This window comes from Micromonospora zhanjiangensis (assembly GCF_042650605.1).
Lineage (GTDB): Bacteria > Actinomycetota > Actinomycetes > Mycobacteriales > Micromonosporaceae > Micromonospora_J > Micromonospora_J zhanjiangensis.
In genome coordinates, this window is sequence record NZ_JBHSBN010000014.1 from 115,344 (window position 1) to 173,014 (window position 57,671).

Sequence of the window (57,671 nt, forward strand, 5' to 3'; positions counted from 1 at the left end):
GTGGGGCGACCGGGTCACGTCGCTGTGCGTGGCGCTGCTCCTGGCCGGCCTGCTGTCGATGCTGTACGCGCCGTGGGTGCGGTGGCGCGCCCGGCGCCGGTCCGGCCGCTACGCCGTCGAGGGCGGCTACGACATCACCGACGACAACATCATGATGCGCAGCGGCACGGAGTCCGGCGGCATCGCCTGGGACGGGGTCACCGAGGTCAGGGACACCCCCGAGTTCTGGATCGTGTACGTCGGCCGGATGCCGGCGACCGTGATCCCCCGCCACCTGATGTCGGCCGGGGACGCCGAGACGCTGCGCGCCTTCATGTCCGACCGCGGGCTGCTCCGGTCCCCGCTCTGATCTTGGTTGTACTAGTCTTCGCGCCATGGCCTTGTCCCCGGACCAGTTCTACGACCACGCGTTGGCTGCCGCGGACGCCGAGGGACGGCTTCCGCTGGCCCGCATGACGGGCTGGGACATCAGCCCGTTCGAGTCGGACGGGTTGCGCGTCTCGCCGCTGCGTCCACCGGTGCTGCCCGAGCCGGCCCGGCACGGCGAGGACCCGGCGCGGTGTCGCAGCTGCGAGCAGCGCGACGAGGGGATCTGGCTCAACGACGACTGGCGGCTGACCCGGATCCCCGGAGTGGGCGTACCGCTGGTGTTGATGCTGCATCCGCGCGACCACTACGACATGGCGGACCTGCCCGACGAACTCGCCGCCGAGCTGGGGCTGCTGAGCACCCGGATCGTCCGGCACGTGCAGGCGCTGCCGCACATCTCCCGGGCCCACGTCTACCGCGTCGGCGACGGCGGCGCGCACCTGCACGTCTGGTTCTTCGCCCGGCCGGAGGGCCAGGCGCAGCTCTACGGATCCTGGCTGCCCGTCTGGGACGACCTGCTGCCGGAGTATCCCGCCGACGTGGCCGACGCGGACGCCGCGATCGTGGCCGACGCCCTGGTCGCCTCGCACGGCGGCCGCCGATCGGTCCCCACCCCACCGCCCGCCTGACCAACGCGATGGTTAACCCTCCCGGGCTCCCGGCGGACGGAAGCCGGCGACGAGCGCGGCGACCTTGCCGGCGGTGTGGGGATCGGCGAGGTGCTCTCGCCGCAAATCGTTCTCCCGCATCAGGCTTCCGAGCTGGCTGCGGGAAATGACGTATCTGTTGCGAGGCCCTTCACCGGAACCGTCCGCACTCACCAGGTAGCTACCGTCCGGTGTCCGTACGATCAGCGCCGGGCCCTGCGCATGATGATCGGCAAGTCGCCGTACTGCGTGAACCAGACCACCGGGTCGAACGCTCTGGTTGTCGTTTTTCTTCATCAGGTCGCCTCGCATCCTCGAACCAATGGCGTCGCCGCCGTACTTGGCACCACTCCCCAGGGGAACGAGCGCGACGACGGGCCGGGTAAGTGACGGCACGACTACACAATCGGCGCTAGCCTGTGGACACCGAAAGACGTGAGCAGTGTGCCCACACCTGGCCCACACATTTGCTGGAGAGTGATGGACGGCTTCGGGCGGAGACTGAGGCAGCTACGGCAACAGCGGGGTTGGAGTCTGCGGGATCTGGCCCGAGTCGCCGCCTACGACCACAGCTACCTGAGCCAGATCGAACGAGGTGTACGGGCGCCGACGGCCGCCCTGGCCGAGACCTGTGATCGGACGTTGGACGCCGGCGGCGCGCTCCTTGCGGCGTACCATCAGCACGGACCATCAGAGGATGACATGCAGCGGAGGACACTCCTCAGAGCTCTCGGGGCACTCGCCACCACCGCTCCCAACAGGGATATCGGCCTGGAGGCCATACGGCAGGGCGTGAATCACGCCGCGCGCGCCGACGAGGACGAGTGGCTGGCCATCATCGCCGACTACGGATACGCCTACTACACCCGTTCGCCGAGCCAGTTGCTTGCGGATCTCACTGCGGATCTAGCAGTACTGCAGACCCTCGTCAGTGCCCACCGCGACCCAGAGCGGGCTCGGACGTTGCTGACGGTCGCCGCTCACCTATCGGTGATCGTGGCGATGACCGCAGCCGGACAAACGGATACGCACGCCGCCCGGCGATGGTGGCGCACCGCTCACCGGGCCGCCGAGCGGTCCGGGGATGTGGACACCCGGATCCTGGTAGCAGCCTGGAAGGTCGTCGGCGGGTGTTACGACCAGCGTCCGGCCGCCGAAACGCTTGCCGCGTCGGAAGTCGCTGTCAATCTCACCGGCAATCGCGCGACTGCCGCCATCGCAGGGCTCTGGGCAGGTAGGGCGCAAATGTTCGCCCTCACCGGCCGGCATGCCGAGGCCGCCAATGCCGCCGTCCAGGTGGAACGGATCACCGAGCGGCTACCTGATGTCGTGACACAGGACGTCGAGTCGCTGTGGGGATGGCCGGAGCACCGATTGCGACACGCCCAGTCGTACGTCTACACGCTGACGCGTGACCAGAAAGCCGCCACGGCCGCGCAGGACCGGGCGCTCGCGCTCTATCCGCCCTCGCAGGCCCGACTGCGCGCGCAGGTGGAACTCCACCGAGCTGCCGGCATGATCTACGCCGGTCACATACCCGATGGGCTACGGCACGCCGCCGATGCCCTGGACAGGTTGCCCGTCAGGCAGCACACGAGAGCGCTGCACGCGGTGACGCGACAGGTTCTGCGGGCAGTGCCCACCTCGCAGCGGTCACTACCCGCTGTAGATGATCTCGCCGCACGGCTGGCAGAGCCTTCAGCGCCGTGACTGTCACCTACCGATCGGTACCGCCCGCCGAAGTTCCGCCGATGGTCGATGCGCTGGTAGATCTCTACGCCGTCGTCTACGCCGAGTCGCCGTACTCGGAGGGACCGGATCAAGTGGCCCGGTTCCGTCATGGTATCCCCGATGACACGACGCGGGACGGGTTCGAGCTTGTCGTCGCCGCCGACGAGACCGGAACGGTGGTGGGCGCAGCCTACGGCTGGACGATGCCAACCGGGAAATGGTGGAGCCGTGCCACCACAGCCGGTCCCGTACACGTGGTGGCCGCCGATAAACTCGCCGTGATGGAGTGGCTCGTTCACCCTGGACATCGAGGAAGAGGAATCGGTGCTGGGCTGATGCGTCGCCTCCTTGCTGACCGAAGGGAACGATGGGCCACGCTCGCGTCCGATCCTCGTTCTGCCGCCCGGCGCATGTATGAGCGAGCGGGGTGGGTGCAGGTCGGTGAGTCCACGCTTCCATGGGGCGCGCCGATGCATCTGCTGGCGATCGAGATCAAGAAGCTGTGCCAGGATCGGCAATTGATTGACACGCTTAAATATGTCGAGTAGGTTGTCGATCATAATGCGCCGGGCGGCGGTGCGCAGAACCGCCCAGGACGTGCCGTGATGTTAACCATGAGGCATGGCGTCGTGTCACGGCCGACCTGCCCGGTCGGAAAGCCGGCATGCCGCTCCGCTGGGCCACGAACACGAAGTCGAACTCGGGTTGCCGCCCAGCACAGCGCGAGGAGTTGAGGTAATGGCAGGTGCATCCCCGCACTGGCGACCGACCCACCGCGCCGGCGTACGCCGCTGCCTGGCGGCGCTCGGCACTCTCATCCTGGGAGCGGTGGTGGTGCTGACCGGAGCCCAGCCGGCCGCGGCGGCGACCCCGTGGCTCACCGTGTCCGACGGGTTCGCGTCGTTCCGGGTCCCGGCCGCCGACCTGGAAAGCGCGCTCGGCACGGTGTCGAACGTCGTCGTCGAAGCGGACTTCGGTCCGTCCTTCGCCCTCGCGGACCTGGGCCTCGGACGGTCCGGGGACGCCTGGACGTCCGTGATCGGCCCGCTGCGGCCGGGACTGTACCACTACCGGATCCGCGCCGACGGCACCAAGCTCCTCAAGGACCCGACCAACACCGGCGCGGTCACCTCCGACCCGACCTGGAGCACGTTCCTCGTTTCGGGTGACGCCGCGAGCCTGCTCGCGGACGTGCCCGCCGGTCAGGGCGGGACCCTCGGCACCGTCAGCTACCCGGTCGGGCCACGGCAGACCCGGTCCGCCACCGTCTGGACCCCACCCGGCTACGACGCGCACCGGCACCGCCCGTACCCGGTGCTATACCTCCAGCAGGGCGCGGACGGCAGCCGTACCGACTGGCTCGACCTCGGACGCGCCCGGCAGATCCTCGAGAACCTCGCCGTGCGGGGGCGGATCGAACCCATGGTGGTCGTGCTGGGCGACGGCGACGGCCCCGACTTCCAGCCGGAACTGCGCGCCCTCGCGCGGGCCGTCCGGCGGGCGTACAACATCGCCGACGACCCCGCGCACCGGGCGCTCGCCGGCGCGTCGGCCGGCGGAAGCCAGGTGCTGCGGCACGCCCTCACCCATCCCGGCGATTACGCCTACGTGGGCTCGTTCGCCGGCTCGCTGACCGACGAACACCTGCGGATCGACGGCCGGGCCGTCAACGCCGGGACCCGGCTGCTGCGCCTGTACACCGGCAACATGACCGACCCCGCGTACAACCCGACCTACCAAACCCTGCGCACGCTCGACCGGTCCCGGGTCCGGCACGACTTCGACGGGGTGAACCCGGACGACGGCCACACCTGGAACGCCTGGCGGGAGAATCTGGCGGACTTCCTGCCCCGGTTGTTCCGGCCCGTCCACGACCACGGTCCGAGCGCCGGCCACCTGCCGTTGACCCGGGAGTTCGCGACGCCGGCTCCGGGCAGCACGCCGACCCCGTGGCTCACCCGGGACGCCAACGGAGACACCTTCGCCACCGTCGAGACGGGCACCGAGTACGCGGGCGCGGGCCGGGTGACCCTCTGGGGCAACTGGGCGCCCGGCGGAAGCTGGGTCAACGTTCCGCTCACCCGCAGCGGTGACCGGTGGCGGGGGACCGTGGGCCCGCTCAAGCCCTGGTTCTACTACTACAAGTTCATCGTCGACCTGGTGTCGAAGAAGGACACCGCGAACCCGACACACATCACCACGGAACCGACCTGGAGCACGTTCCTCGCCCCCGGACCGGCCGCCCACCCACTGACCGACGTCCCGGCCGGTCGGGGCGGCACGCTCACCACCCTGACCTACACCAGCACCGTGGTCGCGGCCGAACGCACCGCGTACGTGTGGACACCGCCCGGCTACGACCCCGCCCGCGCGGAACCGTACCCGGTGCTGTACCTCCAACACGGCGGCGGCCAGAACTACACCGACTGGGTGGAGATGGGCCGCGCCAAGCAGATCCTCGACAACGGCTTCCGCGACGGGAAAATCGTGCCGATGGTCGTGGTGATGGGCAACGGCAACGTGCCGGACTTCGGGAAGGAGTTGCTGGACAACATCGTCCCGGCGGCCCGGGCCGCGTACCACATCTCGCACGACCCGGCGCGGCAGGCCCTCGCCGGCCTGTCGATGGGCGGGTTCCAGGCCCTCGACCTCCTCAAGACGCATCCGGGCGAGTTCGCCTACGTCGGCACGTTCTCCGCGGGCGTGTTCAACTCCACCGGCTTCGACGTCGCGGCGGTCAACCGCGGCACGAAGCTGCTGCGGATGTACACCGGCAACGTGACGGACTTCGTCTACCCCACCGTGTTGTCCACGATGGCGACCTTCGACACCCTCGGAATCCGGTACGAATTCGCCGGGGTGACACAGGGCCCGCACGGCTGGGACGCGTGGCAGAAAAATCTCATCGACTTCGCGCCGCGGCTGTTCCGGTCCGACAGCACCTGACGGGACAGCCGGTCATGGAGAGCAGGGTGGGTCCACTCGTTTGAGTTCGGTCCAGCCGGTCCAGCCCCGCTCCTTGAGCAACTCGATCAGCCGACGGGCCGGCGGTACGGTGTCGAACACCAGGGTGTCCATCAGCGTGACCAGGGTCGGTTCGATGTCCGTGTCGTCGACGTAGTTCTCCCCCCGTTCGTCGACCAGTTGTGTGATGTAGACGGCCAGTTCCTCGGCCAGCTCGACCAGCAACGGGTCGTCGTCGGTCCGGTCGAGGGCCTGGCCGAGGGCGAAGTAGAAGCCGACGAACTGCGGGTCGTCGAGCTGCTCACACTTGCGCGCCATCCATTCCGGCACTCGTTCCGGTGAGCGCGCGACCAGCGGGATCCAGCCGTCGCGCTCGACCCGAACGATCCGTTCGTCGACCCCCAGCGCCCGCAGCCGGTCGAGGTGATCGACCACCATCGGGGGAAGCACCAGGTTGTCCCCGGCGGCCAGGTGTGCGATCCGCTCCCGATGCCGTTGCCGTTGCCGGATCTCCGCCCGTAGCCGCTTGTCGATGTCTGCGACCGCCGCGGCGAACTCCTCCTCGTCGGCCCGCAGCAGCTCCCGTATTCGCGCGAGTGGGACTCCGGCCTCGGCGAGGGTCCGGATCCTGATGAGATCGACCATGGCGGTGGCGTCGTACCTCCGGTAGCCGGAGTGGTCCCGCTCCGGTTCCGGTAGCAGCCCCTTGGCGTGGTAGTGCCTCACCGTACGAACCGTCACCCCGGCATACGACGCCAGCTCACCGATGGTCAACATTGCTTCAGTCTCCTACGGCGCGGTCACGGAGCCGGCTTGGCCGGCAGCGTCCCGGGTACCGCGGATGATCCGGGCGATCTCCGGGGCGTGGGTGAAGGGCAGCCGGTGGTCGGCGTCGAGCCAGAACGTGGCGATGCGCGGCTGCTCGCGCACGAGCCGCTCGACGCCGGCACGCCAGTTCTGATTGAGTTGCGGCGCCGGCCCTTCGCCGCTGTCGCCGGCCATCGAGGCCGACATGATCATGCTGATGGGCTGCTCGATCTTCCGGTATGGCTGAAGGATCCCCGACCGGACCACATCGATCTCGACGTTCAGGTCAAAAATCTCCTGACCGGTGAGCAACACCTGGCGGGCGGTGCCCCGTAGGGATCCCTGCTGCGTTGCCAGCTCCTCCCACATCGCCAGAAACGCCGCCGCGTCAGCCTCGGTGATGAACGGGTCGGGCACCGGGTTCGCCCCGTCGATGAGAACGAGCCCGGCGACGGTGCCGGCATGCGCGGAGGCATAGTGCACGGCCAGGTCCGCGCCCAGCGAATAGCCCACGAGCAGGGGCGCCGAGGGCGGATCGAGGCGTTCCAGCTCCGCCATCACGGCAACGAGATCGCTGAGGAAAGCCTCGAAGGAGTAGTCGTCGGCGGCGGTGGCGCGGCCATGGCCGCGCAGGTCGAAGGTCACCACGTCGTGGTCGTGCCGCAACAACTCGGTCAGCTCGCGCAGGTCTGCCTGTGTCGAGTTCAGCCCGGGACACAGGACCAGCGGCCGACCTCGGCCGCCGCGAGACACCGGGATCGTGACGCCGTCGTGCTGGATCGTGAAATGCCGTACGTCGGTCATGCCACCATGCTGAAAGGTTGACCCTGCGTCAGGGTCAAACCGCCACGCCGCTCGTCAGCGCACCGCCTGGTCGCTCCGACGTGGTCGGCGTTACGGCGAGGGCTGTTGCGTGCGGCGAAGTCGAGGTGCTATTCACGTATAAAGGGCTGAATTGGAGTAAATCGGTGCACGGGCCGAGAGGCATGGTTGTCGCCGGAGGCACGGTATCTTGAGGTTGGTGGCCCGGCCACAACGTTCTGAAAGAACTATGTAACGGATTGAGGCGGATCTCCGTTGTTCAGGAGGTGTGTATGACTGTCGAGATGGTCGCGCCGGCCTGGATGCACGAGCAGGTCACGGCCGAGCAGTACGCGACCTGGACAGAAGAGCAGTGCGCGGGTATCGAGATCGTGGATGGGATGGTCCTCGTGAGTCCGAGTGCCTCCAAGCGACACAACCGCCTGGCCAGGATTCTGGCGAACGCCTTGGATGCTGCCGCGGGACCGGACTGGAACGCTGATACCGACTTCGATCTCCGGCTCCAGGACGTACCGCTGAACAACCGCCGTCCTGACGTGACGGTCTACCGGGCGGAGACCATCGATGTCACCCCGACCCGGCCCGAGCATGTGCTTCTTGTGGTCGAAGTGGTCTCTCCCGGCTCGGAGACGACCGACCGGATCGTCAAGGCCGATCAGTACGCGAGGGCCGGAATTCAGTTCTACTGGCGGGTCGAGCAAGCCGCCACCGGGGCGCCCCTCGTCTACACATACGTTCTTGACCCGGCGACCAGACGCTACCGCGACGGCGAGATCTTCACCGGCGTCGTGAAGGTGACCGCGCCCTTTTTCGTCGAGGTGGACCTCGGCAAGAACTGACTTGTCCGCACCGGAGCCGTCAGCCGGTCAGAAGCGTCGCCGACCACGATATCGGCTCCGGCTCCTTGCGGCCGTTGCGCCGGGCGATCTCCACCAGTTGGGCCATGCCGCGATCGCTGAGAACCTCGATGTGCTCCTCCAGCAGGGCGCCGTCGGGGTCCAGGGCGTCATACCGTTCCCACTGCTCGGTGCGGAAGAGGAAAAGAGGCAACACAGTCGGGGACGCTGGCTCCTGGCCGCTGTCCGTGACGGCGGCCAGCGCCTCGGTGTCGCCCTCGACGGCGAGCAGGCACAGCCGCTCGCGGGCCGGGCCGGGGCCCAGCGCACGCAGCCGTTGGCGGCACACCTGCGCGACCGGCGCCGGGAATCTCCCGCCCGCGAGGCGCGCCAGCGTCGGCACCAGGCTCGCCGGGTCGTAGCTGTCCAGCAGGTCGAGCCGTCCCTTCAGGATCGCGACGACGGCGAGCGCGGTGCGGTCCCTGCCAAGCGGAGCGGGCCGGCACAGATGGGGATTGTCCAACGCCAGGCCAAGGACCCCCCAGTACGGCGGGTCCTCGCCGGACAGGGCCTCCTCGAAGTCACCGAGTAGTACCGGATGGTCGGTGGCGCGCAACACGTCGGCCAGCGCCGCACGAATTTCGGGGTCGGGGAAGTCCCGCGCGGTCCGCAGCACCCGACCTCCGTTCGGCGGCGCCGTGACCAGCCTCACCCGCGGCTCGTGCGGACAGTCCGGCGCGGACGCGAGCAGAAACCGCAACGCCGCCTTCGGCCGGTCGAACAATGCGGTCCAGATGCGGTTGGGCGCCGCCGGATCGCGGGTCCAGGCCCGAGCGAGGGCCACCTCGGCCATCGCCGAGACCCGTTGGTCCCGCGCGTCCGCCATCAGCCGGACCACCGTTTCGGTGTGGTGGTTTCTACGCCTCATCCGTCTACACAGGATCCATGCAGCAAGCCGTGCCGTTGGTCCGACGGTGCCTTCCGCCTTCCGCTCCAGCATTCCCTCATTGTCAGCCCTACGGGCAATTAATACTGCAACCCAGGGTCGTCACTTTCGAGGCGTTTGGATTGTTTGCGGTAATGGGCGGCGCGGGCTTGGGCCTGGCGTCTGCGGCGCCATCGTGACCAGTGCAGGGCTTTGGTCATCACGGCACGTCCGCCTTGGGCGAGGCGGGCCATCAGGCGGCGGATCTCGTTGCTGCTGAGCGGGACAAACTCGTCTGCCTCGGGATCGTCGCCCCCTTTACCGCCTCGACGGTCGCGGCTCGTTCGGTGGCGCGGGTGACGACCAGGTGGGCCAGGGCCGCCATGGACAGCGTGATGTGGGCGTACCAGGCGTCGTAGCGGCGGACCTGGTAGTGGTCCAGGCCGGTCTCGTTCTTCGCGGTCTGGAACAGTTCCTCGATGGACCATCGGCTGCCGGCCACCCGGACCAGTTCCCGCAGCCGGGAGCCGCGTGGCCCGGAGCACACGTAGTAGGCGATGTCGGTCGGGTCGCAGATCGAGCGGCGGGCCAGTACCCAGCCGCGCCGGTCGGTGCCGAAGTCACGGCGGATCGGGGTGGCTACCCAGTCGTAGACCCGTGGGCCGTGTGCGCCGTCGCCGGCGCTGCGGTGCTTCCACGCCCCGGCCGGGAGTTTGGCGATCATCTCATCGACCCGGCTGGTCGTGAGCAACCCGGCCGCGACCTGGTCGTGCTTGTCATAGCCGACGTGGTCGGTGATCTCCCCCTCGAGGGCGGACTCGAGGACCCGCTTGGTCAGCTGCTGCAGCAGCCCGCCCTCACCGGTCAGCTTCAGCCCGTCACCACGAGCCCGATCGACCAGCATCGCGATCAACTGCTCATCCGTGACCGCACCCACCGGCTCCACGGCCGGCTCTCCCACGGTGGTCTCGGTCGTCATCTGGCGTCTCTCCCTTGAACGGTCGATCAGCCGTTATTTGTACAGTCCCACACCCCTCACACCCGACCACATCGGACGAACCTGACCATTCAAGCTCTGTAAGGGATGGTTGTCGGAGTCCGAGGTCGTCTGCACGGCTGACCGTGGTCGTCTGCACTACGTCGATTGGGAGCCGGGCGGCGTGGGTGCATTGGTGATCTTGGCCGCCCGGGCGTCGAGGTAGCGCTTCTCGGGAAGGCTCGTCGCGTAGCGGGCCGCGGTGCGGTAGCTGGCCCGGGCGTCTTGCCGCCGATTGGCCATCTCGAGCAGATGGGCACGTACGGAATGGAGCCGGTGATGGCGCGCCATCCGGTCGTCGGCTTCTAGGCTGGTGATGATGTCAAGGCCGGCATCGGGGCCATGGACCATGGCGACGGCGACGCTTCTGCTAAGGGTCGCCATCGGGTTGGGTGAGACCTGTTCAAGCAGCTCGTAGAGGGCGAGGATCTGCGGCCAGTCGGTGTCTTCGACCCGTCGGGCTTCGTCATGGACAGCGGCGATCGCCGCTTGGATCTGGTACGGTCCGAGCTGACGAGTGCGGGACAACGTTTCGGTGACTAGTGCGGTGCCTTCGGCGATGAGGCTCTGGTCCCAGCGGCTACGGTCCTGCTCAGGCAGCGGAACGAGCGAGCCGTCGTCGCCAGTACGGGCGTCGCGGCGTGCTTCGGTCAGCAGCATCAGCGCCAGTAGTCCGGCCACCTCACCGTCGTCGGGAAGCAGCCGATGTAGTAGACGGGTCAGGTGCACCGCCTCGCCGGTCAGGTCATGGCGCTGTAGTTGGGGGCCGAAGGTGACGGTGTAGCCCTCGTTAAACATCAGGTAGAGGACGTGCAGCACCGCCTTTAGTCGTTCGGGACGTTCGGCCTCCGGCGGCAGCTGGAACGTCGCACCCGCCTTGCGGATGCTCTGTTTGGCCCGGCTGATGCGCTGTGCCATGGTCGCTTCGGGAACGAAGAAGGCGTGGGCGATGTCGGCGGTGCTCAGTCCGCCGACCGCCCGCAATGTCAACGCGATCTGCGACGGCGGCGACAGTGACGGGTGACAGCACAGGAACAACAGCGTCAGGCTGTCATCGTGCTCGTTGCCGGGCGGCTGATCGGCGGCGGCCGCCACGAGTAGGGACGGCGGGGTGGCGAGCAGGTCTGCGTCCTCACGCCGTCGACGCGCGGCGTCGCTGCGTACCCAGTCGGTGAACCGGCGTGTGGCGACGGTGACCAGCCACCCGTACGGGTTCTCGGGCACGCCCTGCTCGGGCCATTGCGTGGCGGCGGCGAGCAGCGCCTCCTGGACGGCGTCCTCAGCGGAGTCGAACCCCCCGAAGCGGCGCATGAGCGCGCCGAGGACCTGCGGCGCCAGGTGGCGCAGCAGGTCCTCGAGTGGTTCCTTGCCGCTCAAATCTCGTTCCCGGTGGCCTCGTGCAGGATCGGCCAGACCTCGACCGCGTTGAACGAGGCGAACGGCAGTTCAGCGGCGATGTCCAAGGCGCGCTGCTCGCTTTCCACATCGATCAGGTACCAGCTGGCCAGGTACTCTTTGGCTTCCAGGTAAGGGCCGTCGGTTACGGCCGGCGCCCCGTTTCGCACCCGCACCGTCTTCGCCTGTGCCGCGTCGGCGTTTCCGTACGCGCCCAGCAACTCGCCGGTCTCCTTGAACTTGCGGTTGAACGCCTCCTGCTCGGCGATGGCCTTCTGGAACTCCTCGGCCGAGAACGACTCCCACAGCTCCTGGTTGCCGTAGATGGTGATCATGTACTTCATGGTCGGCTTCTTTCCTCGACGAGCGTCCCCCGCTGGGCGCCCTTCGCTGGCTGGTCGGAGCCGACGGGTACACCTCGACATCCTCGACCAAGATTTTCTCACGCTGACTTCCCGACGCTCCCGCTGGCGTGGTCGTCGCAGGTAGACGCGACGGATGAAGTCCACGCCGAGAGCTCGTGCCGAGAACTTTGACGGACGTGTCGAGGTTCTCGCGGCGGCTCCGACTGGGTGGTGAAGGCCACGACGGCCACCCACCCTTAGAAGGGACAACGTCATGACGTTCACCCACGCCACCCCGACGACGACCTCCGGCCGCAAGGTCAATATCGCGCTCTGGGCGCTGCAGGTCCTGCTGGCCGCCGCGTTCCTGCTGGCCGCCTGCACGAAGTTCATCGCCTACCCCGACGCCGTTGAGGCATTCGATCAGATCGGCCTCGGTGTTTGGTTCATGTACTTCATCGGAGCAGTTGAACTCTCCGGCGCGGTCGGACTGCTGGTACCGGCCCTGTCCGGTCTGGCCGGGCTGGGCCTCACCGCCCTGCTGGCCGGCGCGGTCGTCACCCAGATACTGCTATTCGACCCCGTCACCGTGATCACCCCGGCCGCCTACTTGGTGCCCGTCACACTCGTTGCCTGGGGCCGCCGCCAGCACACCGTAAAGCTCTTGCGCCGCAGTAACCGCGAAGCCTGACCCAGCAACCGACGTCGAGCCGTACAAGGTCCTGCGGTCATCGTCGGCGGGTCATGCATGGTCCAAATCCCACGGCACGGCGATTCAGTGACCCGTTGGTGGCTGTATTAATCACAGACTGATCAGCGAGCTATCGGATTTCGACAATGACCTTTCCGAACGGGTCTGCCGACTCGTAGTACCGGAACGCCGCGCCGGCTTCCTCGAACGGGAACGCTCGGTCGGTGACCGGTCGAAGCTGGTGCGCGGTGATGATCTCGTTCAGCTTGGTGAACTGGGCGCGACTTCCGACTGCCAACGCCCGAACCGTCGCGGCGACACCGAACAGCAGGCGAGGGTCGAGGGGTGGCCAGTCACCGGACCGGGACCCTACGAACGCGACGTGCCCGTTGACGGCAACCGACTTCAGTGACTGCTCCAGTGTTCCGGCAGTGTCGACGACCCGGTCGACCCCTCGCCCGTCGGTGATGTCGCGGACCGCGTTGTGCCAGTCGGGAACGGCGCGATAGTTGACGACCTCGTCAGCGCCCAGGTCACGAAGACGCTGTTCCTTTTCCACCTGGCCGGTCGTGGCGATCACTTTCGCGCCGAGAAGCTTGGCCAGTTGCAGCGCGAACAGTGATACGCCGCCCGAACCGGTGGTGAGCACCGTGTGCCCGGGCCGGGTCCCAGGACCGTCCCCGGTCAACGCGTTCCATGCGGTGACGGCAGCGCACGGCAGCGTCGCGGCTTCGGCGTAGGAGAGGTGCTCGGGGACCGGGACGAGGGCGTGCTCCGGCAGGACGGCGAGTTCGGTGAGCAGGCCGTCGAGGGAGCCTCCCAATTGGGGCAGGTATGACGGCTTCAGGGGGCCGTCCAGCCATTGCGGGAACAGCGCGGCGGTGACCCGATCACCCGGTCGTACCCGCTGGACACCCGGCCCCACGGCGATGACCTGCCCGGCACCGTCACTGACGGGGATGACGTCCGGCTTGACCGGCAGCACGTACTGCCCCCGCAGCACCAGCAGTTCGCGGTAGCTGAGCGAGACGGCGTGGACCGCGACCGCGACCTCGCCGGTGCCTGGCGTGCGTGGTTCGTGGGTGCGCAGCTGCAGGCCATCGATGCCGTCGCCGCTGTTGACATGGTAGCTGCGCACGGACGGGGGAAGCGTCGCAGTCATCGCGGTCAGCCCTCGATGAACTGGTAGTCGCTGACGATACGCCCGTCCGCCCCGAGCACGAGGATCTCCAGCCCGACACCGGCCACCTCGCCACCGTCGCGAGGCACCATCTCCCAGTGGAACTTGACCACGTCGTGGAGCCGTTCGGCATCCCCGCGGGAACGGAACACGAAGGTGCCCGGTGCGATGAACTCCTCGTACGAGCGCGTCACCCGCACCTCCAGCTCGTCATGCCCGCGCGCCTCCAGGACGAGACGGTCGAACCCCAGGCCCTCGGCGGCCTGTCGCATGTCCTGCGGCGGCTGCAGGACATGGACCCCGTCGGCGGACCAGAGCTCGCGGACGGCGGCGCGGCGACGTTCCGGGTCGGGTTCGCACCACAGCGCGACATAGCGGTCAGTGAGGTTCTTCAGGTCGATGTCAGCCATAGCGATCCTTTGATCGTGGATGATCGTTGCGACCACGACTGTCCTGCGCCGGACGCGCCGCGACAATTCCCCGGGGGGAATCGCCAACCGGCGCGGCACCCGGTACACAGGAGAAATGATCACCGAATCCGTGCGTGGCGGACTTCCGGGTGCCTTGCGCACGTGGCGCACCCGACGACGCGTCAGCCAACTCGAACTGGCGGTGCGGGCCGGCACCACGCAACGGCATGTCAGCTTCATCGAAAGCGGACGCTCAACCCCCGGCCGGGCGATGATCATACGGCTGGCCGAATCGCTGGAGGTGCCGATCCGCGAACGCAACGAACTGCTCCTCGCCGCCGGATTCGCGCCCGCGTACCCGCAGCGCGAACTGGACGATCCCCAACTGGCACCGGTCCGAACCGCCCTCGAACGCGTCCTGCACGGTCACCTGCCGTACCCGGCCGTGATCGTCGACCGGCACGGCGACCTCATCTCCGCCAACGCGGGCTTCCAGATGATCACCCGGGGAGTGGATTCACACCTGCTCACCCCACCCGTGAGCGTCCCCCGAGTCCTACTGCACCCCTGCGGTCTCGCACCCCGCATCGTCAACCTCGACGAATGGGCCTGGCACATCATCGACAGCGTCCAAGCCGAAAGCGTCCGCAACCCGAGCGACCGGCTCCGACGCCTCGCCGAGGAACTCGTCAACCTGGCGCCCCCGCGGCCACGGCAACTCCCGCCCCACCACCTCGGGTTCGCGGTACCACTGCACCTGCGCACGAGCGACCCGGATGTCCGTGAGCTGCGGCTCATCACCACGCTCACCCACTTCGGCACCGCCACCGACGTCACCATCGCCGAGCTGCGACTGGAAGCATTCCTCCCAGCCGACGAAGCCACCAGCGCCGCACTGGCCGAACTCGTCAGGTGGTGACCACCTTCGCCCGCGAAAAGCGTCCGGCCGCCCCGCTCACACTGCCTCCCCGCCGAAGTCGACCTCGATGTGCGGCGACAGCGCCTTGAGGAAGTCGCGGGCGTCGAAGGCCGTACCGGCCGAGGCGACGCCGACCGTCCTGGTCCGGCCGGTGAGGATCCGGTCGGCCGCCTCCACGGCCAGGGGTGCGCTCACCGCGTAGATGTCGCGGCCGCGCGCCACGGCACGCCGTTCGTCGTCGCCGGAACGGACGAGCACATCGACGACGAACGACTGTGCGGAGCGTCCGTCGGCGTCGACCGCGACCGGGGCCGGGGTCTGTGCGCCGGCCAGATCTTGGGCGGCCTCGACGGTCATGTAGGTGCGTACCTCTGCGACGGCCAGGTGGCTGGGAATGGTGACGACGTCCGCCATGGTGAACTCCGCGATGACGGCCCGGGCGCCCAGGGGCTGCGGGAAGAACCACTTCTCGACCGGCGGCTGATCGTCGCGGTACTCCAGCCGGCCGCCGCTGTAGCGGACGCGCCGGCCGTCGCGGCGCTCCCGGGAGACGACCCCGGCGGCTCGGGTGCCGTCCGTGGGGTGCCAGCTGTCGAGACCGTACGCCACGTGCACCTCGTCCGCGCCCGCCTGGTCGCCGAGCGCCGCCGTCACGAGCAGGTCGCCGAGGCCACCGTAGAACGCCATCGCCGGGACGACCGTGACCCCGGCTCCTCGGGCCCGGTCAGCGAACAGCCGGAACGTGTCGAAGTTCGCCTCGATTTCCGCGGCGACATCCACATACGGGATTCCCGCGCGCAACGCCGCCTCGAGGAGCGGTGCCGCCGTGACCGCGAACGGACCGGCACAGTTGATCACCATGGCCGCTCCGGCCAGCGCCCGGTCCAACGCACCAGGATCGTCGACCGCCGCCGGACGTACGTCCAGTCCCGGCCACGCCGCCGCCAGCGTCTGCAACTTTTCGGGGTCGCGGCCGGCCAGCAACGGCAGGTAGCCGCGTCGCCGCAGCTCGGCTACCACGAACCGACCGGTGTGCCCGTACGCCCCGTACACCGTGACCATGTTTCCCAAAGCACTCATGACCATATGATCGCGGCCGCTCGGCCTGACCCGCGAGTGGCTGGAACGACACCATGCATACAATTCCGGACATGCACACAGTCGCGGTCGCGGTCGCCGACGGTATCCTGAACTTCGAGCTGGCCCTGGCGTACGAGCTGTTCAACTCCATCCCGCCGGTGCCGCGCGACGACTGGTACCACCTGGTCATCTGCGGGCGCGATCCCGTCCGCGCCGACGGCCGCTTCCTGCTGGAACCAGACTGCGGACTGGACGCACTGGCCAGGGCCGACACCGTGATCGTCCCGGGCTGGGCCGACGTCGACCAGACGCCGCCGGCGGATCTCGTCGACGCCGTACGGGCCGCGCACGACGCCGGGGCCCGGGTGGCCTCGCTGTGCACCGGCGCCTTCGTCCTGGCCGCTGCGGGCCTGCTGGACGGGCGGCGCGCCACCACCCACTGGCTGCACGCGCAGGCGCTGACCAGCCGCTACCCCCGGGTGACGGTCGACCCGAATGTCCTCTACATCGACGAAGGCAGCGTGCTCACCTCCGCCGGCAAGGCCGCCGCGCTCGACCTCTGCCTGCACCTGGTCCGCCGTGACCACGGCTCGGCGGTCGCCAACACGCTCGCCCGCAAACTCGTCGTATCGCCGCACCGGCCAGGCGGCCAGGCACAGTTCGTCGCCGCCCCGATTCCGCCGACGCGCGACCGTCCCTTCAGCGACGTGCTCACCTGGGCGGTCGAACGGCTGGACCAGCCGCTGACCGTGACCGACCTGGCCGGCCGCGCAAACCTGAGCCCGCGCCACCTCGGCCGCCAGTTCCGCTCGGCGACCGGCGCCACGCCCCTGCAGTGGCTGCTCACGCAGCGGATCCGGCGGGCCCAGGAACTGCTGGAGACCACCGACAACAGCGTGGAAGCCGTCGCGGCGGCCACCGGCATGGGCACGGCGACCACGCTGCGCCGGCATTTCCAACGTACGGTCGGCGTGTCTCCGCAGGCCTACCGCCAAACCTTCCGAGCCCGCCGCACGCCGTAACTTCCACGCCGACTGGCCGCCTGCCACTGTTCGCCGGGAACCACCCACGGTCTGGGCTGGCGCCCCTGGTGCTAACGCGTCCCCCAGCTGCGGCGCGCATCGCCGACACCCGAGAATCAGCGCAGCGCCGGAATGTTGTCGATCTGGTCGGGGCGGAGGCGTTCTCGCATGATGCCCGCCGGTCGCTCCCGGCCAGGCTCGTATGTGACGACCTCTTCGGCGGTGACGGCGAGGTCGACGCTGAAGTCGTGGTCGGCGTGGGGCAGGTTCTCGTCGAGGAGTTGGCTCTGGTGGACGGTGGTGGCGATGCTGGTGGCAGTGTTCACGAGTCCGGCCTCGGTGAGGAGTGCGATCTCCAGGTCGGAGTAGCCGGCTCCCTTGCCGATGCGTACGCCGTTTCGTCGGCTGATAGCGACGCTGCCGCAGACGATCAGGTCGACCGGCCGCATGTCGTCGGGGCCGACGGTGGGGGCGACCTCGGGTGCGCCGGTGCTGGTGGCCGCGATTTCGAAGGGCACCGTCAGGACGGCCGGGTCGAGCAGGTAGAAGGGCTTCGGTGTGGCGAGTCGTGGGACCGCCATGTAGAGCAGCTTGCCTTCTCGGAGGGCGCGTACCCGAACGGGTAGCTGAGCCCGGTCGGGGTTGCACTTGACGACCCGCGCCTGCCTCCAGACCGCCAGCGAGGCAAGCCGGGCCGCTGCTTCCTCCTTGCCGACGAAATCGGGAATGTGGCCGTGGACTCCGGGCGGTGCGGCACCCTCGCGTTCGAGTAGGTCCCAGACCCGTCGCCGAACGGACTGCTTGGCGTGGTCGATGCTCGTCACGGTGTCGCTCCTACGTGGTCATCAGGGTGAGGAGCCGGTCGTTGATGGGCATTTCATGGACCTTGATGCAGGAAGGAGATGGCTTGTCGAGCTCACCGAGCCGGATGCTGGCCAGGGTGAGATTGCCGATCACGCACCCGGAGAACTGTGGCAAGTCGGATGATCGTAGCGGGGGCACCGGGAGCACGGGCGATATCGGCGAGCATGGCCCGAGCCGCCGGACGCTGGCGTACCTCGGCCGGTGCCAGGCGGTCAGCGTCAACCAGCAGCCGGGCGGCGTTGATCGGGTCGTCGCTGTGCAGGTAGGCGCGGGCGGCATCGATCAGGTATGCGGCCCGGTGCTCGGCGGGCAGCCACCGCCAGCCGTCCCGCTGGATGTTCGTCTCATGTCGGGCCACCGCCCCGCCGGAGTCACCCAGTTCGACCGCAGAGGCCGTCCGTGCCAACTCCACCGCGGTCGGTCCGAATCCCGTACGGTGGTGGTCCTTGCCGTCGCCGACTCGTTCGGCCATCCCGGCGGCTTCGTCGAGTAGTTCGGCCGCGGCCGCGCCGTCACCATCGTGGGCGGCGGCCAAGGCCGCCTGGACCAGAAGAGCGCCGCACAGGGACAGTTGCTCAGGTAGGCCGCACTCGATCACGGGCGGGATGATGCGGTACGCGGCGGCGAGTGTTACCGACTTCGCCTCCCGTGCCCACCCCGAGGTGCGGAGCACCTGACCGAGTTGCACCGCCGCGCTGGCCACCAGCACCCCATCGTTGGCCGCGACGTTCATCGCCCGATCGACAGCAAGCCACGCCGGCCCCGGTGCTCCGAGCTTGACCAACACGGCGGCGGCGACCCGGTACGCATCCACCAGCGGCACCTGACCTGGTCCAGGTTGGTGGGCCCGAGTGCGTTCCACGTCAACCAGCAGGTCCGGCAGCAGATTGACCACCTGCGGATAGCGGGCATGCTGAAAGGCCGTCCAGGCATGAGCCGTTGTCCTGTTCACCTGATCGATCGACAGGGCAGGCCGTTGAGGTGATGATCTACCGAGGGGAATCTCGTACCGGGAAAGCGCCGCCCGGATTCGCTCTACCCCTTCATCGCGCTCGACCACGTCGACCGGAGCGTCATCCTGTTCCAACAACGCCGTCGCATCGATGCGCAGCACGGTGGCGATCTCTTGAAGGGTCGACACCCTGTCCAGGGCTCGTACGCCCCGCTCGACCTTGTCTACCCAACTCTTGGACTTTCCGAGCCGGTCGGCGAACATCTGTTGCGAGAGTTTACGCCGAGTCCGCAGGTGGGCGACTCGTCGGCCGATCGGGAGGAAATCAGCGCCCACGACGCCACCGCCGATCCGGCACCGCCCGGGTCGTCTCTTCCACCGGGATCCGCTCCGCCTCGGCCTGGGCGAGAATCCGCTGCCTGGCGGCCTCTCGCTCCGCAGCCTCCGTCCCGCTCGCCCGGGTTCGGCTCTGGATCCAAGTCTCCGTCTTGGGTAGGAATCAGTGCTCCGCCGTCACCAGCCGGGCCGCCCGGCGTACGTCCTCGTCCAGTGGCCGGTCCGGGTCCACCGGCGCGACGGCCTCGCCCAGCGCGTCGAGCAGCGACCGGCACCCCGCCGCCGTGACGTCCCGATCCCCGACGTGCGCCGCCTGACGCAACCCCACCGCCAGTGACCCGCACAGCAGGGTCAACAACTCGGCCACGTCGTACGCCCGCAGCGCGGCCTGGGTGCCGAACGGCACGACGTCCTGGTTGTGCAGGTTGGTCGGCAGGCTCTGCATGCCGGCCGGGGTCGCGGCCCGGCGCATCTCGGCGACCAGTGCCGTGCTGGCCAGTTGCACCCCCTGCACCCCGTGCTGCTGCCCGGGTCCGGCGGCCAGCATCGGCGGCCGACCGCCGTTGCGGTGCGGGTCCACCAGCAGGTCGAGTTGCCGTTCGGCGAGGTTGCCCAACTGGGTGGCCACGTTCGCGAGCGTGTCGGCGGCGAACGCGGCCGGCTGGCCGAAGAAGTTGCCGCCGTGCACGACCGCGTCGTCGTCGGGGAAGAACAGCGGGTTGTCGTTGACGCTGCCCAGGTCGGCCGCGACGACGCCGTCGACGTAGCGCAGCGCGTCCTCGGCGGCGCCGAGCAACTGCGGGGTGCAGCGGATGCTGTACGGCTCCTGCAAAGGGCGGTCGCCGGCCGGGACGGATCCGGCGAGCGTGGCGCGCATCCGCCCGGCGACCTCGACCGCGCCGGGGTGCCCGTACGCGGTGATCAGGCGCGGGTCGAGGAAACCGGGATCGCAGCCGAGCAGGTCGACCAGCAGGCAGGTGAGCGACTGGAGCGCCCGGTGCGCGGAGCGTACCCGGTCCAGCGCGAGCGACAGCGCGGCGCTCGTCACCGACGTGCCGTTGACCAGGGCGAGCGCGTCCCGTCCGTCGAGGGTGAGCGGGTCCAGTCCGGCCTCCCGCAGCGCGTCGGCGGCCGGCCTCCGCCGACCGTCCAGATAGGCCGAACCGCGACCGCGCAGCGCCTGGGTGGCGTACGCGAGGGGGATCAGGTCGCCGCTCGCGCCGACCGAGCCGTACCGGGGAACGGCCGGCACGAACGTCGTGCCGAACATGGCGGCGAGCCCGTCCACGACGCGGGCCGAGACACCGGAGGCGCCCCGGGCCAGCGACCACGCCCGGGTCAGCAGCGCGGCCCGGACCAGATCCGTTGCCAGGTCCGGTCCCTGCCCGGCGGTCAGGTGCGCCAACGTGTTGTCGCACTGGTCCGCCTCGTCGGTCCGGCCGGCGAAGCCGACCAGCGCGCCGAACCCGGTGGTCGCGCCGTAGACCGCGCGTCCCGGCTCGGCCAGCACCTTCCGCAGGTACGCCCGCCCGCGCTCGACCCGGTCGCGTACCTCCGGTCCGACCAGGACGGTGACCGGTGTCGCGGCCCGGCGCAGGCCGGCGGGGGACAGCGGGGCGGCCAGCTCGATGGCGGCGTCGGCGGCGGTCACGGCACGACCGTAGTACATCGAATCTCAGAACGCTCTGAAGTCCACCCGCTACCGTCGGCGGTCATGACGCACGACTACCTGATCCTGGGCGCCGGGCCGGCCGGGCTGCAACTCGCCGCGCTGATGGAACGGGCCGGTCACGACCATCTCGTCCTGGAGCGGGGCGCCGGACCCGGCACCTTCTTCACCCGGTTCCCCCGACACCGCACCCTCATCTCGATCAACAAGGTGCACACCGGGTTCACCGACCCCGAGCTGCGGCTGCGGATGGACTGGAACTCGCTGCTCAGCGACGATCCGCGGCTGCTGTTCACCCGATACACCGGCCGGTACTTCCCGTCCGCCGACGACCTGCCGCGCTACCTGGCGGACTTCGCCGCGGCCACCGGCGCCCGGGTCCGCTACGACACCGACGTGACCCGGGTCGGCCGGGACGGCGACGGTTTCGTCCTGGCCGACTCCGCCGGCCGGACCTGGCGCTGCCGCCGGCTGGTCGTGGCCACCGGCGTCTCCCGGCTGTACGTGCCGCCGATCTCCGGCATCGAGACCGCCGAACGGTACGACACCGTCGACGTCGACCCGGCGTCCTTCGTCGACCAGCGGGTGCTGATCATCGGCAAGGGCAACTCCGGTTTCGAAACCGCCGACGCGCTGATGGAGACGGCCGCGGTCATCCACGTGGCCGGCCCGCACTCGGTGCGGCTGGCCTGGCAGACGCATTATGTCGGGCACCTGCGCGCGGTCAACAACAACTTCCTCGACTCGTACCAGTTGAAGTCCCAGAACGCGGTGCTGGACGGCACGGTCGAGAGCATCCGGCGCCGGCCGGAGGGCGGCTACCGGGTGCTGTTCCGCTACGCCCGCACGGTCGAGGCGTTGCGCGAGTTGACCTACGACCGGGTCATCGCGTGCACCGGCTTCCGGTTCGACGCGTCGATCTTCGACGACACCTGCCGGCCGGCCCTGGTCATCAACCACCGGTTCCCCGAGCAGACCCCGGCGTACGAGTCCAGCACCGTGCCCGGGTTGTACTTCGCCGGCACGCTCACCCAGCAGCGCGACTTCAAGCACTCCACCAACGGTTTCATCCACGGCTTCCGGTACGGGGTGCGCGCCCTGCACCGCATCCTCACCCTGCGCCACCACGACGGGACCTGGCCGGGCGAGCGGCTGGACGCCACCCCGGAGGCGGTCGCCGCCGCGATCATCGCCCGGGTGAACCGGTCCTCCGCGCTGTGGCAGCAGTTCGGCGTCCTCGGCGACGTCACGGTCGTGGCCGGTGACGCCGCCCGCCACCACGAGGAGGTGCCGGTCGCGTTCTTCGCCGAGGGCGGCCTGGGGCCGAACCGGCACGCGTTCGTCACCACCCTGGAGTACGGACCGGACCACGACACCGTGGACCCGTTCGACATCACCGTGCCCCGGATCGCCGAGAACGACGCGGAACACGCGCACGACGCCAGTTACCTGCACCCGGTGGTCCGCTACCACCGCGACGGCGTACCGGTCGCCGAGCACCACCTCGCGGAGAACCTGGAGAACGAGTGGGACCTGCCGGCGGTGCACCGGCAGCCCCTGGAGGTCTTCGTCAAGGGATGCCTCGCCGATGGCGCGTGAGGCGTACCCGGGGGTGGTGCTGGACCTGCTGGCCGCGGCCGGTGACCGGCCCGTCTTCGAACACGGCGCCCGCGTCGTGACCGGGTCCGCGATGCTCGGCCTGGTCCGGCGGATCGCGGCCGGCCTGCGCGGCGCGGGGATCGGACCGGGCGACGGGCTGGCCATGATGCTCGGCGTCACGCCCGAGGCGTTCGCGGCGATCATGGCCAGCCACGTGGTGGGGGCGCGGGTCTGCGGGATCCGGCCCGGCCTGCCCGACGAGCGGCTGCGGCACCTGCTGCGCCGGGACGCCACCGCCGTCGTCACGGACGCCACCACCACCGTCGTCACGGACGCGACCACTGGCACGGAGGCCACCGGCGCGACCACCGGGCCGGTGGCCGGGCCGCGGCGGCTGGCGCTCGCCGACCTGGTGTCCACTCCGGACCCCGGGGACGATCCGAAGCCGGCCGGCCGGCCGCACGACGTCGCCCGGCTCGTCTACACCAGCGGCAGCACCGGCCGGCCCAAGGCCTGCGCGCAGACGTACGCGGGCATGGCCGCCGCCTGGGCCGCGCGCCCGGCGGCCTGGCCGCCGGTGGTCCGCGACCTGGCCGCGCGGCTGGGTCGCTACCTCGTGTTCGGCTCGCTGAGCAGCCAGGTGATGATCGAGTACGGCGTGCTCGCGCTGGCCGCCGGTGGCGCCATGGTGGTCGCCGACCCGCCCGACCTGCCCGGCGCGATCGTCCGGCACCGCGGCTCCGGCCTGGTCATCACGGTGCCCCGGCTGCGCCGGCTGGTCGCCGCCCAACGCGCCGACCCGGTCGACCTGGGCTGCCTGCGGGCGCTCATGGTGTCCGGGTCGCCGCTGCCGGCCGGGCTGCACCGCGAGGCGCTCGACGTGCTCGGCCCGGTGGTCTTCCACGGTTACGGCCAGACCGAGACCGGGATGATCTCCATGGCCACCCCGGCCGACCCGCCCGGCTCGGTCGGCACCCCGCCCGCGGCCGTCGACGTCGTGGTCCGCGGCCCCGACGGCGCGCCCGTGCCGGTCGGCGTCGACGGTGAGCTGTACGTCCGCACGCCCGCCCAGGCCGTCGGCTACTGGGCCGACCCGGCCGAGACCGCCGAGGTGTTCGTCGACGGTTGGGTCCGCACCCGGGACCTCGGCCACCTGGACCCGGCCGGCCGGCTGCACCTGGTCGGGCGGGCCCGGGACGTCGTCATCGTCAACGCCAACCTGCACTACGCCGGGCCCATCGAGCGGGCCCTGGCCAGCCATCCGGACGTGGCCGAGGCGTACGTGGTCGCCGTCCCGGACGCCGACACCGGCGAGGCGGTGCACGCCTTCGTCGTACCGGTGGCGGGCCGGACCCCCGCGCACGACGCGCTGCGCGAGTTGGTCGCCCGGCGGCTCGGTGCCGCCTGCGTCCCGGCCCGGATCACCGAGATCGCCGAACCACCGCTGGCGCCCAGCGGCAAGCCGGACAAGCGGCTGCTGACCGGCGGCGAACCGTCGGCGTAGTCGCGCCGCGGTACCACCTTGACACGCCTGTTCGACACGCCGGTAACCGCATGACTCGATCTCGTCGCGGACAGTAGGCTTCTCGGCGGGTTCCTTCCACCGACCCGAGGCACCCGTCTCCCGCACCGGTTCCCGGCGTACCGCCGGGGGATTCGCCCTGCCCGGATCGGCCTCGCCGCGGCGGTCGCCGGGCTCCGACCAGCCCTGAGGAGGCCGCATGGAGACCACGCCCCGCCCCCGCCGGTCCGCCGACCAGGAAGAGGGCACCGACGAGTCGGCGTTGCCGGAGCTGGCCGATCCCGACTGGCTGCACCACGCGCGCCAGATCGCGCAGACGAGCTTCTGGTCGGTGGCCCGGCGGCTGCCCCGCCTGGTCCGGGAGGCGATCGGGGTGGCCTGGGCGACCAACCGCCGGGACACCGTCGCGTCCCTCGGCCTGAACATCGCCGCCGGGGTCATGACGACCTTCGGACTGTTGGCCACGACCAGCGTGCTCACCGAGCTGTTCGCCGCCGGCCCGACGCCGGACCGGGTCCGGGCAGCCCTGCCCGCGCTGGTCCTGGCCGCGGCGGCGGTGACGGCCAGGGGTGGCCTGAAGATCGCCGCCGGATGGGCGCAGGCCCGGCTCACGCCGCAGGTCAACTACCGGGTCCAACTGCGGATGTTCGAGGTGACCACGGGCGTCGAACTGGCCGCGTTCGACGACGCCGGCTTCGCCGAGGAGATGGACCGGGCCCGCGACCGCGGCATGCAGGAGGCGGCGTCGATCGTCGACCACACCGTCACCCTGGTCACCGGCCTGGTCGGCGTCCTGGCCACCGCCGCCGCCGTCGCGGTGATCCAGCCGATCCTGCTGCCCTGCCTGCTGCTCGCGGCTGTTCCCGAGGCCGTCACGGCGGTCCGGGTCGCCCGTCGGCAGTACCTGAACCTGCTCGCCCGGATCACCCAGCGCCGCCGGATGTGGCTGCTCGCGCACCTGATGGCCAACCGGCACACCGCCGCCGAGGTCCGGGCGTACCAGATGCGGGAGTTCCTGCTCGGCGAGTACCGGCGGGTAATGACCGCCGAGACCCGGGCCGACCTCGCCCTGGTCCGCGCGCAGACCATCACCCGGTTGTTCGGGACCTCGATCGCCGGGGTGGCCGGCTTCGCCGTGTACGCCGTCCTCGGCGGCCTGCTGCTGACCGGCTGGGTCGCCCTCGCCGCCGCAGCGACCGCGCTGCTGGCCCTGCAGACGGCACACACCAGCCTCGGTGCGGCGGTCTTCGCGACGAACTCGCTCTACGAGGATGCGCTCTACTACCAGGACTACCGGGACTTCCTGGACCGGGCGCAGGCGCGCACCCGCCCGCCCGGTGGGCGACCGGCCGACGGCTTCGACACGATTGAGGTGGACCGGGTGAGCCTGCGGTACCCGGACACCGAGCATCCGGCGGTGCGCGAGGTCAGCCTCACCGCCCGGCGCGGCCAGGTGATCGCCCTGGTCGGCGAGAACGGCTCCGGCAAGACCACACTGGCCAAGCTCATCGCCGGCCTGTACCGGCCCACCTCCGGCGTCATCCGCTGGGACGGCACCGACCTCACCGAGTTCGACCCGGACAGCCTCGGCTCGCACGTTGCGGTGATGACGCAGGACTGGTGGAAGTTCCCCTTCACCGCGCGCCAGAACATCCTCGTCGGCCGGCACGACCGGCCGGAACGACACCCGGGACCGTCCATGGAGGACGCCGCCCGGGCCGCCGCCGCGCACGACATGGTGCTCGGTCTGCCGTACGGCTACGACACCCTGCTCGACCGCGAGTTCAAGAACGGTCATGAGCTGTCCGGTGGGCAGTGGCAGCGGCTGGTCGCCGCCCGCGGCATCTACCGGGCCGCCCGGCTGCTGGTCTGCGACGAACCGTCGGCCGCCCTGGACGCCCGGGCCGAGCACGCCGTGTTCCAACACCTGCGGCGTCACCCGGACCGGCTGACCGTGCTGATCACCCACCGGCTGGCCAACGTCCGGCATGCCGACCAGATCTTCGTCATGCGCGATGGTCGGCTGGTCCAGCAGGGTGACCACGACCAGCTCATCGCCCAGGACGGCCTCTACCGCGAACTGTTCGAACTGCAGGCCGCCGGCTACCTGGCCGAACCGTCGCCCGCACCACTGCGCTGAGCGCCGTCGGCGCGGCCGGACGCCTCCCGCTGGCGCCGGTGGACGACGTTTCCGCGCCCACCGGCTAGCTGTCGGACAGTTCCCGCGTCACCCGCTCCAGGCCGTCCCGGATCAGCCGCCCGTAGTCGTCCTCGCCGAGCGCGCCAATCCCCGCCCGGGCCCGGTCGAGCCACTCGCTGGCCCGGGCGGGATCGCCGAGCTTGCGGTGGCACTCCGCCAGGTTGAGGTGCAACGACGGGTACAGGGCGGCCACCGGCATCGGCACCCCGGCCTCGGCCAGCCGGGCGTCGGTGAGCAGGTCGGTGGCCGCCAACGCCCGCTCGTCCCAGACCAGTTCCTGCCGGGCGTCGTCCTGCACGTCGGCCATCGCGTGCGCGAGGACGGACACGTGCAGCGGATCGCCGCGTTCCCCGCCGATCTCGTCCCAGATCCGCGCGAACAGCTCGCGCGCGGCCTCCCGTCGGCCCTGGGCGTGGTGCAGCCGCACCCCTTCGTTGATGCGCAGCAGCGTGGCGTCATACGGCATGGCCGTACTATGCCGCAAACCCGTCGGTCGGACGGCCCGCTCCGTCCCCGGTGGGGCGCAGCCGGAGGGTCACCACCTGGAACGCCGTCAGCGCGACGTCGACGGTGTTGCCGTCCAGCACGACCGGCGCCAGCGCGGCGACCTCGTCGTCGCGGCGTTCCAACAGGTCGACCACGTCCACGGCGGCCACGTCGAAGGAGGCGCTGACCCGGGCCCGGGCCCGGCCGCCGAGTGACTCGTACAGCCGCACCACGACGTCACCGGAGCGGTCGTCGGCCAGCTTCACCGACTCGACCACGACCGCCGGGTCGGTCACCTCGACCAGCGGGGCGACCGGTCCCGCGCCCAGGTGCCGGCGTACCGGCAGGTTGGCCCGGTAGCCCTCGCGGACCGCGTCGGCGATCTCGGCGCCGCACACCAACGCGTACCCGAAGGAGTGCGTGCCGCGGTCGGTCTGCGGGTCGGGGTAACGCGGACCGCGCAGCAGCGACAGCCGGACGGTGGTCGGCTGGGCCCCGCGCGCGTCGCCGGGCGGCCGGCGGGTCACGTCGTGCCCGTACGTGCCGTCGTTGACCAGGGCCACGCCGTAGCCGGGCTCACCGACGTGCAGGAAGCGGTGCGCGCAGATCTCGAACCGGGCCGCGTCCCAGGACGTGTTGGTGTGCGTCGGCCGCTGCAGGTGACCGAACTGGATCTCCGAGCTGGACCGGTCGGCCTGCACGTCGACCGGGAACGCGACCTTGAGCATGGTCTCCCGCTCCTGCCAGTCCACCTCGACGGTGAACCGCAGCACCCGCTCCCCGGCGGCCAGCGACACGGTCTGCGCGTACGTCGAGTCCCGGTCCCGTCGGGTGACCCGGACGGCGGCCCGGCGGGGGTCGTCGTCCGACACCTCGATCTTGGTGTGGTCGGTCAGGTCGCGGCGCCGGTTGCGGTAGAAGTCCTCCACGTCCCAGGCGTCAAAGTTGTTGGGCGTGTCCGGGTGCAGTTGCAGCACGTTCGCCGCGGCGCCGGCCGGCAGCACCTCGCGGTCGGCGACCAGGTCCCGGATCGCCGCCACCGTCCCGTCCGGGCCGATCAGCACCCGCAGCAGCCCGTTGTCCAGCACGGTGCCGTCGGCCCGCGCGCGCACCGACACGTCCGGCGCGTCGGCGGGCACCGCAGCGGCCAGCCCGAGGGCCGGCACCCCGTCCCGGTCGTGCGGCGCGGCGTTCGCCGTCAACGGCACCTGCCCGGGCCCGGCCAGCGCCGCGAGGGCGGCGCCGATCAGGCCCTCCAGCCGGTCGGCCAGCCGGGCGTACGTCTGCCGAGCCTCGCGGTGCACCCAGGCGATCGAGCTACCGGGCAGGATGTCGTGGAACTGCAACAGCAGCGTCTCCCGCCAGATCTCGTCCAGCTCGTCGTACGGGTACGGATGCCCGGCGCGCACCGCCGCGGCGGCCGACCAGAGCTCCGCCTCCCGCAACAGGTGCTCGGTGCACCGGTTGCCGCGCTTCATCGCCACCTGGCTGGTGTAGGTGCCGCGGTGGTACTCCAGGTACATCTCCCCGCTCCACACCGGAGCGTCCGGGTACTCCCGCTCCGCGTCGGCGAAGAACTCGGCGGGGGTGCGGATGGCCACCCGGGGCGACCCCTCCAGGTCGGCGACCCGCCGGGCCGTCTCCAGCATCTCCCGGGTCGGACCGCCGCCGCCGTCGCCGTACCCGAAGGGCAGCAACGACCCGGTGGCCCGGCCGTGTTCGGAGAAGTTCCGCACCCCGCGCGCCAGGTCCTCGCCGGACAGCTCCGAGCTGTACGTGTCGGCCGGCGGGAAGTGGGTGAAGACCCGGCTGCCGTCGATGCCCTCCCACCAGAAGGTGTGGTGCGGGAACCGGTTGGTCTGGTTCCAGGACATCTTCTGGCTGAGGAACCAGCGGAACCCGGCCAGCCGGGCGAGCTGCGGCAGGGCCGCGGAGTAGCCGAACGAGTCGGGCAGCCACACCTCGCGCGGCTCGACGCCGAACTCCTCGGCGAAGAACCGCTTGCCCTGGGTGAACTGCCGCACCATGGCCTCGCCGCCGGGCATGTTGGTGTCCGACTCCACCCACATCCCACCCACCGGCAGGAACTGGCCGGCGGCCACCTTCTCGGCCACCCGGCGGTAGACCTTGGGGTGGTGCTCGCGCAGCCAGGCGTACTGCTGGGCGGAGGAACAGGCGAAGATCAGGTCCGGGTACTCGTCGGCCAGCGCCACCACGTTGGAGAAGGTGCGGGAGCACTTACGGATGGTCTCGCGTACCGGCCAGAGCCAGGCCGAGTCGATGTGCGCGTGCCCGACGGCGGTGATCCGGTGCGCGCTCGGTACGGCGGGGGAGGCGAGCACACCGGCGAGGCGGGACCGGGCGGCGGTGGCTCCGCCGGAGACGTCGGCGACGTCCAACTCGTCGAGCATCACCTCCAGGGCCCGGCGGATCTCGTGGTGCCGAGGGTCGGTCTCGGCCAGGGTCAGCGCCAACTGGTGCAGCACCTGGACGTCCAGCACCAGCGCGTGCACCTCCTCGTCGAGCACCGCGAGTTCGGCCCGGTCCAGCCGGTAGAGGGGCTTGTCGCCGGCGGTGTCCGGATCGCCGAGCGCGGTGACGCTGCCGTCGAAGCGCGGGTTGGCGGCGGCCTCCACGTACACCTCGACCCGCTCGCCGCCGACGGCGGGCCGGGCCACCGGTACGTAGGCCGTGCGCGGCTCGATGCCCTTGATCGGCGTTCCGTCGGCGGTGTAGGCGAGCCCTTCGGACCGGAACCCCGGCCCGGCCTTCTCGAAGCCGAGATCCACCAGCAGCTCGACCCGGCCGCCGCGCATCCGGTCCGGCACCTCGCCGGTGAACCGGAACCAGGTGGTGCTCCACGCCCGCCCCCACGGCTGTCCCACCGGGAACGGGTCGTAGCTCAGGGCCAGCCCCTCGCTCGCCGGTACCGGTTCGCCGGGCAAATGCGCGGCTTCGACCCGGACGGGTTCGGTGTCCCGGTAGAGCGCCGGGATGAGTCGTAGCGCAAGGGTGCGTTCGATCCGCAGGGTCAGGCTGGACAGCGACCGGTGCATCCGAGAACTCCGCAGGGGGGCTTGGGGGATTCGGCTGGGTATGGAATCGTGACCATACCCGCAAGCAGTCAACCGCGACCAATGTCAACACCGTCAAGGTGATCAACTGAATGCGGGCGATGTGGGCGTCTTCCGCAATCGCGGGGCCGACTTTCTGGCATCGATCCCACCAACTGGAAGAGTCGATCACCGCGTGATCAACATGCCCGCTCCCCGCAACGACTGGCCCTCACCCCCCTCGCCTGCCGTCCCGGAACCCGCGCCCCCCTGCGGCCCTGGGTCGACATCGCCGAGGCGGCCACCCTCGCCGCCCACGGGTTGCGCGACGGGCCAGTCACCCCGCCGCCGTCACGCGTCGGTAAACCCGGGTGCGGCTGGGAGACGGGCCGGCTACCGTCCGGCCATGCCGCACGCCTATCCGCCGCTGAACGTCGAAATCCGCGCGCCGCGAGTGACGCTGGCCGGCGCGTCCGACGCACTGCTGGAACGTCTCGTGCCGCTGGTGCGGGCCGGGGTCGCCGACGCCGAGCCGTGGCCGTTCGACGACCCGAGTTCGCTCTACGCCGACAGCCCGGAACGCGAGTGGCGTTGGCTGCGCGGCATCTGGGCCGGCCGGGCCAAGGTGAGCCCGGATGCGTGGCGGCTCTACTTCGCGGTGCTCGTCGACGGCGAACCGGTCGGCATGCAGGACCTCATCGGCACGAACTTCACCCGGTTCGGCACGGTGTCCAGCTTCTCCTGGCTGGCTCCCGGCAGCCGGGGGCAGGGGTACGGCACGCAGATGCGGGCGGCGATCCTGCACCTGGCCTTCGCCGGGTTGGGCGCACGGGAGGCCGGCAGCGACGCCTTCGTCGACAACGAGGCGTCCAACCGGGTCTCCCGCGCCCTGGGCTACGAGCCGAACGGCACGGACTGGGACACCCGCCGCGGCGAACCCGCGCAGATCCAACGCTGGCGGCTCACCCGGGAGACCTGGGACCGGGTCCGCCGCGACGACATCGAGCTGACCGGCGTCGAGCAGTGCCGACCCGTCCTGGGCATCGGCCAGGGCGGCCACGATCGCTGACACTTTCTCGGTCGCCTCGTTGGCGTGTCGCACCGAAAAAGTGCCAGCGTCTCGAGATGCGTCTTGTCCGGTAGCTGATTGTCATGATCTGGCTACGGAAGGAACTCTGCGTGGAGTGAGCTGCTCTCTGCTGGTAGGAATAGAGAGAGGGTCATTCGATTGGCTCCACGCACGGTCGCCGGTCTGGTGGTGACAGTCGTCTGTGGACTCGCGTCGGCGGTGGCGTGCCCGCGACCGCAGGCGGCGGGTGCTGCCGGACGCTGTCGTCCCGTCCAGGCGAACGACTACTCGGCGCCGGAGGGCATCAGTGCCGACGGTCGGTTCGCCCTCTTCGCGTCGCTGGCGAGCAACCTGATCCCCGGGGCAGGCGCGACTGGCACCTGTACCTCCGCGACCTGAGGCGGTGCGACACCGAGTTGGTGGACGCCACCGTCGCCGGTGGCGTACCCCCGGCAGGCATCGACCGGGATGCCCACCTCAGCGCGGACGGCCGCTACGCCGGCTTCAGCAGTTCCGCGACCGACCTCGTTCCCGGTGCTACGAACGGCGTGGGCCAGGCGTACCTGCGCGACCTGAAAGGGCGGACCACCGAACTGATCAGCGTGGCCGACGACGGAGGTCCGGGCGACGGCCTGTCGTACGTGGCCGGGGTCAGCGCGAACGGGCGTTACGTGCTGTTCGTGTCCCACGCCCGCAGCCTGCTGCCGGGCGCGCCACCACCCACCCTCCGGAACGTCTACCTGCGCGACCGCTGGCAGCGCAGCACGCGTGTGGTCGCCACGGTGCCGCCGAACTCCATGGCGCCCGGGTGGTCCCCCCACCTGAGCCCGGACGGCCGCTACAGCCTGGTCGACCTGGTCCCGACCCGGCCGATCGGGGAGACCCGGTGGCTCAGTTATCTGATCGACAACATCTTCGGCACCGACAGCCAACTGTTGAGCGTTTCTGTCGACGGTGGCTGGCCGAACGGCAGCACGTACAGCTTCGGGTCCAGCTTCGGTGGCCGGTTCGTGCTACTGAGCTCCGATGCCGGCGACCTCGTCCCTGGTGACACCAACAACGCCAATGATGTGTTCGTCCGGGACACGGTGGCCGGCACCACGGTACGGGTCAGCGTTGGCTGATCGACAGAGGCCGGTCGGCGGGCGGACGTGTCCGTCCGCGACGTCGGCTCCGGGCGGTGGCGTCGAGCGCGCCGCCGCCCGGCTCTGCGATGGAACGGCCCGGCCCGCCGTTCGTCAGGATCAATTCCGACCGGTACGGAGTGCTCTGGCCACATCCGGACGGCCGAGGCGCTCGGCGAATCCGGCGGCCCGCTCCCACGGGTATTCGACCGAGCGGAACTGCACCTCCCACCGCCCGGTCGCGTCGTCGAGCAGCGCATATCGTGCATGTGGGGTGCCGGCGGCCATCTCATGGCGGTACGGCTCGTCGTCGCGGTAGGCCGGCCAGCCGACGCTGCCCGGATTCACTACCAGCGGGCCGCCCGGTAACTGCAACGACCCGGCGATGTGTGTGTGCCCGCAAAGCAGCAGCCGGTACCCGGACACGTCGCCGACTCGCTCCTCCACCTCCGCCGGGGTGGCCGGGCGGGCCCCGGCCGGCTCGACGGTGTGCATCAGATATTGCAGGTCGTCGGTGGGTGTGCCGTGGAATGCCAATACCTGTGGCGCTGGCTCGAACGTCATCGGCAGCGAGGCCAGCCATCCCCGGTGTCGTGGGGTGAGGAGATCGTCGGCGATCCGGTCGGTCATGCCCATGCTCTCCCTCGGGAGGGTCAGCAGCTGCCGTTCGTGATTGCCCCGGACCGTCGGCAGCCCCAGCTCGATGAGCCGATCGGCGGTGTCGGCCGGCTGCACGTAGCCGGAGAGGAGATCACCGAGGTTGACCGTCATATCGGCGCCGTCGGCGGCGATCGCCGCCAGCGTCGCCTCCAACGCCGGCAGATTCCCATGCACATCGGAGATCACCGCGAGCCGCATTCCGTCGAGCCTAGAACAAGGCCCACACCTCGCAAGCTCTTACCAAGGGCCGTTTCCTCGGCGTCCACCTTTGTGGGCTGTGCCGGAGTATCGTCGTTCTTCAAGGCAGACCACTCCGATCTCCGGGATGGATCGCATGAGCTTCATCGGCCAGCAGATCTATGATCTTCGGACGGACCGGGTGCCGCGCCTGACGCAGCGAGAGTTGGCCGAGCGGGCCGGAGTGAGCGTTGATCTGATCCAGAAGCTGGAGCAGGGCAGGAAGGCAACCGCGAAGATCACGACGTTGACGGCGATCGCTCGCGCGCTCGACGTCGACCTGTCGGCGCTGCTCAGCCGGCGGACGTTTCTCGAAGGGGTGCCCGATGACGGCGGTTTGCTGGCGTTGCGCCGAGCGATCACGCCCGTGCTCGATCCGGCGGCCCCAGGTGGATCCGTAGAGGAGCTGTCGACGGCGGTGGCGGATGGGTGGCGGGCGTACTGGAGCGGTGATTACAAAACGCTCGCCGGCACTTTGCCGCAGGTCATCGAGGGAGCCCGGGCGGCCGATGCGCGTGACCAACTCGCGGAGGCGCAGCAACTCGCATCGTGTGTTCTGGTGCATCTGGGGCACAGCGACCTTTCGCTGATCGCCGTGGGAAAGGCGCTGGAGGTGGTGGAAGATCCGTTGCTGCGTACCGCGATCGTCGGCACCCACTCCTGGGTTCTGCTCAATCAGGGACGCTCGGATGAGGCCTCGGTGCTCGCGGTCGCCGAGGCGGACGCGATCGAGCCACGCCGGAAGGCGAGAGCCGAAGAGGTCTCGCTGTGGGGAAACCTCCTCGTGACCGGCGCGACGGCGGCGGCTCGCGACGGTAGGTCGGACGAGGCGCGGGATCTCCTTCGTGCCGCGCATGGTGCGGCCGTTCGGATCGGTGAGGACCGCAACGACTACCAGACCGCGTTCGGAGTGTCGCAGGTGGTCATGCAGGGCGTTGACGTGTCCGTCGTCGCCGGCGATTACGTCAAGGCGCTCGACACCGCCCGCCGAATGCCGAAACGCTCGCAGCTTCCACGAGCGGCCCAGGCGAGGCATATGACCGACGTCGCACACGCCCACGCGAAGCTTGGCCACTTCCGGGAGGCGGAGAATTTGCTGACACGGATCGAGCAGTTCGCCCCACAGTGGATTCGCTATCAGGTGTTCGTCAAGGCAGTGCTCGCGGAAGTCCTCCAGCGCGGGCGGCCCACCTCGAAGACGCGCACTCTCGCTCGCCGCCTGGGCGTCGGGTAGGACAAAACGTCCGATCCGCACCAGCGACATCCGTCGACCACGGATGATTCATCCGTTCCGCTCCGATCACGCTCGGCTCTACCTTCGGTTGCGGAGCGCGTCGGGCGGCTTGCGATGTGACGTCTGGTCGGCGCGCTCCCTCCAACGATTTAAGGGGGCGCGGTGGTCCGTGATGGCGAATGGTTGGTTCCGACGAATCAACAGACTGAATTACAACGGCTTCGGGAGCGGGTCGAGGAATTGGAGAAGGCGTTGGCTGCGAGCCAGCTGGCGGCTCTGGAGGGCCGCGCCCGCCTCGGTGTCATTGCCAAGATCGTCCGGGACGACGCCCGGTGCATGCGGGCACCGTCGGTCTCGTTCGGCGCGGTTCGGGCCGCTCTGTTCGCGGAGCGTCCCGGCAAGATGTTCGACGGGTGGTAGTGATCCCGCGCCGGGCCGGTGACGTGCTGCTCCCAACCCGGATCGCTGACACTTTCTCGGTCGCCTCACCGGCGTGCCGTACCGAAAAAGTGCCAGCGTCTCGGGTCACCGGCCGTCGCGGTGGCTCAGGCCGGGGGCCATGCGTGGGCATGGTGGCGTCGGAGGAGTCGTGGTCGGGTTCGGTGTGCCGGCGGCCGGCCGGGGCGGCCGGGAGCGGCGACTCCGTGACCGCGCCGTGCGGGCCGTCGGCGAGGTCCCACTCGATCAGGGCGCCTCCTCCCGGGTGGCGTCAAGGGAGGGCCCGCGTGGGGATGTCGGCAGTTGCCGACCGGTGGGCGGCGGGTCAGCGGCGGTTTGTCGCCGGCGGGGCGGTCGAGCCGCGGCTGGCCACGGTGGCCGAGAGCAGGACGGTACGCACCGGCGCGAGCGGCGCCTGGATCCGATCGAGCAACTGCGAGATGGCGGCCTCACCGAGCGCGACCGGATCCTGGGCGACGGCGGTCACCCCGGGCCGGACCAGGCTCATCCACGCCACGTCGTCGAAGGACACCAGACTGAGTTGTCCCGGGATGGTCAGATCCAGCTCGGCGGCGGCCCGCCAGACGGCCTCGGCCAGGACGTTGTTGGCGGCGAAGACCGCCGTCGGCGGCTCCGACCTGCTCAGCAGCTTGTGCGCCTCGATCCGGGCCGCGTCCACGTCCCAGCCGGCGGTCACCACCAACGATTCGTCCAGCGGCACCCCGGCGTCGGCGAACGCCGTCCGGTAGCCGGCCAACCGGTCCCGACCGGTGGTCCAGTGCATCTCGTCGATCACCAGCGCGATACGGCGGTGACCGAGGTCCAGCAGTTGCCGGGTGACGGTGCGGGCCGCGTTCGCGTTGTCCACCACCACGGCGTCGCAGGCGCCGGCGGAGAACTGCCGGTCGACCTCCACCACCGGAATGCGCTGCCGGGCCAGATAGCTGCCGATCTCCGCCGAGACGGGCGTCACGATGACCCCGGCGACCCGCAGCGCGACGAACGCCTCGGCGGCCTCGGCCTCCACCGTCGGTGATCCGCCGTCGTCGGCCAACATCATCGTGTACTGCCGCCGACGGGCCTGTTGGCTGATGCCGGCGGCGAGCCCCGCGTAGAACGGGTTGCTCAGGTCGGACACGAGCACGCCGATCGACCGGCTGGCCTGCTGGCGCAGGTGACGGGCGGTGGCGTCGGGCACGTAACCGAGCCCACGGGCCACCTCCCGGACCCGGTCGCGCACCGGCGGGGCCACGTAGCCGTTGCCGGTCAATGCCCGGGACGCGGTCGACCGGGAGACCCCGGCGGTCTCGGCCACCTCCCGGATGGTGGCCCGGCGGGTCGGGTACGACCCGTCGGGTGCCGTCCGCCCTTGTTTCATGTCGCCACCTGTTCAGCCCTCGTCCGGCAGCCTACGGCTGTCGCGTCACCGTCGCGTCGACCGTGGGCTCCGTGACGTCCACCAGTGCCTCCGCGTGCTGGCCCAGGTGCAGATCCCCGATCCGGACGTCGGCGGCCAGTCTCGCCCGGCGCTGTGCCGGCGCACCGATCGTCACCTCGGCCTCGATCTCCTCCTGGCCCGACGGGGGCAACGAGATCGTCACGACGTCCGGCACAGCGACCCAGCCTACCGGTAGCACGAGACGGACCACCGCCTTCTCGGGGAGGGGTAACGGATTGCTCAGGGTCACCACGAAACGCGTGACCGTGCCGACCGGCACCCGGCGGTGGTACGGGCCGATCCGAACCAGTACGCCGTCGGCGTCGGCGGCGTACTCGTCGAGCGGGAGCAGGTCGTGGTGGATAGGTGAGGTCGTCCGCCGCGAGGATCAGGCCGCACCCGGCGGGCAGCAGTCCGTCGCGTACCCGGTCGAAGCCCAGCGTCCGGTCGATGAGGAACCCGGACGCCAGCGGCCCCAGCGCGCGGGCCACGGCGGTCTTGAAGGTGATCAGCCCGTCGTCGTCCGGGCGGCCGGCGCCCGCGTCGGCGAACATCGTCCGCAGGCTCTCCCGCTGGTCCATCGCCACCATGGCGAACCCGCCCGACGGGCGGGCGATGGCCGCCAGGGTGGGTGTGCGGTCTCCGGTGTCCGTCACAGGCCCTTCTCGCCTCGCGGCGGTGTGGTGGCCGCCGCGACGAATCGCGCGTACGGCTGGTCGTAGTCGGTCCCCGCGCCCGCGACCGTGGGTCCCGGCTCGTGGCGCAGGGCCGGCACCACGGCTCCCAGGAAGCCGGCACGGACGGCGGCGACGAGGGCCGCGCCGGCCGCCACCGGCTCCGCGGCCGGCACCACCCGCAGCCGGCCGGGCAGCACGTGCGCCTTGACCCGGACCCAGGCCGGGTTCGCCGCGACGGCCCCGCCGAGCAGGGTCACCGTCGGCGGCGTCGTCCGCCCGGCGAGCCGGGCCTGCTCGGTCAGCATCCACCGGGTCTGCAGGCACAGCCCTTCGAGCATCGCCCGGGCGAGTTCGGTACGACCGTGCGACGGGCGTCGCCCGAGCACCCGCAGTCGTGCCTCCGGGTCCGGTGCGGGCGTCTGCCGGCCGGACAGGTAGGGCAGGACGGTCAGGTCGGTCGGTCGGTCACCGGCGGCCAGCACGTCGTCGAACAGCGCGGCGGCGATGGTGCCGTCGGCCTCGTGCCGCAGCCACCAGTCGACGACGGCTCCGGCGCTGGACGATCCGGCCAGGATCGCCCGGTGCCGGCCACCGATCGTGACGACGGAACTCATCCCGGCCCGACCCACCTCGACCGGGTCCGGGGTGCCGGCCACGACGGACATGACCGCCTCGGCCGTACCGAGCGAGTCCGCGACGTCACCCGGCTCCTGCACGCCGCAGGCGTACGCGCCGACCGCGTGGTCGTGCCCGGCCATCACCACCGGTGTGCCGGCCCGCAGGCCGCAGGAGACGAAGTCGGGATCGCGTACCTCGGCGGCGGCCCGGTCCGGCGGTGTCACGGTGGGCAGTTGCTCCGGCCGCAGCCCCACCTCGGCCAGCAGGTCGGCGTCGAAGGCGTCCGGCACCGGCTCGCCCGGCCCGGGCAGGCGGTAGGCCATCGTCCGGCCGGCCAGCGTGTGGTCGGTGGACAACCGGCCGGTGAGCAGGTGGCCGGCGAGGTCGGCCACCCCGGCCCAGCGGGCCATGGCGGCCCAGGTGTCCGGTCGGTCGGCGCGCAGCCGGGCCCAGGTGGCCAGCGGCACCTTCGCGCTCGGCCGGACGCCGGTGGCCCGGACCAGGTGCGCCCAGCCGAGCCGGCGGGTCAGCGCGTCCGCCTCGGCGCCGGCCCGGTGGTCGGTCCAGCGCAGCCACGGCCCGAGCGGCTCACCGCGTCGGTCGAGCGGCACCCCCGTCTCGGCCATCGAGGCGATGCCCACGGCGTCCGGCGGCGGCGAACCGGCGAGCACCTGCCCGAGCAGGCCGAGCAGGACGGGCCGGACGGCGCGTGGCTCCGGGGTCGGTGCCGCGGCGACGGCCCGCACCCGCAGGTCCGACTCGCCGACGGCGACCAGGGTGACCTTGGTGTTGGTGGTGCCCAGGTCGATGCCCACAGCGAGGCAGCCCACACGGGTCGGGTCGCGTGGGGCGTCGCACGGGTCGGCCGGGGTGCCGTTCACGCTGCCATTGTGTTCGTTCTCGAACGAACGGGCAAGACCAATTGTGCGTAGATTGACAAACGTGCCTCGCGCGGTTTGGATGGGCGGGTGCGTTACACCCAGGCACCCGAGCGCCGCCGCGAGCTTCTCCGTCGGGTGGAGGACGCCGGGTACGTCTCCTCGACGGAGGCGGCGGTCGCGCTGGCCGTGTCGGAGATGACCATCCGACGCGACCTGCGGCAGCTCGCCGCGCAAGGGCTCGTCAACCGGGTCGCGGGCGGCGCGAGCCTGCCCACACCGACCGCCGGCGCGCCGTTCGAGCAGCGGCGGGGCGCGGCCATGACGGAGAAGGAGGCCGTCGCGCGGGCGGCCGTGCCGCTCGTCACGTCCGACGCGGTGGTGGCCCTCGACGCGGGCACCACCGTCGCGGCCCTGGCCGCCCTGCTGCCCGGTGGACTCACCGTGGTCACCCACTCCGTACCGGTGATCCAGACCTGTGTCGGGCGGGCGGACCTCGAACTGATCGCGTTGGGCGGCGCCTACCACGGCCCCACCCGCTCGTTCACCGGTCCGATCACCCGGACCAGCCTCGGCGACCTCGCGGTCGACGTGGCGGTGCTGTCGGCGACCGCGGCCGGGCCGGCCGGCGTCTACTCCGCGAACGCCTCCGACGCGGACACCAAGCGGGCCATGGCCCGCATCGCCCGCCGCGTGGTCCTGCTGCTCGACCACGGCAAGCTCGACGCCCGCGCGCCGATGCGGTTCATGGACCTCGCGGCGGTGGACGTGGTCGTCATCGACGGGGGAGTGGCCGGCGAACAGTTGGCCATGCTCCGCGCGCACTGCCGGCAGGTGGTGGTCGCGCCGCTGTCCGGGGCGGCGCCGGCCCGGGTCGACGGCGACCTCCCCGGCGCTCCGCCGGTCGCCCGACGGCCCGCTCGCGCCGCCGTGGCCGGCCGATGAGCGGCCCCTGGCTGATTTCCCGCTGGCGAGAACCGTTCCGGGACGCCCGTCGTCCTGCCTGATGTGAGAAGAAGCGTGGGCGGGTTCGGTCCGGGTGAGCCGGCGTGCCTGGCGGTGCGGCGGTGAGCACTCATCCCCCGACGGTTCTGGTCGCGCGGTACGCCGTGGGTGGCGCCCACCTCGACGACGCGTCCGTCTGGGCGGTGGAGGCGCACCTGGAGGGCTGCGCGGCCTGCCGGACGGTGCTGGCCGAGGCCGTCGATCCGGACACCCGCGCCCTGCTGGACCGGGTCGCCGGTCGGGTGGCCGCGGGCGTCACCACCGGTCCGGGTCCGGCGGGCCGGCGGCGGACGCGGCGCACCGGAACCGCCACCCGGATGCTGCCCTGGTTGGCGATGGCCGCCGCGCTGATGATGGTCGCGGTCGTCTTCGAACAGACCGTGCACGCCCTGCCGTCGGTGGTGCTGCTGGCCGCGCCGGTGGCGCCGTTGCTGCCGGTGGCCGCCGTGTGGAGCCGGCACACCGACCCCGCGTGGGAGTTGACCGCCACGGCGGCCCGCGCCGGGCTGTGGCTCCTGCTGCGCCGCACGCTCGGGGCGCTGCTGGCGGTCGTACCGATTCTCGCGGCCGCGGGGTGGTGGACCGGGCACTCGCCGGCCTTGTTGCTGTTGCCGTGTCTGGCCTTCACCGCGGCGAGCCTGGCACTGGGCGGGTTGGTCCCGGTGGACCGCGCGGCGCTCGGGCTGGCCCTCGGCTGGTCCGCCGCCGTCGTGGTGCCGAGCCTGTCCACCGAGCGGCTCCCGGCGCTGCTGCAGCCCGGCAGCTCGCCCGGCTGGGCACTGCTCACGGCGGTGTTGCTGGCCGTGGTGCTGGGCCGGGCGGCGGCCGGCCGCCGACTCGGCGCCGGCCGCGGCTGATCCGTGACCCGACGGCGGGTCGCGGCACTTCTTGCGAACGACGGAACCACCTGACGAATGGAGACACCATGATTCGCGCGGTGAGCGCGGCGGAAACCGCACCCACCACATACCCGTGGGCGGTACGCGCCGAGGGGTTGGTCGTCCGGGCCGGACGACGACTGGCCGTCAACGGCCTCAACCTGACGTTGGGCGACGGGGTGCACGGCCTGCTCGGTCCCAACGGCGCCGGCAAGACGACCCTGATGCGGGCCCTGGCGACGGTGCTGAAACCGGCCGGGGGACAGCTGAGCCTGCTCGGCGACGACGTGACCGGGCGGGCCGACCTGCGCCGGGTGCGCCGCGCCCTGGGCTACCTGCCGCAGCACTTCGGCTTCTACCCGCGGTTCACCGTGCGCGAGTTCGTCGAGTACATGGCCTGGCTCAAGGAGATGCCGAAGGCGGTCATCCCGGGTGCGGTGCAGCGGGCCGTCGAGCGGGTCGGCCTGGCCGACCGCGCGGACTCCCGGATGAAGACCCTCTCGGGCGGCATGCTGCGCCGGGCCGGCATCGCCCAGGCGATCGTGAACGACCCGCAGGTGCTGCTGCTCGACGAGCCGACGGTCGGTCTCGACCCGGAGCAGCGCCTCGACTTCCGGGAACTGCTGCGCGAGATCGGCCTGGACAGCTGCGTCCTGGTCTCCACCCACCTCGTCGAGGACGTCGCGGCCGCCTGCACCGACGTGGTGCTGATCGACCAGGGCCGGCTGGTGTGGCAGGGCAGCGCGGCGGAACTGGCCGAACGTGGCCGGGACGGCGGCGTCGGCGACAGCGCCACCGAACGGGGCTACGCGGCGTTGCTGCGGGCCTACCGGGGGCAGGTGTCGGCATGACGGGCCGCATTCTGCGCATCGAGCTGCGCCGTTCGGTGGCGGTGGGGTTCGCCCTGCTGTCCCTGGTGGTCGGTACGGCGTTGCTGCTGTCCGCCACGGGTCTGTTCGCGGGACGGTGGATGCAACTGGCCATCGCCACCCGCACGATGCTGGTGGTGCTCTGGCCGTTGACCCTGGCCGCCGGCGCGTGGCTGGGCAGACGCGACGCCCGCGCCCGGGTGGTCGAGCTGTTCGCCAGCACCGCCCGGCCGCGGTGGCAGCGCGTCCTGCCGGCCGCGGTCGCGCTGGCGGCCACGGTGGTGACCGGGTACGTCCTGATGTTCCTGATCGGGACCGCCTGGGTGGTGCCCAGCTCCCGGTACTTCCCGGTCACCGCGTTGGCCGTCGTCGCGGTCGGTGCGGTGTCGCTGGTCGCCGCCGGGTGGCTCGGAATGGCCGCCGGTCGGGCCATGCCCCGGCTGATCACCGCCCCCGCGCTCGCCGTGCTCGGGATCCTCGTGGTGGGCCTGCTGCCCGACTACGTGTCCTCCCGCAACCTCGTCGACCCCGCGGCCGACCCCGACCCCGCGGCCCTGCTGCTCAACCCGGCCTACGGCGGCAGCCTGCACGATTTCCAGACGGTCGCCGCCCGGGTCAACCTGACCCAACTGCTGTGGCTGGCGGCGCTCGCGGGCACCGGGCTGTTGCTGGCGGCGGCGGCCAGTCGCCGTTCCGTGGCGGTTGCCGTGCTGCCGGCGGTGCTCGGCGCCGGGCTCGCGGTGCCCTTTCTACCCGCCGGCGGCTACGACGCGGCCGCGGTGGCCGACCCGGGTGCCGTCGAGCCGGTCTGTGACGACGACGGCCCGCAGGTCTGTGTCGCCCGGGTGCACGCCGCGTTGCTGCCGGATGTCACCGGTCCGGCCCGCCGGGTCCTGGCCATGATGGCTGCCAAGCTGCCCGACGCGCCCACCCGCGCGATCGAGACGTCACGGGTCCCGGACTCGGGACGGGCGGTACGCGCCGGGGTGTCGGTCCGGCACGCGGCCGACACCGTCGTCTTCGACAGTCCGACGATCGGGTCCACCGGCCACGCGGAGTTCGACGACGACTTCCTGTCGCAGCTGCTGGAGGCGCCCTGGCGACAGGAGTGCCGCGACGGGCGGGACGACATCGACGCCTACCTCTTCCGACTGGTGGCGGCCGACTGGCTGGCCGGCCAACCGTTGACCCCGCAGGACTGGTGGAACCCCGAGGAACGGGCCCGGGCGGAGCGCGCCCACCAGATCCTCACCGGCCTGCCGGAGCCGGAGCAGCGCCGGCGGATGGCCGCGGCCCGGGACGCCGCGCTCGCCTGCCGACCGGGTGACCTGCTGCCGATCCTGACCACGGGTACGCCGTGAGGTGGCTGCGGCTGTACCTGCGCTCCCGTCGGATCCCGCTCGCGCTGCTCACCGCGACCGTGACGAGCACGCTGGTGTGGGCACTCTGGCTGGCCTTCAGTGACCGGCCGGTCATCGGCACCCGGTTCGTGAGCCTCACCGTGACGCTCGCGGTGACCGCGTTCGCCGCCACCCTCGCCGGCGCCGACGACGAACTCGATCACACCGCGGCCACCAGCTGGCCGGTACGTCGCGCCGGGCACCTGCTGCTGACCGCGACCGCGATCATCGCGCCGCTGCTGCTGAGCACGGTCACTCACGCGCGCTTCGCGCCCCTGGCCGTTGTGGTCCGGGACACCGCCGGCATTCTCGGGCTCACCGCCCTCGGCGCCGCCCTGGTCGGCGCGGCCTGGTCCTGGCTCGCGCCGTTGGTCTGGACCCTCGTCACGGTCGTGCCGTTGTTGGATCCCGACGCGGGGCCGCACATGCGGGTCGTCGTCTGGTCGATCGAGCCCGCCGGGTCGACGGCCGCGGCCGCCTGCGCGGGCGTGCTGGCGGTGACCGGGGTGCTCGCGTACGCGGTCCGGGGTTGTCCCCGCCGGCCGGCCGCCGCGACCGTCGCCGACGGCTGACGCCGCACGGGCGCCGGGCCGGCACCACCCGGGCAGGGGCCCGGGCCGGGTGGTGCCGGATTGGCCAGCCGATCCCACCGCGCTTGGTGGCGATAAGCCTATACATCTGATGGTTCCTGCGGGGCGTTCGCGGCGGAGGTGGGGTTCGACGGCGGCCGTGGCGGGCGGGACGTGGCCGGCTTCGTCGGGGTCGGAGGTCGATCCGTGGCGGGCGGGGCGGACGCATCGACCCGAGCCCACGTTACGACATTGACACATGACGATGACATCTCTAACATCTTATGTCTGAAGCATCGATGATCAAAGATGGGTTGCCGTGCGGCGCTGTCCGGCCCCTCAGGTGATGGCTGCCCCCCTTCCGCGACCGCGACCACCATGGAGCGATCAAGATGTCCGAACTGACCCGACGGCAGGTGTTGCGGCTCGGCGCGGCCGGGGCCGGAGCGGCCCTGGTTCCCCTGCCGTGGACAGCGACGGCCCGGGCCGCGGCGGCGCCGCCACCGGAGGTGCCCGCCGCGAACGACCTGGCACTGTGGTACGACCAGAGCGCCGGCACGGACTGGCTGCGCGCCCTGCCGATCGGCAACGGACGGCTGGGCGCGATGGTGTTCGGCACCGTCGACACCGAGCGGTTGCAGCTCAACGAGGACACCGTCTGGGCCGGTGGGCCGTACGACCAGAGCAACCCGCGGGGCGCGGGGGCGTTGGCGCAGATCCGGCAACTGGTCTTCCAGAACCAGTGGAGCCAGGCGCAGAGCATGATCGACCAGAACATGCTCGGCAACCCGTCCGCGCAGCTGGCGTTCCAGCCGGTCGGCAACCTGCGGCTCACCGTCGGCAACACCACCGGGGTCTCCGGGTACTACCGCTACCTGGACCTGACGACGGCCACCACCGCCGTGTCGTACCAGCAGAACGGCGTGCGGTTCCGGCGCGAGATGTTCGCGAGCGCGCCGGATCAGGTGATCGCCGTCCGGCTGACCGCGGACCGGGCCGGCTCGATCACCTTCTCGGCGCGGTTCGACAGCCCGCAGCGCACGACGGTGTCCAGCCCGGACAACACGACGGTGGCCCTCGACGGCGTCTCCGGTGACCAGCGAGGGCTGGCCGGCAAGGTGAAGTTCCGGGCCCTGGCCCGGGTGGTCGCGGACGGCGGCAGCGTCAGCAGCTCCGGCGGCACCGTGCAGGTGCGGTCGGCCGACAGCGTGACCGTGCTGATCTCCATCGGCACCAGCTACGTCAACTACCGGGACGTCGGCGGCGACCACCAGGGCATCGCCGCGCGCCACCTCACCGCCGCGGCGACCAGGACGTACGACGACCTGTGCGGCCGGCACGTGGCCGACTACCAGCGGCTGTTCGGCCGGACCACGCTCGACCTGGGTCGTACCGCGGCGGCCGACCAGCCGACCGACGTGCGGATCGCCCAGCACGCGAACGCCAACGACCCGCAGTTCTCGGCGCTGCTGTTCCAGTTCGGCCGGTACCTGCTGATCTCCTGCTCCCGTCCCGGCACCCAGCCAGCCAACCTGCAGGGCATCTGGAACGACTCGCTGAGCCCGGCCTGGGATTCGAAGTACACCCTCAACGCCAACCTGCCGATGAACTACTGGCCGACCGACACCACCAACCTGTCGGAATGCTACGAGCCGGTGTTCCGGATGATCAACGACCTCACCGTCACCGGCGCCCGCACCGCCCAGGTGCAGTACGGCGCCCCCGGCTGGGTCACCCACCACAACACCGACGGCTGGCGCGGCTCGTCGGTCGTGGACTTCGCCACGTCGGGCATGTGGCAGACCGGTGGCGCGTGGCTGGCCACGATGATCTGGGACCACTACCTGTTCACCGGCGACCTCGACTTCCTGCGGCAGTACTACCCCGCGATGAAGGGCGCCGCGCAGTTCTTCGTCGCCACGCTGGTGCCGGAGCCGACCCTCAAGTACCTGGTCACCAACCCGTCAAACTCCCCGGAACTGACCCACCACTCGGGCGTCAGCGTCTGCGCCGGCCCGACCATGGACAACCAGATCCTGCGTGACCTGTTCACCGGCTGCGCCCGGGCGAGCGAACTGCTCGGCGTGGACGCCGACTTCCGTACCCAGGTCCTGGCCACGCGGGACCGGCTGCCACCGATGAAGGTCGGCTCGCGCGGCAACATCCAGGAATGGCTCTACGACTGGGTCGAGACCGAGCAGAACCACCGGCACATCTCGCACCTCTACGGACTGCACCCGAGCAACCAGATCACCAAGCGCGGCACCCCGAGCCTGTTCACCGCCGCCCGCCGCACCCTGGAACTGCGCGGCGACGACGGCACCGGCTGGTCCCTCGCCTGGAAGATCAACTATTGGGCGCGGATGGAGGAGGGCGCGCGGGCGCACAACCTGATCCGGCTGCTCGTGACGACGGCGAAGCTCGCGCCGAACATGTTCGACCTGCACCCGCCGTTCCAGATCGACGGCAACTTCGGCGCCACGTCCGGCATCGCCGAGATGCTCCTGCAGAGCCACAACGGCGAACTGCACGTGCTGCCCGCGCTGCCGCCGGCCTGGCCGAAGGGAAAGGTGCGGGGTCTGCGGGGCCGGGGCGGCCACACCGTGGACGCCACCTGGAGCGCCGGCGGCCCCGACGAGATCATGCTGCGGCCCGACCGCGGCGGTCCCGTCACCGTCCGGTGCCGGATGTTCACCGGCACGTACCAGATCACCGACACCACGACGGGCGAGGCGGTCCCGGTCGCCAGGCCCGAGCCGGACGTCGTCGTCCTGACCGCCCAGGCCGGTCACACCTACCGCTTCGCGGCGCAGCAGAAGACCATCGTCGGTGCCACCGTGTACGCCGACGTGAACTACGCCGGCGCCAGCGCCGCGCTGGCCGCCGGTGACTACACCACCGCGCAGTTGCAGGCCGCGGGCATCGGCCCGCGCACCATCTCGTCGCTCCGGGTCACCGCCGGCTATCAGGTCACCGGCTACGCGGGCGACAACTTCACCGGTACGAGTTGGACGTTCCCGGCCGACAACGCCGACCTGAGCGCCACCGGCAACAACGACGCCATCGCCTCGCTGAAGGTGACCACCGCGTCCACGCCGCCGTCGGCGTACGTGCGGATCGCCAACGTCAGCACCGGGCTGGTGCTGGACAGCGGCGGGAACGTCGGGTCCGGCTCGGTGCTCAAGCAGTGGAACTGGGACGGCAGCAACAACCTGCAGTGGCAGCTGGTCGACCTCGGTGGCGGCTGGTACCGGCTGGTCAACCGGACCAACGGCATGGTGGTCGACAGCGGGGGCAACAGCGCCAACGGCGCCAACGCCGTGCAGTCGCCGTGGAACGGCGGCAACAACCAGCAGTGGCGGCTGGGCGACACCGGGAGCGGCCGTTACCAGATCATCAACCGTGGTACCGGTACCGCCCTCGACGGCATGGGCAACAGCACCGCCGGCTCCACGGTGGGCCTGTGGACGCCGAACAGCAGCACCAACAACCAGTGGACCGTCAGCACCCTCTGACCACCCGTCGGACGGCGGGAACGGACCGTTGTGATCGCGGGACAGTTCCGGAGAGGCCAGCCATGCACCGAGAAAACTCGTCGCCGTACCGGTGGCTCGCCGGCGGCTCGGCGGTGGTGATCGCGTTCGTCGTGGCGATGGTCGCGGTGCGGCCTGCGGCGGCGGAACCCGCCGTCGCGGCCGATCGCCCTGCCGCGGCGGCGGCCGAACCCGTCGCGACGGTCGCCGCCGCGCCCGACGGCGTCGCCGCGGGCAACGGCGCGATAACCTCGGTCGACCTGGCCGGCACCTGGAGTTTCACCCCGTCCGGCCGGGGGACCACGTCGATCACGGTGCCTGGTGGCGGCTGGTACAAACAGGGCTTCACCGACGTCAACGAGGCGGTGTACACGCGCAGCATCACGGTGCCCGACGCCGGCCGGCCCCAGTCCACCTGGATCGAGTTCGGTGCGGTGAACCACCAGGCGACCCTGTCCGTCGACGGCCGGACGGTCGGTACCCGGATCACCTCCTTCACCCCCTCGGCCTTCGACATCAGCGCCTACGCGGCACCGGGCACCACGCACACGGTGACGGTGGCGGTGAAGGGCCGGGGCGCGTTCCGCAACGGCTCGGGAAAGTACCTGGTCCCGGTGGCGGCCGACTGGTCCGAGGCGGTGCCGCAGGGCATCTACCGGTCGGCCTTCCTGCGGGTCTACCCGGCGGTGTACGTCAGTGACACGTTCGTCCGCACCTCCGTCGCGGACCGGACCCTCAGCTACGACGTGTCGGTGACCAACACCTCGGACGCCGCCAGGTCGGTGACGCTCAGCGGTTCGCTCGCCGCGGACGGTACCGGGTCGTTCGACTACCCGGCCCTGCCCACCAGCACGGTCAGCGTGGCGCCGCACTCCACCGCCAAGGTCACGGTCGGTCCGGTCCCGTGGAACCTCGGTGCCGCCTCGTACTGGTGGCCCAATGTCCCCTACCGGCAGGGGTACCGGGCCCAGTTGCACCGGCTGGCGGTGCACGCGGTGACCGACGACGGTCGCACCAGCGACGCCGGCTACCGGTTCGGGTTCCGGCAGAGCACCCAGAACGGCGAGTACTTCTACCTCAACGGGGTGCGGGTGAACTACCGCGGTGACAACCTCCAGGGCGCCGACTACGACCGGATCAACAACGGCGGGAAGGGCGACGCCTTCGACACCCTGCCCGGATTCCTGGCGCCGTCGGCCGGCAACGGCGGGTGGCCGCAGGCGGTCGACAACTACCAGCGACTGAACTACAACGTGGTGCGGATCCACCAGGAGCCGGCCAGCCCGTACATGCTCGACGTCGCCGACGAGGCGGGACTGATGATCATCGACGAGACGGGCATCCGCGGTGGCGCGCAGGACCTGGTCGCCGGGCGCGACAACTCGGTCAACCATGCCCGCGCGCTGACCCTGCGGGACCGCAACCACCCGGCGGTCGTGCGGTGGAGCCAGGCCAACGAGCCGAGCTTCGGCAACGACTCGGAGCAGTTCGAGCAGGATCTCTACACGGCGATGAACGGCAACGACGGCACCCGTCCGGTCAGCATCGACGCCGCGCCCGGTGCCGACTCGCCCAGCCGGTACCCGAACATGCGGTACGCCAACTTCGCCGTCTTCGCCCACTATCTCGACGGTGTCGGCCGGTACGGCGAGGCCGTGAACCCGGTGGTCGGCCGACCGGACGGCGAGGGCGAGTACGTCTGGTCGGCGTGCAACACCAGGCAGGGCTTCGAATGGTTCGCCACGGCGACGGCGGCCAAGCGCGGCAAGGACGCCGCCGACCTGCGGCCGTACACCCTGCTGTCCGCCTGGGTCGGATTCGTTCCCGGCGTGCGTACCACCGACCTCGTGCCGGAGGAGGGCGGTCACCCGGTGTACGGCGCCGACAACCTTGCCGATCCATGGAGCAACCCGCAGATCCAGCGCGTCCAGGCGGCGTTCAATCCGGTCGCCGCGATCGACCTGCCCTACTGGTCCGCCTCCGGTGCCTCCGACGGCAACGGAAGCTTCCCGCTGCCGCAGGCGGTTCCCGGCTACCCGGCCAACGGAACGGTCACCCGGAACGTCACCGTCTTCAACGACGACCTCGACGGCACCACCGTCGGTTTCGCCTGGACGGTTCGGCAGGACCGGCCCGACGGGCCGGTGATCGCGTCCGGGAACAGCACGCTGACCGTCCCGCTCGGCACGCGGGTCAGCCAACCGGTCTCCTTCACCATGCCGGCCGGCGGTAGCCGGGTCTACCTGGTCCTGTCGACGAGCAAGAACGGCGCCACCGTCTTCACCGACGCGGTCGAGTACTTCACGGTCGGTGGCGGGGGTGGGACCGGCCCCGCGGATGGCACCTACCGGGTCGTCAACCGCAACAGCGGCAAGCCGCTCGCCGTCGCGGGCGGTTCCACGGCGGACGGGGCCAAGGTGGTCCAGCAGAGCGGCGCCGCCACCTGGTCGGTCAGCGCGGCCCAGGGCGGCGCCTACACGCTGCGCTTCACCGGCAGTGGCAAGGCGCTCGACGTCAACGGCGGCAGTTCGACGGCCGGGTTGCAGTTGCAGCAGTGGACCGTCAACGGCGGTAGCAACCAACTGTGGTACCTGCGGCCCACCGGTGACGGCTACTACACCATCGTGGCCCGGGACAGCGGCCTGGTGGCGGACGTGTCCGGCCAGGCCACGACGGACGGTGCCGCGGTCGTGCAGTGGACCGCCAACGGCGGAGCCAACCAGCAGTGGCAACTGATCCGGGTCTGAGGGAAGACCTCCCGACCTGAACGGACGAGGGTCGTGCCGGGCGCCGGACGGGCGCCCGCGCCGATCGACCGACGGCGGGCGGGACCGGAACGCCGACCGGCCCGCCCGCTCACCCGTCCACCCGCCCGCCGGACGCGTTCCGGTGCCGACACCGCCGATGTCGGCACCGGCACCGAAGGGACGACCGGTGCGGCGGGTGGGCGGGGCACTGGTGCGTCCACGCCGGCCTGCCACCGATGACGGTGCGAACATTCGCTCGAATGGACAAAAGATTCGCCGCCATCGTGATCACATATAGACAGACCTCACTAAACTTTCTAGGATTCCGTCTACCAACGTGAATGTTGTGTCGAGGTGACCGACGGCGCGGTCGCCCATCGACGGTGTTTCCACCCGCTTGGGCATCCGGCGCGACGGCGCGCGCCCGGCCTGGCGTTTCTCCAGTCAGGAAGGGACCGCACAGAATGTCATCCAGCACCCGACGCCGTCGCCGATCTCTGTACCGGTGGGCGGCCGGCGCCTGCGCCCTGCTGCTGGCCCCGGTTGCCGCGATCACCGCGAAGCCGGCGCCGGCACAGGCTTTTCCCATCAACGCCAGCGACTTCCAACGGGTCACGCTGGCCCGCGGCGTCGCCCAACTCGGCGAGCCCATGTCGATCGCCGTGCTGCCCGACCGGTCGGTGCTGCAGACCGCGCGGGACGGCACACTGCGCCGGGCCGACGCCGCCGGCAACGTCTCGGTCGTGGCGAGGATCCCGGTCTACACCCACGACGAGGAGGGGTTGCAGGGCGTCGGGGTCGACCCGAACTTCGCCAGCAACCGCTACATCTACCTCTACTACTCGCCGCAACTGTCCACGCCCGGCGGTGACGCGCCGGACAACGGCACCGACTTCTCGGCCTGGAAGGGCTACAACCGCCTCTCCCGGTTCACCCTGACCACCAACTGGCAGTTGCAGAACGAGACGAAGATCCTGGAGGTCGGCACCGACCGGGGCATCTGTTGTCACGTCGGCGGCGGCATCGACTTCGACGGTGCCGGCAACCTCTACCTGTCCACCGGCGACGACAGCAACCCGTTCCAGTCCGCCGGCTACTCGCCGCTGGACGAGCGGACCAACCGCAACCCCGCCTTCGACGCCCAGCGCAGCGCCGCGAACAGCAACGACCTGCGGGGCAAGATCCTCCGGATCAAGGTCAACGACGACGGGTCGTACTCGATCCCCAGCGGCAACATGTTCGCCCCCGGCACGGCCAACACCCGGCCCGAGATCTACGCGATGGGGTTCCGCAACCCGTTCCGGATCGGCGTCGACAAGGCCACCGGCATCGTCTACGTCGGCGACTACGGGCCGGACGCCGGCTCCACCAACCCCAACCGCGGACCGAGCGGGCAGGTCGAGTTCGACCGGGTCACCGCCCCGGGCAACTTCGGCTGGCCGTACTGCACCGGCAGCAACAGCACGAACGAGACGTACAACAAGTGGAACTTCGCGAACAACACCACCGGCCCGAAGTTCGACTGCGCCAACGGGCCGACCAACAGCTCACCCCGCAACACCGGCGTGAGCAAGCTGCCCAAGGCCCAACCGGCCTGGATCCGGTACGCCGGTGACGCCGGCAGCCCACCGGAGTTCGGCGGCGGCTCGGAGTCCCCGATGGGTGGCCCCGTCTACCGGTACGACCCGAACAACCCCTCCAACACCAAGTTCCCGCCGGCGTTCGACGGCTACTTCATGGCCGGTGAGTACGGCCGCGGCTGGATCAAGCCGATCAGGGTGGGCGCCGACGGCTCGTACGGCGACATCTCGAACTTCCCGTGGGGCGGCAAGCAGGTCATGGACATGAAGTTCGGGCCGGACGGCGCGCTGTACGTGCTGGACTACGGCTCCGGCTGCTGCACCGGCGACACCGGCTCGGCGATCTACCGGTACGACTACGTCGGCAGCGGCAACCGGGCGCCCACCGCCGTCGCCTCGGCCGACAGGACGTCCGGGCAGGCGCCACTGACGGTGAACTTCTCCTCGGCCGGCTCGGCCGACCCCGAGGGCGGGACGCTGCGCTACTCCTGGAACTTCGGCGACGGCACCACCAGCACCGCCGCCAACCCGGCACACACCTTCACCGCCGACGGCGTCTACAACGTCAAACTCACCGTGACCGACCCGCAGGGCGCCACCGGCACCGCCACGGTGCAGATCGGCGTCGGCAACACCGCGCCCACGGTCACCATCAACAAGCCCGCCAGCGGCCAGCTGTTCAACTACGGCGACACGGTCGACTTCGACATCACCGTGACCGACCCGGAGGACGGCACCGTCGACTGCGGCAAGGTCACCATGGCCTACCTGCTCGGGCACGACCAACACTCGCACCAGATCACCAGCAAGAACGGCTGCACCGGCTCGATCACCATCCCGATCGACGGCGAGCACGACGCGGCGGCGAACATCTACGGCGTCTTCGACGCCTCCTACATTGACGCGGGCGGCCTGACCACCCACAAGCAGCACGTCCTGCAACCGCGGCACCGGCAGGCCGAGCACTACAAGAACGCCTCCGGCGTCGCCCCGCAGGACAAGCCCGAGGCCGAGGGCGGCCGGACCGTCGGGGACATCAACAACGGCGAGTGGATCTCGTTCGACACGTACAACCTGAGCACCGCGACGTCAATCTCCGCGCGGGTCTCCTCCGCCGGCGCCGGCGGCACCATCCAGGTCCGCACCGGTTCGCCCACCGGTACGGTGCTCGGCTCGGTCACCGTACCGGTGACCGGCGGTTGGAACGTCTTCACCACCGTCACCGGCTCGATCAGCAACCCGCCGCCGGGCACCCAGACGTTGTACCTGACCTTCGCGGGCAGCGGCACCGGGGTGCTGTTCGACGTCGACGCGTTCACCTTCAACTCCGGGCCGTCCGGCGGCACGCGCACCGGTCGGGTGACCGGCCTCGGCGGCAAGTGCCTGGACATCAACGGCGCGGGCACCGCCGACGGCACGAAGATCCAGCTGTGGAGCTGCAACGGCGGGACGAACCAGACCTGGACGATCGACGGCCAGGTGTGGCGCAACCCGAACTCGAACAAGTGCCTGGACGCCACCGGCGGCGGCACGGCCAACGGAACGAAGGTCCAACTGTTCACCTGCACCGGCGGCGCCGGGCAGAACTGGGCGGCGCAGGCCGACGGTTCGGTGCGCAACCCGCAGTCGAACCGGTGCCTGGACGTGTCGGGCAACAACTCGGCCGACGGCACCCAGGTCCAGCTCTGGGACTGCAACGGCCAGGCCAACCAACGCTGGACCCTGCCCTGACGCCGAGCGGCCCCCGGCGGTGTGCCGGGGGCCGCTCCGCCCACCCCCAAGCCGAGGAGGAAATGATGCGAAGACTCAGCAGGACCATCCTGGCCCTGGGCACCGCGGCGCTGACCGCGCTGGCCGCCACCACCGTCGCCGGCCCGGCCGGCGCCGCCGACCCCGCGTACGACGTGCTGGTGTTCTCCAAGACCGCCGGCTTCCGGCACGACTCCATCCCGGCCGGCATCACGGCCATCCGCGAACTGGGCGCGGCCAACAACTTCACCGTCACCGCCACCGAGGACTCCGGCGTCTTCACCACCGCGAATCTCGCCCGGTACAGAGCGATCGTCTTCCTCAGCACCACCGGCGACGTGCTCAACGACGCCCAGCAGGCGGCGGTCGAGACGTACATCCGCGGCGGCGGCGGGTACGTCGGCGTGCACTCGGCCGCCGACACCGAGTACAACTGGCCCTTCTACGGCCAGCTCGTCGGTGCCTGGTTCGCCTCCCACCCGGCCATCCAGCAGGCGAAGGTCCGCGTCGAGGACCGCGCCCACGCCGCCACCGCACACCTGCCGCAGACCTGGACCCGGACCGACGAGTGGTACAACTACCAGACCAACGCCCGCAGCACGGCGCACGTGCTGGCGTCGCTGGACGAGTCGTCGTACTCGGGCGGGGGGATGGGGGCCGACCATCCGCACGCCTGGTGCAAGACCCTCGACGGGGGCCGGTCGTTCTACACCGGCGGTGGGCACACCATCGAGTCGTACTCCGACCCGGCGTTCCGGGCGCACCTGCTCGGCGGCATCCGGTACGCGGCCGGCCGTACCCGGGCCGACTGCCGGCCGGAGGTGGGCTACACCGCGCTCTACAACGGCAGCACGACCGGCTGGACGCAGGCCGGACCCGGCGGCTTCAGCAACACCGACGCTACCCTGTCGTCCTCCGGTGGTCTCGGGATGTACTGGTACAACACCAAGCAGTTCACCAGCTACTCGCTCAAGCTCGACTGGAAGCTCACCGGCGACGACAACTCCGGCGTGGTCGTCGGCTTCCCGGCCACCACCGACCCGCAGGCCGCGCTGGACAAGGGCTACGAGGTCCAGATCGACGCGACCGACACCCCGGACAAGACCACCGGCTCGGTCTACGGCGTGCAGGCCGCGGACATCGCCGCCCGCGACGCGGCGCTCAACCCGCCGGGGGAGTGGAACACGTACGAACTCCTGGTCGAGGGTCAACGCCTGCAGGTCTTCCTCAACGGCGTGCGGATCAACGACTTCACCAACACCAATTCGGCACGCTCGCTGGCCGGTTACGTCGGCATCCAGAACCACGGGGACGCCGATCACGTGTCCTTCCGTAACATCCGGATCAAGGACCTGGGCGGGACGACACCGCCCGGGAATCCGCGTACCGGCCGGGTGACCGGCCTGGCCGGCAAGTGCCTGGACATCAACGGCGCCGGCACCGCCGACGGTACGAAGATCCAGCTGTGGAGCTGCAACGGTCAGGCCAACCAGGTGTGGTCGATCGACGGCCAGGTGTGGCGCAACCCGAACTCGAACAAGTGCCTGGGCACCGCCGGCGGCGGCACCGGGAACGGCACCAAGGTGCAGTTGTCGACCTGCAACGGCAGCGGCGGCCAGAACTGGGCGGCCCAGTCGAACGGCTCGGTGCGTAACCCGCAGTCGAACCGGTGCCTGGACGTGTCGGGCAACAACTCGGCCGACGGCACCCAGGTCCAGATCTGGGACTGCAACGGCCAGGCCAACCAACGCTGGACCCTGCCCTGAGCGAACCGGTCACCGGCCCGGGTCGGGCCGGTGACCCCGACCCATCCGGAGTCGCGATGAATCCACCCCTGAGCCGCCGGCGTCTCATCGTCGCGGCCACGGTGGGCGCCGGCGCCGCCGCCCTGCCCTCGGCCGTTTCGGCCGGGCGGGCGGCGGCCGCCGTGCCACCACAGGTGACCCTTCCCGAACGGGGCAGCCACGACACGGCCGCCGCCACCAACTGGTCCGACGGCTTCGTCACCGGCAACGGTGAGTACGGCGCGATCCTGTACGGCACGCCGACCCTGGAGAAGGTGGTCGTCAACCACCACCGGTTCGTGCTGCCCAACGGCACCCGCCGGCTCGCCCCGCCGGTGCTGGCGAACCGGCTCGACGGGGTCCGGAACAAGGCCCTCGCGGGTGACTTCGCCGGCGCCACCACCGACTTCACCTCGGGCTGGAGCCTGCGCTACACCCAACAGTTCCATCCGGGCTACGAGTTGCGCCTCAGCACCCCGGGCATGACCACGGCCGACAACTACGCCCGGATCGTCGACTACCGGACCGGTGAGGTCAGCTCGACCTGGACCGACGGCTCCGGCACCTGGACCCGCCGCGCCTTCGTCTCCCGGGCCGATCACGTCATCGTCCACGAACTCGGCTCCGCACCGGGCCGGACCGTCGACCTCACCCTGAGCGTGAACACCGGCCTGTCCGGCGTGCCGGCATCGGTCGGCTTCACCACCCTGGCCACCATGAGCGGCGCCGACGGCTACCTGAACCTGCGGGGCACGTACCCGGCGGGCCAGGGCGCGTTCGGCTACGAGGGCGTCACCCGGGTGGTGGCGACCGGTGGCTCGGTGCGGGTGAGCGGGGCCACCATCGTGGTGACCGCGGCGACCAGGGTCCTGCTGCTGACCAAACTCGGCCGGTACGAATCGGCCACCGCGTGGGACGCCAGGCCGCTGCACGCGGCGCTGGCGGCGCTGGCCGCCGACTACCCGACGCTGCTCGCGCCGCACGTCGCCCGGCACGCCCCGCTGTACGACCGGTCCCGCCTCGACCTGCGGATCAGCCCGACCGACCGGCAACTGCCCACCGGTGAGCTCATCGCCCGGCAGAACAACAACCGGAACGTCGTCGACCTCGCCCTGCTGGAGCGGCTCTACGACTCCGGTCGGTACCTGTTCCTCAGCTCCAGCGGCGTCCTGCCGCCCCGGCTGACCGGCCTGTGGACGGGTGCCTGGGACGGCGCGTGGGCCGGCGACTTCACCACCGACGCCAACGTCAACTTCCAGGTCGCCGGCGGCAACATCCTCGACCTCACCGAGGTGATGACCGGCTACTTCGACCTGATCCTCGGCCAGCTCGGTGACTGGCGCACGAACGCCCGGAACATCTACGGCACCCGCGGCCTGCTCGCTCCGACCCGGACCGACGGCGAGGACGGGCTGATGTTCCACTTCGACGGCGGTTTCCCCGGCCACACCTGGACCGGCGGCGCGGACTGGCTGCTCTATCCGCTGCTGGAGTACTACCAGGTCACCGGGGACGCGGGGTTCTACCGCGACCGGCTCGCGCCGGCCCTGCTGGAGCTGGCGCTGTTCTACGAGGACTTCCTCACCCGCGTCGACTCCGGCGGCAGGGTCGTCTTCGTGCCCTGTTTCTCGGTCGAGAACGTCCCCGGCAACACCCGGCGGCAGTTGTCGATCAACGCCACCGGCGAGATCGCCGCCGGCCGGCACGCGCTCCGGGCCGCCATCGAGGCCGCCACCGTCCTCGGTGTCGAGCAGGGCGCCGGCCAGGGCGTACAGCGGTGGACGGCGCTGCTGGGCCGGCTACCCGACTACCGGATCAACGGTGACGGGGCGTTGGCCGAGTGGGCCTGGCCCACCCTGACCGACAACTACAACCACCGACACGCGCAGCACATGTACCCGGTGTGGCCCCTGCACGAGATCACTCCCGAGGACCGGCCCGACCTGACCGGCCCGGCCCGCCGGGCCCTGGACCTGCGCGGCGACGAGTCGCTGGAGGCGCACGGTGCCGTCCATCGTTGCCTGGCCCGGGCCCGGCTCAAGGACGGTGCGGGGGTCTACGCCAACCTGCGCAAGATCCTGGGCAACAACATGGTCTTCCGGTCGCTGATGACCTCGCACAATCCGAACCTGACCACGTACAATGCCGACGCCGCCAACTCGCTGCCGGCCATCGTGGCGGAGGCGCTGGTCTACACCAGGCCCGGCGTCCTGGAGTTGCTGCCCGCCCTTCCCGACCAACTCGCCAAGGGCACCATCACCGGCGTACGCGGGCGCTGCCGGATCCGGATCGACTCCCTCACCTGGGACGTCGGGGCCGGCACCGCGACCGCGACGGTGACCTCCGACGTCACCCAGACCGTCACGCTGATCTGCCGCCGGGGCATCTCGACAATCGACACCAGCGCACCGGTGGAAGCCTCGCCGCTGGGCGGCTTCGCCCGGCGGGTGACCCTGACCGCCGGGGTACGGACCCAGCTCACTGTCGGCCTGTCCGGTGGAGGCCCCGACCCCGGCGCCGGCACCGTGCGGCTCGTCAACCGGAACAGCGGCAAGGTGCTGGACGTCAACGGTGGCTCGACCGCCGACGGTGCCACCGTCATCCAGTGGCCGTGGAGCGGGGCCGCCAACCAGCGGTGGCGCCTGCTGGCCAACTCCGACGGCTCGTACCGACTGTCGAGCGTCGCCAGCGGAAAGGTGCTGACCAGCACCGGTGACAATCAGGGCGCCACCCTGGTCCAGTCGACCGACACCAACGGCGCCAACCAGTGCTGGAAGCTGACGCCGGCGGCCACCGCGGGCTACCAGCGGCTCGTCAACGTCCGTACCGGGTTGTGCGCGGACGTCGAGGGCGGTTCGGGCGCGGACGGCGCCCGGGTGATCCAGTGGTCGGCCAACGGTGGAGCGAACCAGGAGTGGCAGCTCGTCACGCTGTGAGACCCGGCTGCGGTGCCCGGTCGGTGCGGGTCACCCGGCAGTGCCGGCCAGAGCGACCGGCGGGCCGGTCCGGCGTGTCGAGCACGCCGGACCGGCCTCGGTGAACCAGGGCCGATCCGAGGATCAGCGCAGGCTCCACTGCTGGTTGCTCTGGCCGTTGCAGGACCAGAGGATGAGCTTCGTCCCGTTGCCCGTGCCGGCGGCGTTGGCGTCCAGGCAGAGTCCGGACTGTTGGCCGGTGATGGTGCCGTTGGCGTTGACGTTCCACTGCTGGTTGGTCTGACCGTTGCAGGTCCAGACGATGACCGCGGTGCCGTTGCTGGTGCCGCCGCCGTTCGCGTCCAGGCACAGGTTGCCGGCCAGTTGGAGCTGCCGGTTCGCGGTCGAGG

45 protein-coding genes and 2 pseudogenes (2 of these 47 cut by a window edge) are annotated in these 57,671 nt (G+C 70.8%); 26 read left to right on the forward strand and 21 right to left on the reverse strand.

Annotated features, from left to right (window positions below):
* Both ACFOX0_RS20330 and ACFOX0_RS20335 read left to right on the forward strand, forming a co-directional pair.
* On the forward strand, positions 1–349 hold the 3' portion of the coding sequence (locus ACFOX0_RS20330) for a YcxB family protein (protein WP_377548274.1). Its footprint begins 152 nt before the window's first position; 349 of the gene's 501 nt are visible here — the last part of the coding sequence; the start codon falls outside the window, past its left edge; the stop codon is at positions 347–349.
* Positions 350–374: 25 nt separating this feature from the next.
* Positions 375–998: a hypothetical protein gene (locus ACFOX0_RS20335; RefSeq protein WP_377548276.1), complete on the forward strand. Its 624-nt coding sequence runs from the start codon at positions 375–377 to the stop codon at positions 996–998.
* A 12-nt stretch (positions 999–1,010) separates the two neighbouring features.
* On the opposite strand, the gene ACFOX0_RS20340 is transcribed toward ACFOX0_RS20335, so the two are convergent.
* A complete protein-coding gene (locus ACFOX0_RS20340) occupies positions 1,011–1,313 on the reverse strand; it encodes a hypothetical protein (protein ID WP_377548279.1) in 303 nt (100 codons plus the stop codon).
* Between the two features lie 183 nt (positions 1,314–1,496).
* On the opposite strand from ACFOX0_RS20340, the gene ACFOX0_RS20345 reads away from it, so the two are divergent.
* The 3 genes from ACFOX0_RS20345 (at position 1,497) to ACFOX0_RS20355 (ending at position 5,693) form a co-directional block, all read left to right on the forward strand.
* A complete protein-coding gene (locus ACFOX0_RS20345; protein WP_377548399.1) occupies positions 1,497–2,726 on the forward strand; it encodes a helix-turn-helix domain-containing protein in 1,230 nt (409 codons plus the stop codon).
* Entirely contained in the window at positions 2,723–3,295 is a 573-nt protein-coding gene (locus tag ACFOX0_RS20350) for a GNAT family N-acetyltransferase (protein ID WP_377548282.1), read from the forward strand. The genes ACFOX0_RS20345 and ACFOX0_RS20350 overlap by 4 nt, the downstream gene beginning before the upstream one ends.
* A 190-nt stretch (positions 3,296–3,485) precedes the next feature.
* Complete coding sequence (locus tag ACFOX0_RS20355) at positions 3,486–5,693, forward strand: alpha/beta hydrolase (protein WP_377548285.1); 2,208 nt, start codon at positions 3,486–3,488, stop codon at positions 5,691–5,693.
* Between the two features lie 12 nt (positions 5,694–5,705).
* Here ACFOX0_RS20355 and ACFOX0_RS20360 read toward each other — a convergent pair whose 3' ends face one another.
* Positions 5,706–6,488, reverse strand: coding sequence for a MerR family transcriptional regulator (locus tag ACFOX0_RS20360; RefSeq protein ID WP_377548287.1), 783 nt, complete (start codon positions 6,486–6,488; stop codon positions 5,706–5,708).
* Positions 6,489–6,500: 12 nt separating this feature from the next.
* Positions 6,501–7,322, reverse strand: coding sequence for an alpha/beta fold hydrolase (locus tag ACFOX0_RS20365; RefSeq protein WP_377548290.1), 822 nt, complete (start codon positions 7,320–7,322; stop codon positions 6,501–6,503).
* Positions 7,323–7,612: 290 nt separating this feature from the next.
* Between ACFOX0_RS20365 and ACFOX0_RS20370 the strand changes: the two genes are divergently transcribed.
* Positions 7,613–8,179 carry a Uma2 family endonuclease gene (locus tag ACFOX0_RS20370; RefSeq protein WP_377548292.1) on the forward strand — a complete coding sequence of 189 codons (567 nt, stop codon included), beginning with the start codon at positions 7,613–7,615 and terminating at the stop codon, positions 8,177–8,179.
* A gap of 19 nt (positions 8,180–8,198) precedes the next feature.
* On the opposite strand, the gene ACFOX0_RS20375 is transcribed toward ACFOX0_RS20370, so the two are convergent.
* The 5 genes and pseudogenes from ACFOX0_RS20375 to ACFOX0_RS20390 all read right to left on the reverse strand — a co-directional run bounded on the left by ACFOX0_RS20375 (position 8,199) and on the right by ACFOX0_RS20390 (position 11,876).
* The gene (locus tag ACFOX0_RS20375; protein ID WP_377548294.1) at positions 8,199–9,104 is read right to left on the reverse strand and encodes a hypothetical protein; all 906 of its coding nucleotides are present in this window, start codon (positions 9,102–9,104) and stop codon (positions 8,199–8,201) included.
* A gap of 250 nt (positions 9,105–9,354) precedes the next feature.
* A pseudogene (locus ACFOX0_RS20380) lies at positions 9,355–9,843 on the reverse strand (IS701 family transposase); the annotation flags it as partial.
* 24 nt (positions 9,844–9,867) lie between these two features.
* A pseudogene (locus ACFOX0_RS34375) lies at positions 9,868–10,080 on the reverse strand (IS256 family transposase); the annotation flags it as partial.
* A gap of 156 nt (positions 10,081–10,236) precedes the next feature.
* Positions 10,237–11,514 (reverse strand): RNA polymerase sigma factor, encoded by a 1,278-nt coding sequence (locus ACFOX0_RS20385; RefSeq protein ID WP_377548297.1) that lies wholly within the window; start codon positions 11,512–11,514, stop codon positions 10,237–10,239.
* Entirely contained in the window at positions 11,511–11,876 is a 366-nt protein-coding gene (locus tag ACFOX0_RS20390; RefSeq protein WP_377548299.1) for a YciI family protein, read from the reverse strand. The genes ACFOX0_RS20385 and ACFOX0_RS20390 overlap by 4 nt, the downstream gene beginning before the upstream one ends.
* Before the next feature lie 274 nt (positions 11,877–12,150).
* On the opposite strand from ACFOX0_RS20390, the gene ACFOX0_RS20395 reads away from it, so the two are divergent.
* Positions 12,151–12,567: a DoxX family protein gene (locus ACFOX0_RS20395; protein WP_377548301.1), complete on the forward strand. Its 417-nt coding sequence runs from the start codon at positions 12,151–12,153 to the stop codon at positions 12,565–12,567.
* Between the two features lie 130 nt (positions 12,568–12,697).
* Here ACFOX0_RS20395 and ACFOX0_RS20400 read toward each other — a convergent pair whose 3' ends face one another.
* The gene (locus tag ACFOX0_RS20400; protein ID WP_377548303.1) at positions 12,698–13,705 is read right to left on the reverse strand and encodes a zinc-dependent alcohol dehydrogenase family protein; all 1,008 of its coding nucleotides are present in this window, start codon (positions 13,703–13,705) and stop codon (positions 12,698–12,700) included.
* A gap of 29 nt (positions 13,706–13,734) precedes the next feature.
* A complete protein-coding gene (locus ACFOX0_RS20405) occupies positions 13,735–14,157 on the reverse strand; it encodes a hypothetical protein (RefSeq protein WP_377548305.1) in 423 nt (140 codons plus the stop codon).
* A gap of 115 nt (positions 14,158–14,272) precedes the next feature.
* On the opposite strand from ACFOX0_RS20405, the gene ACFOX0_RS20410 reads away from it, so the two are divergent.
* On the forward strand, positions 14,273–15,076 hold the full coding sequence (locus ACFOX0_RS20410; protein ID WP_377548307.1) for a helix-turn-helix domain-containing protein: 804 nt from the start codon (positions 14,273–14,275) through the stop codon (positions 15,074–15,076).
* A 36-nt stretch (positions 15,077–15,112) separates the two neighbouring features.
* Here ACFOX0_RS20410 and ACFOX0_RS20415 read toward each other — a convergent pair whose 3' ends face one another.
* Positions 15,113–16,156 carry a saccharopine dehydrogenase family protein gene (locus tag ACFOX0_RS20415; protein WP_377548310.1) on the reverse strand — a complete coding sequence of 348 codons (1,044 nt, stop codon included), beginning with the start codon at positions 16,154–16,156 and terminating at the stop codon, positions 15,113–15,115.
* 71 nt (positions 16,157–16,227) lie between these two features.
* On the opposite strand from ACFOX0_RS20415, the gene ACFOX0_RS20420 reads away from it, so the two are divergent.
* Entirely contained in the window at positions 16,228–17,178 is a 951-nt protein-coding gene (locus ACFOX0_RS20420) for a helix-turn-helix domain-containing protein (RefSeq protein ID WP_377548313.1), read from the forward strand.
* Positions 17,179–17,294: 116 nt separating this feature from the next.
* On the opposite strand, the gene ACFOX0_RS20425 is transcribed toward ACFOX0_RS20420, so the two are convergent.
* From ACFOX0_RS20425 to ACFOX0_RS20435, 3 genes are all read right to left on the reverse strand, one after another.
* Complete coding sequence (locus tag ACFOX0_RS20425) at positions 17,295–18,002, reverse strand: 5-formyltetrahydrofolate cyclo-ligase (protein WP_377548316.1); 708 nt, start codon at positions 18,000–18,002, stop codon at positions 17,295–17,297.
* Positions 18,003–18,094: 92 nt separating this feature from the next.
* Positions 18,095–19,330 (reverse strand): helix-turn-helix domain-containing protein, encoded by a 1,236-nt coding sequence (locus ACFOX0_RS20430; protein ID WP_377548319.1) that lies wholly within the window; start codon positions 19,328–19,330, stop codon positions 18,095–18,097.
* Positions 19,331–19,493: 163 nt separating this feature from the next.
* Positions 19,494–20,981, reverse strand: coding sequence for an aromatic amino acid ammonia-lyase (locus ACFOX0_RS20435; protein ID WP_377548322.1), 1,488 nt, complete (start codon positions 20,979–20,981; stop codon positions 19,494–19,496).
* Between the two features lie 63 nt (positions 20,982–21,044).
* Here ACFOX0_RS20435 and ACFOX0_RS20440 point away from each other — a divergent pair, with 63 nt between their 5' ends.
* From ACFOX0_RS20440 to ACFOX0_RS20450, 3 genes are all read left to right on the forward strand, one after another.
* Positions 21,045–22,598 (forward strand): NAD(P)-binding domain-containing protein, encoded by a 1,554-nt coding sequence (locus ACFOX0_RS20440; RefSeq protein WP_377548324.1) that lies wholly within the window; start codon positions 21,045–21,047, stop codon positions 22,596–22,598.
* Positions 22,588–24,102: a class I adenylate-forming enzyme family protein gene (locus tag ACFOX0_RS20445; RefSeq protein WP_377548327.1), complete on the forward strand. Its 1,515-nt coding sequence runs from the start codon at positions 22,588–22,590 to the stop codon at positions 24,100–24,102. Before ACFOX0_RS20440 ends, ACFOX0_RS20445 begins: the two co-directional genes overlap by 11 nt.
* Before the next feature lie 217 nt (positions 24,103–24,319).
* Positions 24,320–26,260 carry an ABC transporter ATP-binding protein gene (locus ACFOX0_RS20450; RefSeq protein WP_377548329.1) on the forward strand — a complete coding sequence of 647 codons (1,941 nt, stop codon included), beginning with the start codon at positions 24,320–24,322 and terminating at the stop codon, positions 26,258–26,260.
* 64 nt (positions 26,261–26,324) lie between these two features.
* Here ACFOX0_RS20450 and ACFOX0_RS20455 read toward each other — a convergent pair whose 3' ends face one another.
* Both ACFOX0_RS20455 and ACFOX0_RS20460 read right to left on the reverse strand, forming a co-directional pair.
* On the reverse strand, positions 26,325–26,786 hold the full coding sequence (locus ACFOX0_RS20455; protein WP_377548331.1) for a hypothetical protein: 462 nt from the start codon (positions 26,784–26,786) through the stop codon (positions 26,325–26,327).
* Positions 26,787–26,793: 7 nt separating this feature from the next.
* Positions 26,794–29,862: an alpha-mannosidase gene (locus tag ACFOX0_RS20460; protein ID WP_377548334.1), complete on the reverse strand. Its 3,069-nt coding sequence runs from the start codon at positions 29,860–29,862 to the stop codon at positions 26,794–26,796.
* Between the two features lie 403 nt (positions 29,863–30,265).
* Between ACFOX0_RS20460 and ACFOX0_RS20465 the strand changes: the two genes are divergently transcribed.
* Both ACFOX0_RS20465 and ACFOX0_RS20470 read left to right on the forward strand, forming a co-directional pair.
* The gene (locus ACFOX0_RS20465; protein WP_377548336.1) at positions 30,266–30,928 is read left to right on the forward strand and encodes a GNAT family N-acetyltransferase; all 663 of its coding nucleotides are present in this window, start codon (positions 30,266–30,268) and stop codon (positions 30,926–30,928) included.
* 419 nt (positions 30,929–31,347) lie between these two features.
* A complete protein-coding gene (locus ACFOX0_RS20470) occupies positions 31,348–32,052 on the forward strand; it encodes a hypothetical protein (RefSeq protein ID WP_377548338.1) in 705 nt (234 codons plus the stop codon).
* Between the two features lie 120 nt (positions 32,053–32,172).
* On the opposite strand, the gene ACFOX0_RS20475 is transcribed toward ACFOX0_RS20470, so the two are convergent.
* Positions 32,173–32,910 carry a metallophosphoesterase family protein gene (locus ACFOX0_RS20475; RefSeq protein ID WP_377548340.1) on the reverse strand — a complete coding sequence of 246 codons (738 nt, stop codon included), beginning with the start codon at positions 32,908–32,910 and terminating at the stop codon, positions 32,173–32,175.
* Between the two features lie 127 nt (positions 32,911–33,037).
* Here ACFOX0_RS20475 and ACFOX0_RS20480 point away from each other — a divergent pair, with 127 nt between their 5' ends.
* Positions 33,038–34,183 (forward strand): helix-turn-helix domain-containing protein, encoded by a 1,146-nt coding sequence (locus ACFOX0_RS20480; protein ID WP_377548343.1) that lies wholly within the window; start codon positions 33,038–33,040, stop codon positions 34,181–34,183.
* A gap of 162 nt (positions 34,184–34,345) precedes the next feature.
* A complete protein-coding gene (locus ACFOX0_RS20485) occupies positions 34,346–34,603 on the forward strand; it encodes a hypothetical protein (protein WP_377548345.1) in 258 nt (85 codons plus the stop codon).
* A gap of 343 nt (positions 34,604–34,946) precedes the next feature.
* On the opposite strand, the gene ACFOX0_RS20490 is transcribed toward ACFOX0_RS20485, so the two are convergent.
* The 3 genes from ACFOX0_RS20490 to ACFOX0_RS20500 form a co-directional block, all read right to left on the reverse strand.
* A complete protein-coding gene (locus tag ACFOX0_RS20490; RefSeq protein WP_377548347.1) occupies positions 34,947–35,999 on the reverse strand; it encodes a LacI family DNA-binding transcriptional regulator in 1,053 nt (350 codons plus the stop codon).
* A gap of 31 nt (positions 36,000–36,030) precedes the next feature.
* On the reverse strand, positions 36,031–36,234 hold the full coding sequence (locus ACFOX0_RS20495; protein WP_377548349.1) for a hypothetical protein: 204 nt from the start codon (positions 36,232–36,234) through the stop codon (positions 36,031–36,033).
* Positions 36,235–36,711: 477 nt separating this feature from the next.
* On the reverse strand, positions 36,712–38,235 hold the full coding sequence (locus ACFOX0_RS20500; protein ID WP_377548352.1) for an FGGY-family carbohydrate kinase: 1,524 nt from the start codon (positions 38,233–38,235) through the stop codon (positions 36,712–36,714).
* Between the two features lie 87 nt (positions 38,236–38,322).
* Between ACFOX0_RS20500 and ACFOX0_RS20505 the strand changes: the two genes are divergently transcribed.
* The 10 genes from ACFOX0_RS20505 to ACFOX0_RS20550 all read left to right on the forward strand — a co-directional run bounded on the left by ACFOX0_RS20505 (position 38,323) and on the right by ACFOX0_RS20550 (position 57,282).
* A complete protein-coding gene (locus ACFOX0_RS20505; protein WP_377548354.1) occupies positions 38,323–39,177 on the forward strand; it encodes a DeoR/GlpR family DNA-binding transcription regulator in 855 nt (284 codons plus the stop codon).
* A 122-nt stretch (positions 39,178–39,299) separates the two neighbouring features.
* On the forward strand, positions 39,300–40,094 hold the full coding sequence (locus ACFOX0_RS20510; RefSeq protein WP_377548357.1) for a zf-HC2 domain-containing protein: 795 nt from the start codon (positions 39,300–39,302) through the stop codon (positions 40,092–40,094).
* Between the two features lie 68 nt (positions 40,095–40,162).
* Positions 40,163–40,966: an ABC transporter ATP-binding protein gene (locus tag ACFOX0_RS20515; RefSeq protein ID WP_377548359.1), complete on the forward strand. Its 804-nt coding sequence runs from the start codon at positions 40,163–40,165 to the stop codon at positions 40,964–40,966.
* Positions 40,963–42,345 (forward strand): hypothetical protein, encoded by a 1,383-nt coding sequence (locus ACFOX0_RS20520; protein WP_377548361.1) that lies wholly within the window; start codon positions 40,963–40,965, stop codon positions 42,343–42,345. Before ACFOX0_RS20515 ends, ACFOX0_RS20520 begins: the two co-directional genes overlap by 4 nt.
* Positions 42,342–42,956: a hypothetical protein gene (locus ACFOX0_RS20525; protein WP_377548363.1), complete on the forward strand. Its 615-nt coding sequence runs from the start codon at positions 42,342–42,344 to the stop codon at positions 42,954–42,956. Before ACFOX0_RS20520 ends, ACFOX0_RS20525 begins: the two co-directional genes overlap by 4 nt.
* A gap of 389 nt (positions 42,957–43,345) precedes the next feature.
* Positions 43,346–46,468 (forward strand): glycosyl hydrolase family 95 catalytic domain-containing protein, encoded by a 3,123-nt coding sequence (locus ACFOX0_RS20530; protein ID WP_377548365.1) that lies wholly within the window; start codon positions 43,346–43,348, stop codon positions 46,466–46,468.
* A gap of 62 nt (positions 46,469–46,530) precedes the next feature.
* Positions 46,531–49,233, forward strand: a complete 2,703-nt coding sequence (locus ACFOX0_RS20535) for an RICIN domain-containing protein (protein ID WP_377548367.1) — start codon at positions 46,531–46,533, stop codon at positions 49,231–49,233.
* Positions 49,234–49,697: 464 nt separating this feature from the next.
* On the forward strand, positions 49,698–52,544 hold the full coding sequence (locus tag ACFOX0_RS20540) for a PQQ-dependent sugar dehydrogenase (RefSeq protein ID WP_377548369.1): 2,847 nt from the start codon (positions 49,698–49,700) through the stop codon (positions 52,542–52,544).
* 65 nt (positions 52,545–52,609) lie between these two features.
* Positions 52,610–54,328 (forward strand): ThuA domain-containing protein, encoded by a 1,719-nt coding sequence (locus ACFOX0_RS20545; RefSeq protein ID WP_377548372.1) that lies wholly within the window; start codon positions 52,610–52,612, stop codon positions 54,326–54,328.
* Positions 54,329–54,384: 56 nt separating this feature from the next.
* Positions 54,385–57,282 (forward strand): glycosyl hydrolase family 95 catalytic domain-containing protein, encoded by a 2,898-nt coding sequence (locus ACFOX0_RS20550; protein ID WP_377548374.1) that lies wholly within the window; start codon positions 54,385–54,387, stop codon positions 57,280–57,282.
* A gap of 123 nt (positions 57,283–57,405) precedes the next feature.
* On the opposite strand, the gene ACFOX0_RS20555 is transcribed toward ACFOX0_RS20550, so the two are convergent.
* Positions 57,406–57,671: the 3' end of a ricin-type beta-trefoil lectin domain protein gene (locus ACFOX0_RS20555; protein WP_377548376.1), read on the reverse strand. It continues 1,102 nt past the right edge of the window; the window shows 266 of its 1,368 coding nt (coding positions 1,103–1,368); its start codon lies off the right edge, out of view; it ends in the stop codon at positions 57,406–57,408.

Excerpts from the sequence above, each read along its gene's own strand:
- ACFOX0_RS20365 (WP_377548290.1), bottom strand. The coding sequence starts at position 7,322 with ATGACCGACGTACGGCATTTCACGATCCAGCACGACGGCGTCACGATC.
- ACFOX0_RS20490 (WP_377548347.1), bottom strand. The coding sequence starts at position 35,999 with ATGAAACAAGGGCGGACGGCACCCGACGGGTCGTACCCGACCCGCCGG.
- ACFOX0_RS20550 (WP_377548374.1), top strand. The coding sequence starts at position 54,385 with ATGAATCCACCCCTGAGCCGCCGGCGTCTCATCGTCGCGGCCACGGTG.
- ACFOX0_RS20535 (WP_377548367.1), top strand. The coding sequence starts at position 46,531 with ATGCACCGAGAAAACTCGTCGCCGTACCGGTGGCTCGCCGGCGGCTCG.
- ACFOX0_RS20520 (WP_377548361.1), top strand. The coding sequence starts at position 40,963 with ATGACGGGCCGCATTCTGCGCATCGAGCTGCGCCGTTCGGTGGCGGTG.
- ACFOX0_RS20375 (WP_377548294.1), bottom strand. The coding sequence starts at position 9,104 with ATGAGGCGTAGAAACCACCACACCGAAACGGTGGTCCGGCTGATGGCG.
- ACFOX0_RS20410 (WP_377548307.1), top strand. The coding sequence starts at position 14,273 with ATGATCACCGAATCCGTGCGTGGCGGACTTCCGGGTGCCTTGCGCACG.
- ACFOX0_RS20465 (WP_377548336.1), top strand. The coding sequence starts at position 30,266 with ATGCCGCACGCCTATCCGCCGCTGAACGTCGAAATCCGCGCGCCGCGA.
- ACFOX0_RS20515 (WP_377548359.1), top strand. The coding sequence starts at position 40,163 with ATGATTCGCGCGGTGAGCGCGGCGGAAACCGCACCCACCACATACCCG.
- ACFOX0_RS20460 (WP_377548334.1), bottom strand. The coding sequence starts at position 29,862 with ATGCACCGGTCGCTGTCCAGCCTGACCCTGCGGATCGAACGCACCCTT.
- ACFOX0_RS20420 (WP_377548313.1), top strand. The coding sequence starts at position 16,228 with ATGCACACAGTCGCGGTCGCGGTCGCCGACGGTATCCTGAACTTCGAG.
- ACFOX0_RS20455 (WP_377548331.1), bottom strand. The coding sequence starts at position 26,786 with ATGCCGTATGACGCCACGCTGCTGCGCATCAACGAAGGGGTGCGGCTG.
- ACFOX0_RS20545 (WP_377548372.1), top strand. The coding sequence starts at position 52,610 with ATGCGAAGACTCAGCAGGACCATCCTGGCCCTGGGCACCGCGGCGCTG.
- ACFOX0_RS20475 (WP_377548340.1), bottom strand. The coding sequence starts at position 32,910 with ATGCGGCTCGCGGTGATCTCCGATGTGCATGGGAATCTGCCGGCGTTG.
- ACFOX0_RS20450 (WP_377548329.1), top strand. The coding sequence starts at position 24,320 with ATGGAGACCACGCCCCGCCCCCGCCGGTCCGCCGACCAGGAAGAGGGC.
- ACFOX0_RS20480 (WP_377548343.1), top strand. The coding sequence starts at position 33,038 with ATGGATCGCATGAGCTTCATCGGCCAGCAGATCTATGATCTTCGGACG.
- ACFOX0_RS20405 (WP_377548305.1), bottom strand. The coding sequence starts at position 14,157 with ATGGCTGACATCGACCTGAAGAACCTCACTGACCGCTATGTCGCGCTG.
- ACFOX0_RS20340 (WP_377548279.1), bottom strand. The coding sequence starts at position 1,313 with ATGAAGAAAAACGACAACCAGAGCGTTCGACCCGGTGGTCTGGTTCAC.
- ACFOX0_RS20335 (WP_377548276.1), top strand. The coding sequence starts at position 375 with ATGGCCTTGTCCCCGGACCAGTTCTACGACCACGCGTTGGCTGCCGCG.
- ACFOX0_RS20390 (WP_377548299.1), bottom strand. The coding sequence starts at position 11,876 with ATGAAGTACATGATCACCATCTACGGCAACCAGGAGCTGTGGGAGTCG.
- ACFOX0_RS20530 (WP_377548365.1), top strand. The coding sequence starts at position 43,346 with ATGTCCGAACTGACCCGACGGCAGGTGTTGCGGCTCGGCGCGGCCGGG.
- ACFOX0_RS20370 (WP_377548292.1), top strand. The coding sequence starts at position 7,613 with ATGACTGTCGAGATGGTCGCGCCGGCCTGGATGCACGAGCAGGTCACG.
- ACFOX0_RS20445 (WP_377548327.1), top strand. The coding sequence starts at position 22,588 with ATGGCGCGTGAGGCGTACCCGGGGGTGGTGCTGGACCTGCTGGCCGCG.
- ACFOX0_RS20345 (WP_377548399.1), top strand. The coding sequence starts at position 1,497 with ATGGACGGCTTCGGGCGGAGACTGAGGCAGCTACGGCAACAGCGGGGT.
- ACFOX0_RS20440 (WP_377548324.1), top strand. The coding sequence starts at position 21,045 with ATGACGCACGACTACCTGATCCTGGGCGCCGGGCCGGCCGGGCTGCAA.
- ACFOX0_RS20415 (WP_377548310.1), bottom strand. The coding sequence starts at position 16,156 with ATGAGTGCTTTGGGAAACATGGTCACGGTGTACGGGGCGTACGGGCAC.
- ACFOX0_RS20395 (WP_377548301.1), top strand. The coding sequence starts at position 12,151 with ATGACGTTCACCCACGCCACCCCGACGACGACCTCCGGCCGCAAGGTC.
- ACFOX0_RS20355 (WP_377548285.1), top strand. The coding sequence starts at position 3,486 with ATGGCAGGTGCATCCCCGCACTGGCGACCGACCCACCGCGCCGGCGTA.
- ACFOX0_RS20540 (WP_377548369.1), top strand. The coding sequence starts at position 49,698 with ATGTCATCCAGCACCCGACGCCGTCGCCGATCTCTGTACCGGTGGGCG.
- ACFOX0_RS20360 (WP_377548287.1), bottom strand. The coding sequence starts at position 6,488 with ATGTTGACCATCGGTGAGCTGGCGTCGTATGCCGGGGTGACGGTTCGT.